We start from the raw sequence: 50,993 nt of genomic DNA on the forward strand, positions 1-50,993 counted from the left end.
GGTGATATTGTATTTCCTGATCCAGGCACTGATCGTGACATGGGAAACCCCGAGGATGCGTTCTATTTCCCGGTAACTTAGGCCTTCCAGGTACAGTTGCAGTGCTTTGGTTACGTAGTAATCGTCAATCTGTTTTCCAAGCTTTCTGACCGTAAAATAATACCTGCAATTTTTGCAGTGGAACCGTTGTTTATCGTTGATAATACCGCTTTTTACGGTATTGCTGCTTTCACATTTCGGGCATTTATTTTCCATAGCCTATACCTTTTTAGCAAATATATAATAATCTAGCAATATATTAATTTAGTGTAAAGATAAATTAACTTTTTAATAATATTTTAAGCTAAAAATTATCTTTATAATTTGTTTTTTAAAGTAATTATATATTAAATTTGTCGGAAAATTCAGATAAATAAATGGAAATAGAAATTTCCTCATGCAAGCATCTGGTGTATGTGTATGAAATACAGCAGGAAATGTATGATTCTGCGCAGCGGAGAGGGACAGGAATTGCTAAACGTTCCCTGGAATATTTGAGCAAGAAGATTTCGGAAGGCAATGCCGTGGTCGCTACCCGGAATGGGAAGTGGGCAGGATTCTGTTATATAGAAACCTGGTCCCACGGACAGTTTGTTGCCAATTCCGGCCTGATTGTCTCTCCTGAGTTCAGGAACGGCGGTGTGGCGACCTTAATCAAGAGAAGGGTATTCAAGCTGTCCCGCGAAAAATATCCTGATGCAAAAATATTCGGGCTTACTACAGGGCTTGCCGTGATGAAGATCAACAGTGAGCTGGGCTATAAGCCGGTCATCTACTCTGAGCTGACCCAGGATGAAGACTTCTGGAATGGTTGCAAAAGCTGTGTGAACTATGATATTTTAATGAAAAAGGAGCGTAAAAACTGCCTGTGTACAGCCATGTTGTTTGTTCCGGAAATATATACAAAGAAAGCTGCTGAAAAAATTCAGCCCAAAAACGAATATAATGAAGAAAAAAGTCGTCTTAGCATTTAGCGGAGGGTTAGATACCTCGTATTGCGCCAAATATCTCAGCGAAACTCTGGGGTATGATGTGTATGCCGTTACCGTGAATACCGGAGGTTTTTCCAGAGAAGAGGAAAAGGAACTGGAACAGAAAGCCCTTAATTTAGGGGTAAGGCAGTACAGGTGCATTGATGCTCAGGAGGATTACTATCATTCATGCGTAAAATACCTGATTTTCGGAAATGTTCTGAAAAATAATACCTATCCGCTTTCCGTAAGTGCAGAACGGACCATCCAGGCACAGAAAATTGCGGAATATGCCATTGAAACCGGAGCTGATGCCATCGCTCACGGAAGCACTGGCGCCGGCAATGATCAGGTCCGCTTCGATCTGATCTTTCAGGTGATGTGTCCCGATGTGGAAATCATTACGCCGATCCGTGATATGGCCTTGTCCCGGGAAGAGGAAATTGAATTTTTGAAAGGACATGGTTATGAGACGGAATTTGCAAAAGCGCAGTACTCTGTCAACAAAGGGCTTTGGGGGACTTCTGTAGGCGGTAAGGAAACACTGACTTCCAGGAATTATCTTCCGGAAGAGGCTTTTCCTTCGCAAATTATCCGGACAGAACCTTCGGAAATGGACATTGAGTTTAAGAACGGAGAGATTACAGCGGTTAACGGGCAGGACTTCGAACATCCCGTATATGCGATCCAGGCCATCGAAAAACTGGCTTCGGCATATGGCATCGGAAGGGATATTCATGTAGGGGATACCATTGTCGGGATCAAAGGAAGGGTAGGCTTTGAAGCGGCTGCGGCTGCGGTTATTATTAAAGCACATCATTTATTGGAAAAGCATACGCTTTCCAAATACCAGCAGATGATGAAATCGCAATTGTCCGACTGGTATGGGAACTGGCTCCATGAGGCTCTTTTCCTGGATCCCGTGATGCGGAACATAGAATGTTTCCTGAAGGATTCCCAGAAAACAGTCAGCGGAAAAGTATTTGTAACGCTTTATCCATACCGCTTCATCCTGAACGGAATAGAGTCTGACCATGACCTGATGTCTGATCAGTTCGGAAGTTACGGAGAAGCTAACAGGGCGTGGACGGGCGATGATGTAAAAGGGTATACCAAAATACTCAGCAATTCGCTGAACATCTATCATCAGATCAATAAGACGAATCACTGATCAAAACATAGATGATGTTAAAAATTAAGTTTAAAAATACAGAATCAGATTCTGTATATAAAATAGTCATTTTAAATACATGAAAACAGCAGGAATTATAGGTGCTAACGGCTATACGGGCAGTGAGCTGATCCGCCTTCTGGCTTTTCATCCGCAGGTGTCATTGCGTTTTTTATACAGCCGTTCCCATCCCGGAACCAGAATATCCGACTTTTACCCGGATCTTATTGAAGTTTGTGATATGGAGCTGACGGATAAGCCTGAGGAGGTGGATATCCTTTTTCTGTGCCTTCCGCATAAGGAAAGCAGGAACTGGCTCAGTCAGAACCCGGTGGGAGATGAAGTGCTGATTATAGATTTGGGGAATGACTTCCGCCTCGATGCGAAATTCGGGGACAGAAATTTCATCTACGGATTACCGGAAATCAACAGAAAACATCTTGCAGGGGTTAAAAGCATTGCCAATCCGGGGTGTTTTGCCACGGCGATCCAGCTCGCGCTGCTGCCACTGGCTGCAAAAGGATTGTTAAAAGAAGTATATACCACAGGAATTACCGGTTCTACAGGTGCAGGCCAGTCTTTACAGTCAACAACGCATTTTACCTGGAGGAATGATAATATTTCTGCTTACAAAACACTGACCCATCAGCATGTGGATGAAATCGTACAGCAGCTGGACACAATTAATGACCAGAATGTACAGCTGAATTTCGTTCCGTGGAGGGGAGATTTTACCAGAGGCATTTTTACCAGTTCTACCGTAAAAACGGAAGTAGAACGTCCCTATATCGAGCAGTTGTTTAAGGAGTTTTATGAAGGGGAACCTTTTGTGAAGGTGAGCGAAAAAGCAATTGATCTCAAGCAGGTTGTCAATACCAATCGCTGTGTGGTTCATATGGAAATGAGTGGAAATGTTTTGGTGGTCCACTCAGCGATTGACAATCTGCTGAAAGGCGCTTCGGGACAGGCGGTGCAGAATATGAACATTGCCATGGGCTGGGAAGAACACCTGGGACTGAACCTGAAAGCAGCAGTATTTTAGGTGAATGTTCAATACCAAGGTGAATGGTCAGTAAGTCAATAGTGAATTGTATCATTCATCAATTATCAATCATCATTTATAACGAGACATGAATTTATTCAACGTATATCCATTATTCAACATCAATCCTGTAAAAGCCCTGGGATCATTCCTCTGGGATGATCAAGGACAACAGTACCTTGATTTTTACGGAGGGCATGCTGTGATCTCCATCGGGCATAACCATCCGTATTATCAGAATGCACTAAAAGAACAATTGGGTAAAATTTCCTTTTACTCCAATTCGGTACAGAACGGACTCCAGAATGAACTGGCTGAAAAACTGGGCCGGATATCAGGTTATGGGGACTACGGCCTCTTTCTCTGCAATTCCGGTGCGGAAGCCAATGAAAATGCACTAAAGCTTGCTTCATTTCACAATGGCAAAAGCAAAGTCCTGTATTTTTCAGGCTCTTTTCATGGAAGGACTTCAGCGGCGGTTTCCGTTACGGATAATCCTAAAATTGTTGCCCCGGTTAACTATGACGAAAGGTTTATCAGGTCTGAATGGAATAATATCGGGCAACTTGAAGAGATTTTTGAAAAAGAAGGCACTGAAATTTCATCCGTGATCATTGAAGGAATTCAGGGGGTAGGCGGAGTGATGATTCCTGATACCGCATTTTTAACCCGGATCAAAGAATTATGTGAACAAAATGATGCCGTATTGATTCTGGATGAAGTACAGTCGGGCTATGGAAGGAGCGGGCATTTCTTCGCCCATCAGGAATACGGGATTCAGCCGGATCTGATCACAACAGCAAAAGGAATGGGCAACGGTTTCCCGATCGGCGGTGTTCTGATCCACCCGAAATTCCGGGCTACCAATGGATTGCTGGGGACTACTTTCGGAGGAAACCACCTGGCCTGTGCGGCTGCCATTGCCGTCCTGGATGTGATGGAAGATGAAAGCCTGATGGAAAACGCACGCATTATGGGTAATTATATCGAAGAGGAAATCAGCATGTTACCGCATATCCGTTCCATCAGGCGCAAAGGTCTTATGATCGGAATTGAACTCGACAGGGATTGCGCGGAAGTGAGGAGCAGGCTTTTGTATGACCATCATATTTTCACAGGAAACTCCAATGATAAGGCAGTCTTAAGGATCCTTCCGGCACTCAATATCAAAAAGGAAGAAACGGATTTGTTTATCGGTGCTTTAAAAACCGTTTTGGAAGGTTTAGCCACAGAAGCCACAAAAGCATTGACGCATTAAGAACCGTTTTAAATATCAGATTAAGAGTATGCCGTGCGGCCATCTGTATTATTTGTGGAAATAACTGAACCATAAAGTTACTACAGATTTAAGGCCTCACGAGGGCCTGTATTTAAATTAAAAACTGATAGCCAAAGCTCATAAAACCTATTACAATGAAAAAATTCACGGCTGTAAGTGATGTTGACAACTTACAGGAAATTATACAAAAAGCGTTACAGATCAAAGAAAATCCCCTTTCGGAAACAGAAAAGGGAAAAGGCAAAACCATCGGGCTGGTATTTCTGAATTCCAGTTTAAGGACCCGCCTCAGCAGCCAGATTGCAGCGCAGAACCTGGGCCTGAATGTGCTGACTCTGAATGCCGCGCAGGAAGCCTGGAACCTGGAGTTTGCCGATGGAGCTGTTATGAACGGAGATACGGTGGAACACATCAAAGATGCCATTGAAGTACTGAACCAGTACTGCGATATCATTGCCGTACGTTGTTTTGCCGGAATGAAAAGCAAGGAAGATGATGTTCATGAAAGTATTTTAAGCCAGTTTGAAAAACATGCTAAAGTTCCGGTCATTTCCCTGGAATCTGCCACAAGACATCCTTTACAGAGCCTGGCAGACTGCATCACGATTACAGAAAATTGGACAGAGAACCGAAAGCCGAAAGTCGTCCTTACCTGGGCGCCGCATATCAAACCTATTGCTCAGGCGGTCGGAAATTCATTTGCAGAATGGATGCAGGAAATGGATGTGGATTTTGTCATCGCCAATCCGCAGGGCTATGATCTGGATAAGAATTTTACCAAAGACGTGAAAGTAATCAACAATCAGGAAGAAGCATTGAAAGATGCGGATTTTGTCTATGTGAAAAACTGGTCGTCATTTGATGATTATGCAGCCATGCCTGAAGTAAAGGAGAACTGGATGCTGACCAATCAAAAGCTATCCGTTACCCATAATGCGAAGGTGATGCACTGCCTTCCGGTCCGCCGGAATGTGGAATTGAGCGATGAGGTGATGGACGGAGAGAATTCCATCATTTACCAGCAGGCCAAAAACCGGATATTTTCAGCACAGGCTGTGTTTTCCGAAATTTTGGAAGGACTGGATTCCAAGTAGCATCTTTATAGATGACTTGAACTGAAGTGATCCTTGTCAAGGTTCTGAACCTTGACAAGGGTAGTAAGAGATATATAAAGCATCAATAATGAAAGAAAAATTATACATTATCAAAATAGGCGGCGCGCTCATTGACGATGAAGAGCTGCTGGAACAATTCCTTGAGCAGTTTTCCGGAATCGAGGAAAAAAAAATCCTGGTTCACGGAGGCGGAAAGCTGGCCAATACATTAGCGGAAAAGCTGGGTATAGAACAGAAAATGGTCAATGGCAGGAGGATTACCGATAAAGATACGCTGGATATTGTTGCTATGGTGTATGCAGGAAGCATCAATAAAAATATTGTCGCGAAGCTTCAGCAAAAAAAATGCAAGGCAATAGGTTTTTCAGGGGCGGATGCAAATCTGATTAAAGCCAAAAAAAGAGCGCACGCAGAAATTGATTACGGATTTGTGGGCGATATTACCGAAAAAAGCGTCAACAGGAAAATAATCTCAAAATTGCTTAAGCTTGAGCTGGTTCCGGTATTTTCGGCTATCACCCATGATAAAAAAGGCCATCTTTTCAATACCAATGCGGATACTATTGCCTCAGTGCTTGCCCAGGCCTTGTCCGTGAAATATGATGTGGAGCTGTTGTACTGCTTTGATAAGGAGGGCGTTTTGGAAGATGTCAATAATCCTGAGTCCGTTATAAAGAATATATCTGAAGAGGAATTTTCCGCACTTAAAAATGAAGGGAAGCTGCATAAAGGAATTCTGCCTAAGCTGGAAAATGCCCTTGGAGCAGTGAAGAATAATGTGACGAAAGTATTCCTGATTAAAGAAACCGAACTTAAAAACCATATAGAAACCCATCATGCAGGAACTGAAATCTGTTTATAGTAAAGAAGAATTGCTGAATAACGCTGTTGAATTATTGAAAAAACTGATCGAGATCCCATCCTTCAGTAAAGATGAATTCAACACCTCTGTAGAGATTGAAGGTTTTTTTGCAAGGCACCATATCCCCACCAAACGTTTTAAAAACAATATCTGGGCCGTCAACAAAAATTTTGATGTTTTCAAACCCTCTATACTGCTGAATACCCATCATGATACGGTAAAGCCTAACAAGGCGTATACGATGGATCCTTTTGTACCGGTAGAGAAAGACGGTAAACTGTTCGGGCTCGGAAGCAATGATGCCGGAGCTTCCCTGGTTTCTATGGCGCAGGTTTTCCTGCATTTTTATGAGCAGGAAAACCTTGCATACAATCTGGTCATTGCCCTTACCGCTGAAGAAGAGATTTCAGGTTTTGACGGAATAGAAGCGCTGTATCCGCAACTCCCGAATGTTGAGCTGGCCATTGTAGGAGAGCCAACACAGATGAACCTTGCGATTGCTGAAAAAGGACTCCTGGTGATTGACGGTGAAATGAAAGGAACGGCTTCTCACGCTGCGCATCCCAATCCGGATAACTCAATCGTAAAATGCATGAAAGATCTTCAGCAGATCCTGGATTTCAGGTTTCCGAAGGTGTCTGAATATCTGGGAGAAGTGAAAATCACCCTGTCCGGAATTCATGCCGGGGTGCAGCACAATGTGGTTCCGGAATCCTGTTCGTTTACGCTTGATGTAAGGGTGACGGACGAATATTCCAACCGGGAAGCATTCGAGATCATCCAGTCACGGATGGAATCGGCTTTAACGGCCCGGTCTTTCAGGCTTAATTCGTCAAAGATCTCCATGGACCATCCTTTTGTGCAGGCAGGACTGGAAATCGGGAGGACTACTTATGGTTCGCCTACATCATCCGACCAGGCGATCATTCCCTGTACCTCGGTGAAGCTAGGGCCCGGAGACAGCACCCGATCCCATACTGCGGATGAATTTGTTTTCATCGATGAAATTGCAGAAGGGATCGATATTTACATCAGGATTTTGGAAAAGGTTTTGTACAGCACAGAGCAAAAACTACCAGAGCCGCAAACCGGTATCTGAGTTCCGGAATCAACCCCTAAATTAAAAGAATATGAAAAAAATATGGCAGAAAGACGATGCGGCCACCAATAAGCTCGTCAGTACATTTACAGTAGGCAAAGACCTTGAATTTGATGAGCGGCTGGCTAAATATGATGTTAAAGGTTCTATGGCCCACTGCACCATGCTGGCTGAAGTCGGCATCATTTCTCAGGAAGAATCCCAGCAGATGCTTGCCGTGCTGGAAGAGGTTTTACGGGATATCGAATCCGGTACATTTGAGATAGATCCCCGTGCAGAAGACATCCACTCTCAGATTGAATCTGTTTTGATTGAAAGATTAGGTGATACAGGAAAAAAAATCCATACGGCAAGATCACGGAATGACCAGGTTTTGCTGGATATAAAGCTCTATGTACTGGATGAAATCCGCGAGATTGCGGCGTTGACCGATGAGTTTTTTCAGTTGCTGATTAGGCTGGCGGAACAGCATAAAAATGTGTTGCTACCGGGGTATACCCACCTGCAGATCGCGATGCCTTCCTCTTTCGGGCTTTGGTTCGGGGCGTATGCTGAGGCTCTGCTGGATGATGCTGAACTGCTGTTTTCGGTAAAAAATATCATCAGCAAAAATCCTTTGGGATCCGCAGCAGGGTACGGTTCCTCATTCCCGATTGACCGGGAGAGTACAACCTATCATCTGGGGTTTCAGTCCATGAATTATAATTCTGTCTACGCTCAGATGACCCGAGGTAAAACTGAGAAATTACTGGCTATGGCTATGGCTGCAATAGCAGGGACGCTGGGGAAATTTGCCTACGACGTATGTTTATATTTAAGCCAGAATTTTGATTTCATCAGTTTTCCGAAAGAGTTCACCACCGGAAGCAGTATTATGCCGCATAAGAAAAACCCGGACATCTTTGAACTTGTCCGCGCACGGTGCAACAGGATCCAGTCCCTCCCGAATGAGTTCATCCTGCTGACGAATAACCTACCTTCAGGATACCATCGAGATATGCAGCTGACCAAAGAGATCCTTTTCCCGGCCATTGACTCCTTGAAAGAATGTCTGGAAATCCTCAATTATACATTGCCGAATATCCAGGTGAAAGACGGGATCCTGGAGGATGAAAAGTACAAATACCTGTTCAGTGTGGAAAAGATCAATGAAGAGGTGAAGAACGGAAGTTCGTTCCGGGATGCCTATGTTAAGGTCGGACAGGAAATTGAAAATAATGCATTTGATTTTGAGGCACGGGAACTGCACCATACCCATCAGGGAAGCATAGGGAACCTGTGCCTGGATAAAATTGAATACCAGTTTAATAAAGTGAAGAATAAATTGCTGGGATGATGATCAGGAATTGTATCATATAATAGGTTATTAATCCAAATGAAGCCCTACATGGTTTTTCAGCAGCATGTAACCCCTATATGCACTGGATTGTACAATTATTCCAGGTCAATCTTAAATCGCGTCGATTTTTTCACCTCGTGCAATACGATAGAGCTGTGGTACTGACCTATATTCGGGATGTTGGAAATAACGTTTACGGCAAAGTCATTATAGGAATTAATGTCTTTGGCAATAATCTTCAGCATATAATCATATTCACCGGAAAGACTGATGATTTCCTGTACCTCGTCGTATTTGCCGATGTTTTTTTCAAAGGTTTCCAGGACTTTCTTCGACTGCTCTTTCAGGCGGACATTACAGTAGACAACGATATTCAGTCCCAGTTTTTCGCGGTTCAGGAGCCCGACATATTTTTCTATGATGCCCTGTTTTTCAAGCTGCTTGATGCGCTCGTAGGTAGGGGTGAAAGTAAGGCCTATTTTTTCCGAAATCTCTTTAACAGATAGGGTAGAATCATTCTGGATGATACTAAGAATCATTTTGTCTTTTAAGTCCATAAATTAAGAATAACAAGGGGTGGCAACAAAAGTATTAAGAAAAAATGAAATAAAATTGATAAATTTCTTTAAATTATTGTCATATGATTTTGCAGTTTTCGCTCTTTGTTGTATCTTTGCACCTAATGAATAACACAGTATTTATATCATTAGAATTACCGGGCGAAGACGCCCTTTACGATATTTATTTATTTTAAGCGAAGATATTTTCTTCGCTTTTTTTTTGTAAAAAAATTAGAAATTATGTTTACGATTACAGAACTAAGTACAGAGAGGATCAACCGTATAGTGAAAGAAGCATTGGCATTTGCAGAAGGGAAGACTGCCAGAATTGAAGGCGAGGTTTTCTGTTCCAACCTATTCTTTGAAGACAGCACCAGGACCAAGACCAGCTTTGATATTGCCGAAAGGAAATTAGGCTTGCAGGTGGTTCCGTTTGATGCTTCCAACAGTTCGGTAAACAAAGGAGAAAGCTTATACGATACGGTAAAAACGCTTGAAAGCCTTGGGGTCAACCTGGTTGTGATCAGAGATAAAAAAGACCGGTACTTTGATGAGCTGAAAAACATCAGGATTCCTGTAATCAACGGAGGAGACGGAACCGGGAACCACCCGTCGCAGTGTATGCTTGACCTGATGACCATTTACCAGGAATTCGGGAAGTTCGAAGGCCTTAAAGTAGGCATCGTAGGCGATGTAAAACACAGCAGGGTAGCCAATTCCAATGCAGAAGCCCTGAGAAGGCTGGGTGCAAAAGTTTACTTTTCAGGTCCTGAGCAATGGTTCGATGAAGGAGCACTGATCAACGGAACCTATCTAAGCGTTGATGAAATGATCCATGAAGTGGATGTGCTGATGCTGCTGAGGATACAGCACGAAAGGCACGATGCTAAAATGAGTTTCTCCGCTGCCGAATACCACAGAAAATACGGATTGACGAAAGAAAGAGAGAAAACAATGAAGAAGGAAGCGATCATCATGCATCCGGCACCGATCAACAGGGGAGTGGAAATTGATTCCGACCTGGTGGAATGCGAACGCTCAAGAGTCTTCAGGCAAATGCAGAACGGCGTCTTCGCAAGAATGGCGATTTTAAAAGAGGCACTGGAGAAAGAGGGACATACATTTAAATAACTGTAAAATGTATGATGTACAATGTATATAGATGTCAAAACGATTAAAATACATTCTACATCTTACAACCGACATAGTACAAGATAAAAAATAATAAGAGATAAAAGTTTACAATGAAGAAAAAATTAATACTGGAGTCCGGTGAAGTGTTTCATGGAAAAGGTTTCGGAGCAGAGTTGGAAACGGCAGGAGAAGTGGTTTTCAATACCGGAATGACAGGGTATCAGGAACTTATTTCCGACCCTTCCTACTGCGGACAGATCGTCTGCATGACGTATCCGCTTATCGGTAATTATGGTATTAACCGTGACGATTATGAGAGTATTGAGCCGGCTATCAAAGGGCTGATCGTAAAAGAACTCTGCGATTTCCCATCCAATTTCCGTACTCAGATTACACTGGATGAACTGTTTAAAAAGAAGAACCTTTCCGGAATTTCCGGCATCGACACCAGAAGGCTGACAAGAGTACTCCGTAACCACGGAGTGGTAAAAGGTAAGATCGTGAATGCCGATGCAGATGAACATGCAGTCGTTTCAGAACTGGCATCAACCACATTCCCTACCAACCAGGTGGAAATGGTGTCTACCAAAACGTCTTACGCCAATCCGGGAAGAGGTTTAAAAGTGGTATTGGTGGATTTCGGTTCCAAATTGGGGATCATCCGCGAACTCTCCCAGAGAAATTGCGACATCACCGTGGTCTCCCAGGATGTGACGGCAGAAGAAATCTTATTGATGGATCCGGATGGAGTCATGTTGTCCAACGGTCCCGGCGATCCTGAAGACAACCAGCATGCCCTGGAAATGATCCGCGGACTTTTAGGTAAAGTTCCGATCTTCGGAATCTGCTTAGGTCACCAGCTGATCGGTTTGGCCTGCGGTGCAAAAACATTCAAGCTGAAATTCGGACACAGAGGAGGAAACCATCCTGTTTTGGATTTGGAGAAAAACAAAGTGGCGATCACTTCCCAGAACCACGGATATGCGGTAGATCAGGAAAGTTTAACAGGAACAGATTTAATTGAAACACACATCGCGCTGAACGACAGAACCAACGAAGGATTAAAACACAAAATCCACCCTTGCTTCTCCGTACAGTACCACCCGGAAGCAAGCCCGGGCCCGGAGGATGCGAATTATCTGTTTGATGATTTTATTCAGATGATGGAGGATTTTAAGAAGTAAGCAAAGAACCAAGAAGCTAGACACAAGAATCAAGATTAACAGATTACAGATGCATCATTTTGAAAAATTATTGTTTTGGCAGAAATCTATGGTATTAGCGAAAAATATTTATTTAGCCTGCCAAAGAATTCATAATGATGAAAAATTTGGATTGATTTCTCAAATTAAAAGGTCTGTTGTATCTATTCCATCGAATATTGCTGAAGGTTCAGGCAGAAATAGTGATAAAGAATTTAATCATTTTCTGGCAATTGCTTTAGGATCTGCATTTGAATTGCAGACACAGTTGATACTGACTAAAGAGTTAAATCTTTTACCTGAAGACGAAGTCAATGCTTTATTAGGTGATGTTGCTGAAGTTCAACGAATGATTTATTCATTTAAAAATAATTTAAAATAAAAAGTCTAAGATCTTGGCTCCTGGTTCTTGAATCTTGACTCTCTAATAAAAATAAAAATGGCAAAACGTACAGATATAAAAACAATTTTAGTAATCGGTTCCGGGCCTATCATCATTGGTCAGGCGGCAGAATTTGATTATGCGGGAACACAGGCTTGTCTGTCTCTGAGAGAAGAAGGCTACAAGGTAATTTTGATCAACTCCAATCCTGCAACCATCATGACGGATGTGGAAATCGCAGATAAAGTGTATATCGAGCCGATTTCCCTGCAATTTGTAAGTCACATCATCAGAAAAGAGCGTCCGGATGCACTTTTACCAACTCTTGGCGGACAGACCGGACTGAATATGGCGGTAGAGCTGGAGAAATCAGGAATCCTTGAAGAGTGTAAAGTGGAGGTTTTGGGAACAAAGCTTTCGGCTATCAACAGGGCGGAAGACAGGGACCTGTTCCGTGAACTGATGAGAGAGCTGAATGAACCTGTTCCTGAATCGGATATTGTAAATACTGTAGAGGGGGCCTTAAGTTTTGCAGAAGAAATAGGGTATCCTGTAATTGTCCGTCCAGCATTCACGATGGGTGGAACAGGAGGTGGAATAGCTTCTAATGAAACGGAACTGAAAGAAATTGCGGAACTAGGATTAAAATACAGTCCTGTAACGCAGTGTCTTATTGAACGGTCCATCGCAGGCTTCAAGGAAATTGAATACGAGGTGATGCGTGATGCCAACGACAATGCGATTGTGGTGTGTAACATGGAAAACATTGACCCGGTGGGCGTGCATACCGGAGATTCCATCGTGGTTGCGCCTTCCCAGACACTTTCCGACAGGGAATACCAATTGCTGAGAAATGCTTCCCTGAAAATCATCAGGGCACTGGGAATTGAAGGAGGATGTAACGTGCAGCTGGCTTTAGACCCGCATTCATTCGACTATTACATCATCGAGGTAAACCCAAGGGTTTCCCGTTCATCCGCTTTGGCATCAAAAGCAACCGGTTACCCGATCGCAAAGATTGCTGCGAAAATCGCGGTAGGACTTACCCTTGACGAAATTATGAACCCGGTAACCGGGAAGACATACGCCTGCTTTGAACCGGCTCTGGACTATGTGGTAACAAAATTCCCAAGGTTCCCGTTCGATAAATTTGAAACGGCAGACAGGAGATTATCTACCCAGATGAAAGCAACCGGTGAAGTAATGGCTATCGGAAGAAACTTCGAGGAATCTCTACAGAAAGCCATTCGTTCCCTGGAAACCGGCATCAGGCATTTAGGGCTGAAAACCAAACAGACCTTGGCATTGACGGCGGAAGAAATCGAAAGAAGGATCAGGGTGTGCGATGATGAAAGGTTATTCATCATCGGTGATGCTTTACGAAAAGGATACGACTGGGAACAGATCGTGGAATGGAGCAAAATCGATAAGTTCTTCATCTGGAAGTTGAAAAAGCTGGTCGATTTCGAACAAACGATTGTCAACAACAAATTTGACAAAGAAACATTAATTGAAGCTAAGAAACTAGGCTTTGCGGATCTAAATATTGCCCACCTTTGGGAGATTACCCAAAGAGAAGTATTCAATTTCAGAAAAGAAAACGGAATCATGCCGGTGTATAAGATGGTAGATACCTGCGCCGCTGAATTTGAATCTGAAACTCCATATTTCTATGGAACGTACGAAGAAGAAAACGAAAGCGTGGTTTCAGACAAAGAGAAAATCATCGTACTGGGTTCCGGACCGATCAGGATCGGGCAGGGAGTTGAGTTTGATTATGCGACGGTTCACTCAGTTTGGGCGATCAAAGAAATGGGCTACGAAGCGATCATCATCAACAACAACCCGGAAACGGTTTCCACCGACTTTTCGATTTCGGATAAACTGTATTTCGAGCCGCTGACAGAAGAAGATGTCATGAACATTATCGAGCTGGAAAAACCGAAAGGGGTTGTGGTACAGTTCGGGGGCCAGACCGCGATCAACCTGGCTGATAAATTAGCTTCACATGGTGTTCAGATTTTAGGGACTACCCTGGAAGACCTGGACAGAGCAGAAAACAGGGATAAGTTTGAAAAAGCGCTTCAGGAAATGCAGATTCCTCAGCCGCTCGGGAAAACATCCGTTTCTAAAGAAGAAGCGATCAAAATTGCCAATGAAATCGGATATCCGGTATTGGTTCGCCCGAGTTATGTACTGGGAGGCCGTGCCATGGAAATCGTGTACACGGAAACAGAACTCGCCCATTACATGGAAAACGCAGTGGAGGCTAGTCCTAAACATCCGGTACTGGTTGACAAATATATGGTTGGAAAAGAAGTAGAGGTAGATGCCATCTGCGACGGTGAAACGGTAGTGATTCCGGGAATCATGGAGCACATCGAGAGAGCAGGGGTGCACTCCGGAGATTCTATCGCAGTATATCCTCCGCAGAATATTTCGCAGGGGGAAATTGATACGCTGGTAGATTACACCAAAAGACTGGCTAAAGGACTTAATGTAGTAGGACTTATGAATATCCAGTATGTCCTGTTTGAAGGGAATGTCTATGTCATCGAAGTTAACCCTCGTTCATCCAGAACCGTTCCTTTCTTATCTAAAATCACGGAGGTTCCGATGGCTAACCTGGCTACCAAAGCCATTCTGGGCCAGAAATTGAAAGATCTCGGCTACGAAAGCGGCCTGGTTCCGAAAAAAGAAGGCGTTTTCGTAAAAGTTCCGGTATTCTCTTTCTCAAAACTGACGAAGGTGGATATCTCTTTAGGCCCTGAAATGAAATCGACCGGAGAAGTAATGGGTAAAGATACCACGCTGGAGAAAGCCCTTTACAAAGGACTGGTAGCAGCAGGAAGAAAAGTGCCGATGCACGGCTCCATCCTGTTCACGGTAGCGGATAAGCATAAGCAGGAAGCTGCTGATCTGGCGGCCAGGTTCCATGAAGTAGGTTTCAGGATCTGGGCAACGGAAGGGACTGCCAGATTCTTTGAAGAAAAAGGGATTCCTTGCAAAATAGGATATAAAATAGGAGAAGAAGATGTGAATCTGATTGACCTGATCCAGAAAGGAAAAGTACAGTATGTAGTCAATACCATGACCAAAGGGAAACGGGCTGAAAGAGACGGATTCCAGATCAGAAGGATGAGCGTTGAAAACGGCGTTCCTTGTCTGACCTCCATGGACACGGTAGAAGCCATCCTGAAAGTGATTGAAAGCATGAGCTTCAAGATGGAAACCATGTAAATACTATCCTGAATATAATACTAAAGCACTGTCAATTTGACGGTGCTTTTTGTTTGAAATAAGGCGTGGTGTAAATTATAGATGAGATAAATGATAGACGGATAGATTATAGATGATAGACGTTGAAGGTTGAATTTTAGATTATAGATTTTAAATTTTGGATTTTGGATTTTGGATCTTGCGAAATATTGATTAACCAACTATCAAATCGACCTAGGAAAGAAAGGTGTTAAGAAAATGAAGGCTGTGAACGTTAAGAAAATTCTTCTGTCCGAAGCGCGGCACAAGAACTTCAGAGACAGTGCTCTTGGTTAATCCGCGCAAGTTTAGAATTTTTAGTGAACAGTCTTTATTTTTAGCCTTTCTTTCCAGTCTTGATCTTTTGTTTCTTTTGTATCAAGACAAAAGAAAAGAAAATGAGCTATTAGATTTTAGATGAGAGATGATAGACAGAGAGATGATAGACAAGGACTTTGACTTTTAGATTTTAGATTATGAATCTTGGCAGATGATGATTAACAGACTTTAAACTACGACCTAGGAAAGAAAGGCGTTAAAAAAATAAAGGCTGTGAACGTTAAGAAAATTCTTCTGTCCGAAGCGCGGGCGCAAAAATTTCAAAGACAGTGCCCATAGCTGATCCGCGCAAGTTTAGAATTTTTAGAGCACAGCATTTATTTTTAGCCTTTCTTTCCAGTCTTGATCTTTTGTTTCTTTTGTATCAAGACAAAAGAAAAAGAAATAAGCTAGAAATTTTAGATTTTAGATTTTGAATTATGGATTTTGAATCTTGAAATGTAAAATTACTGCTGTAACAGCAGCCATATTCTTTTTTGAATTCGTATTTTTAAACAAAAATTTATCACGTGAAGAAGTTATTATTTGCAGTTTGTGTATCAGCGTCAGCATTAAGTTTTGCCCAGGATTATTCGGTGCCGGCGGCAAGCCCGCGACAGAAGGTGGAGCAGCAGTTTTCCATGTCCAAGATTACGGTGGATTACGGAAGGCCGGGTGTAAAAGGAAGAAAGATCTTCGGAGAACTGGTGCCTTACGGGCAGGTTTGGAGGGCGGGAGCCAACTCATCTACGAAAATTACGTTCGGGCAGTCGGTGAATTTTGGTGGTAAAATCGTTCAGGCAGGAACGTACGGATTATTCATTGTTCCTACTGAAAAAGAATGGAAAGTGATCCTTAACAAAGACTTCCAGCAGTGGGGTGCCTATACCTACGATCCTAAACAGGATGTGGTTGATATATCGGTCCCGGTCAATAAACTGGCAGACAAGCAGGAGTGGTTTGAGATTACCCTGAACCCAACCGATGAGAATTCAGGTAACCTGGTGATTAAATGGGATATGGCAGTGGCAGAAGTTCCTATTAAGCCGGCAAAACCTGAAGCAGTGACCAAAATTGCAGACAAACTGAAAGAAATTAAAAAAATCGAAGCTGAGGCAGCCAAAACAAAAGGTTAGGCATTATTTTAATAAAAAACAACACATACAGATGAAATTTTCAGTGCAGAACATCCTGGAAAATCAGGACTATCAGTTAATCCCCTTAGAGGAAGGGGATTTTGAATCCTTATACAAAGTTGCTTCAGATCCCAGGGTCTGGGAACAGCATCCCAATAAAGACCGTTATAAGCGGGAAGTTTTTCAGAATTTCTTTGTTGGAGCGATGGAAAGCAAAGGAGCATTTAAAATTGTAGAGAAAGCAACCGGAAATGTGATCGGGAGCAGCCGATATTATGATTATAATGAAGATGACAACAGCATCTTTGTAGGCTATACATTCTACGGAACCGAATCCTGGGGAAAAGGGATCAACCCGCAGATCAAGAAGCTTATGCTCGATTATATCTTCCGGTTTGTGGATAAGGTTAATTTCCATGTAGGAAAAGATAATATGCGTTCCCGGACCGCAATGGAAAGGCTGGGCGCAGAAAATACCGGGGAACAGAAAGTAGCCTACTTCGGTGAACCGTCAAGGACAAATATTGTTTATCAAATCAAAAAAGAAAATTGGCTATGAAAAAGTATACTGTCCAGCAGAATCCTTTTGTAGTCCCCACTACAGATGGTAAGCTGATCGAAGAGCACTGGGGGAATTCAACGCAAAACCCGGAAGTATCCATTGCCCATATGGTTGCGCCAGCCGGATGGAGCGAACCGCATCAGACTCCGGAATTTGGTGAGTTTACCTTCATTATCTCCGGGAAAAAGCAGTTTGAAATCGATGGGGAGATTATTGTGCTGGAGAAAGGGCAGAGCATCAGGATTGGTAAAGGAGCGAGGGTGAGATACAGCAACCCTTTTCCTGAAGAATGTGAATACCTGTCGGTATGCCTTCCTGCATTTTCTATGGAATCGGTGCACAGAGAAGAAGAAGGGGTAGATTAAATCAAGCAATAATACTTGTTTAAATCACTTTTTTTAGATAAAAATTAGTTTTAATAAGCTTTAATCCAGCTATATAGCTCTTTTGTAGGGGTTTTTCATAGAATTATGTTTCAGAGCTGTGAATTATTTTGTATGTTCGCGGCTGAAAAACTGACAATTAATTCTGTATGAAAAACATTTTACCCGTTGCGCTTTTATTGGGCGCTGCTGTTTCTTTTACGTCCTGTGCAACCATTATTACCGGGACCAAAGATAAAATATCTTTTACCTCAACTCCGGAAGGTGCCAAAGTGATGCACAAAGGCATTGAAAAGTGTACGACGCCATGTACTGCTGAAATTCCGAGATCACTGAGCAGGCAGACGGTGACTTTCGAGAAAGAAGGATACATCAGCAAAGAAATGAAGCTTACCAAAACTTTTAATCCTGTAACCCTGGTTAATATTATTTTAGGCGGAGCCATAGGTGTGGGTATTGATGCGGCGACAGGATCACTGACCAAATATTCTCCTAAAGCCTATACCACAGAGCTGGAAGCAAAACAATAATCAGTTTAACAATACAGCAGTGTAACAATATACCAATGATGAAAATTGATGTATTGTTACACTGCTGCATTGATGTATTGCTACCTTATTTCAGGATTTCTTTCAGGAACATCAGCGTGTGGTTCCAAGCTCTTTTGGCCATGACCGGATTATAATCAGGCGACTTCGGATCCGTAAATGTGTGCTTGGAGTGGGCATAGGTAATGATCTGCCAGTCAGCATTTCCTTCATTCATCTCTTTTACCAGATTGTCATAATCTTCCCTGGAAACACTCTGGTCATCTGCCGGATGCTCGACCAGGATTTTTGCGGCCAGCGGTCCATTGGTTCTAGACTGGTCTTTGGCCAGGCTTCCGTGAATGGACACCGCACCTGCAACGGGAAATTTGCCCCTTGCAGATTCCAGGGCACCGGTTCCGCCGAAGCAATAACCGATAACGGCAATTTTTTCAGGAATGGCTCCACTTTTCTTCAGCTGTTCCAGTGCTAAGCTGATCCTTTTCTGATATGCTTCGTAATTCTGTTTGTAATACCCTGACATTTTTGCTGCTGCAGCATTGTCAGCCGGAACGTTTCCTACGCCGTAAATATCTGCAACAAACGCCACATACCCTTCTTTCTCCAGCTCTGCCGCTGCATTTCTGGCTTCATCATCAATGCCTTTCCATGCAGGAAGGATAAGGACGCCCGGAAGCTTTTTTCCGGCATTGGAGGTAACCAGTCCGCTGAGTTTCTGGGTGCCGTCCTGGTAGTTTACTGTTTTGAGCTTCTGGCTGAATACCGTTCCGGAAGCCATTAAAATTCCGGCTAATAATATCGAACGTATCATACTATAATTTGTGTGTTGATTGTGTTTCTACTGATCAAATTTTACGCCTAAATCCATCAGTTCTTTTTCCAGGTCTGTTTCAGGTGTGATATGCACCGTATGGAAACCCAGTGACTGTGCCATTTCGATGTTTCTGATATTATCATCGATGAACACGGATTCCTCTGCGCTGATCTGATACCGGTCCAGAAGCAGGTGCCATATTTTCGGATCCGGCTTGATGAGTTTTTCCGTTCCAGAAACGACAATCTTTCCTTTAAATAACTTGAAGAAATCGTAGTTTTCCAGTGCATAAGGAAACGTCTCATCAGACCAGTTGGTCAGCCCGAAAAGCTCATAATCGGTATTCCCTAGTTTTTTCAGCACTGCTACGTTGTGGGGGATATCGCTTTTCAGCATCACTGGCCAGTTATCATAATAGGCGCGGATTTCTTTTTCCCATTCCGGGAATTTCTTAATCTGGATTTCTGTTCCCTCAGCAAGCTTTCTCCCGCGGTCCTGTTCCTCGTTCCATTCCGTCTGGGCTATATGTTCCAGGAAATATTCCATCCTTTCATCATCATTGAAATACGTCTTAAAGAAATATCTTGGATTCCAGTCCATCAGGACTCCTCCGAAATCGAATATAATGTTTTTGATTGCCATAAGTATTGTTTAGTATAAATCTGTTGTGTTTTTTATGGTTTATAAAACCGGTACTGCCCGTCTTCATACCGCGCATGGATGTGGTGCAGTCCGTTAGTGAGTATAATTTCTTCCGCTCCGATGATCGAATTGTACCGGGCGGTCTGCTCAAATGTTTTTTCCGTTAACTTTACCTGGGGTGCCTTGCATTCCACCAGGATCTTAGGCTGTGTTTTTTCGGTTACCATCAGGTCAATTCTTTTGGTAAGTCCGTTCAATACAATCTTTTTCTCCGTGATCAGGGCCGATGCGGCATAGGATTTCACGGTAATGTAATAATGGATCCAGTGCTGCCGCACCCATTCTTCAGGCGTAAGCAAAAGGTAGGTTTTCCGGATGGGATCATAAATAAAAAACTTATCTTTGTCCTGCTTGAATTTAAAATCAAAAGTTTCCTGAAAATTCAGTTTTGGAAGTTCCATTAATACGATGAAAGAATTAGATTTAATCCTCAAAAATATTAAAAATAAAGAAGTTTTACCGATTTATTTTTTTCACGGAGAAGAGCCTTACTTTATTGATGTCGCTGTGAAAGCCCTGGAACACGACTTTCTTACCGAAGATGAAAAAGCCTTTAACCAGACCGTAGTCTACGGAAAAGATACCTCCTACCAGGACATCCTTTCACTGGCCCGCCAGTTTCCCATGATGGGGGATAAGCAAATGATCATTGTAAAGGAGGCCCAGGACCTCCGGCTGAATGATGAAGAGAACAGGATCCTGGAAGCCTATGTAGAAAACCCCGTTCCTTCCACCGTACTCGTATTCGCACACAAGCATAAAAAACTCGACAGCCGCAAAAAAGCAGCAAAAGCCCTGGATAAAGCCAAGGCACTCTTTCTCAGCGAATCTGTCAAAGAAAACAACCTTCCGAAATGGATTGCCGATGAATGTGCAAAGCTCAGCATAAAAACCGCCCCGAATATCGCTCACCTCCTTGCCGAATATATGGGGAACAACCTCTCCAGAATTGCCAATGAGCTGAATAAACTGAAGATCATCCTGAAAGAAGGGCAGGTGCTGGACGGAACCATCATTGAAAACCATATCGGGATCAGTAAAGAATACAATATTTTCGAACTTCAGAAAGCGTTGGGCACCAAAAATGCCAATGCAGCATTCCGGATTGCTTATTTTATGGGGAAAAACCCGAAAAACAATCCTTTCGTTATGATGCTGTCCAGCCTGTACAATTATTTTTCCAATGTCATCATCTACCAGACCATGACCGGCCAGCCACAGCAGGCCATTGCCTCCCAGATGGGCGTCCATCCTTATTTCCTTAAGGATTACGTAGAATCGGCCAGGCTGTACCCTCTGAAACATGCCACCAGGGTCATCTCTATCTTACGCGAGTTCGACATGAAAGGCAAAGGACTTGGCGCCGTGAATATGACGGAAGCTGAACTCATCAAGGAACTGGTGTATAAGATTATTCATGTGGATAGGATTAAGATGAAAGTGTAGAAGAGTCAAGAATCAAGAGTCAAGAATCAAGAGCCAAGAGTCAAGATTTTAGATTTTAGATGGGAGATAATAGATAATAGACGAATAGATAATAGATAATAGATGTCGGATCTTTAAATATCGATTATAAATCTTGAATTATAAATCTTAGATATCAAATCATTATTTTCCTACTTTTTTGTCTCGAAACTGAAAGTTCGATTCGCCTCGCGCTTCGGACAGAAGAATTTTCTTACCATTCACGGCCTTTATTTTCTTAACGCCTTTTTTTCCTATGTCATAGTGTAAAGTCTGTTAATCATCATTAGTCAAGATTCAAAATCCAAAATCCATAATTCAGCATTCAATATCCAAGATCTCTGTCTATCATCTATACGTCTATTGTCTTCATCTAAAATTTTCTACTTCCTTTTTCTTTTGCCTTGATGCAAAAGAAACAAAAGATCAAGACTGGAAAGAAAAGCTAAAAATAAATGCTGTGCTCTAAAAATTCTAAACTTGCGCGGATTGACTATGGGCACTGTCATTGAAGTTTTTGTGCCGCGCTTCGGACAGAAGAATTTTCTTAACGTTTACAGCCTTTATTTTCTTAACGCCTTTCTTTCCTAGGTCATAGTGTAAAGTCTGTTAATCATCATTAGTCAAGATTCAAAATCCAAAATCCATAATTCAGCATTCAATATCCAAGATCTCTGTCTATCATCTATACGTCTATTGTCTTCATCTAAAATTTTCTACTTCCTTTTTCTTTTGCCTTGATGCAAAAGAAACAAAAGATCAAGACTGGAAAGAAAAGCTAAAAATAAATGCTGTGCTCTAAAAATTCTAAACTTGCGCGGATTGACTATGGGCACTGTCATTGAAGTTTTTGTGCCGTGCTTCGGACAGAAGAATTTTTTTAACGTTCACAGCCTTTATTTTCTTAACGCCCTTCTTTCCTAGGTCATAGTGTAAAGTCTGTTAAAATTATTTTTAAAGATTCAAAATCCAAAATCCATAATTCAACATTTAAGATCCAAGATCTCTGTCTATCATCTATACGTCTATTGTCTTCATCTAAAATTTTCTACTTCCTTTTTCTTTTACCTTGATGCAAAAGAAACAAAAGATCAAGACTGGAAAGAAAAGCTAAAAATAAATGCTGTGCTCTAAAAATTCTAAACTTGCGCGGATTGACTATGGGCACTGTCATTGAAGTTTTTGTGCCGCGCTTCGGACAGAAGAATTTTCTTACCATTCACAGCCTTTATTTTCTTAACGCCTTTCTTTCCTAGGTCATAGTGTAAAGTCTGTTAATCATCATTAGTCAAGATTCAAAATCCAAAATCCATAATTCAGCATTCAATATCCAAGATCTCTGTCTATCATCTCTCCGTCTATCATCTCTCATCTAAATTTATCATCTAAAATCTATAATTCAAGCTCTCCGTCTTCATCGACAGCAAACATATCAGATATTGACAACTATCATTAAAATAACTTTAAATAAAGGATAAAAATTCCGAAATTAGCAGCCTGAATTTAAATCTTTTTGACAAAGAAATTATGGAGCAAAACATTTTAGATTGTGTGATCATCGGATCGGGACCTTCCGGTTTTACAGCAGCCATTTATGCGGCAAGAGCAGACCTGAAACCTGAATTATATACAGGCCTGGAACCGGGCGGACAGCTGACCACCACTACAGAAGTTGAAAATTTCCCAGGATACCCAACCGGGATTACCGGCCCTGAAATGATGATGGATTTGCAGAAGCAGGCAGAAAGATTTGATACCAAAATACATTATGAAATGATTACCAGGGCGGAATTCTCCAAAGAAGTAGGAGGGATCCACAAGGTGTATGCAGGAAACAAAGAAATCCTGGCCAGAACGGTAATCATCTCTACCGGGGCTACAGCCAAATACCTGGGACTGGACGACGAAAAGAAGTATGCAGGAGGCGGGGTTTCCGCTTGTGCTACCTGCGACGGATTTTTCTACAAAGGAAAAGATGTGGTGGTGGTAGGTGCAGGAGATACGGCCGCAGAAGAAGCGACATACCTGTCCAAGCTGTGTAACAAAGTAACGATGCTGGTGAGGAAAGATGTGTTCAGGGCTTCAAAAACCATGATCCACCGTGTTGAAAACACTCCGAATATCGAAGTGAAATTCAACCATGAGCTGATCGGCATTGAAGGGGAAAATAACCTGGTGGAAAGAGCGATTGTGATCAACAACCAGACACAGCAGGTATCTACTGTAAGTGTTGACGGGATCTTCATTGCTATCGGGCATAAACCGAATACCGATGTTTTCGCCGGACAGATCAACCTGGATGAAAACGGGTATATCCTGACCGAAAAAGGAACTGCAAAAACCAATCTTCCGGGTGTGTTTGCTGCGGGAGATGTTCAGGACCACATTTACAGACAAGCCATTACGGCAGCCGGAAGCGGATGTATGGCAGCCATGGATGCTGAAAAATACCTTGGAGAACTGGAATAATACATTCTCTCAATCATAATACAGGCTGCTTTTTAAAAGCGGCCTTTTTTTATGGGAAAAATTAAGCCTGCTTATCATGGTGATAAACCTCATAGGTTTTCAAAACCTATGAGGTTTTTCTTACTGCAAAATAAGCGTGTGAGAAATCAAGTAAGCGATCAGCATTTCATCTTAAAATCTTTTCAACTTCCAAACTTTCAAGGTCTTAAAAACCTTGAAGGTTTCCATCAGAGCTCATCCATTTCTAAACCTAACGGGTTTCCGAAACCCCGTTAGGTTTTTTCACTGTAAGACAAGCCTTTAGCAATAAGATGAAAGATCATTTCAATCTGCAAACCTTCGCCCTTCGTATGATGAGCCTGTTTTGTCCTCTTTACCTTCTTTAATTTCTAAAAAAGCCTTCCTTCGTTCCAGAATAACAAACCCTGCATCCAACATTTTCGTCAGATAAATATATGGACTCACCATATTCTTTTCCGGTCCGCAGCGGTAGGCGCCGAGGGAAAAATAGACCATGCCGCCCAGGAAATAATCAAATTCCTTTACAGTGAAAGCGGTAAAAGCGGTGTGGAAAACCAGCAGGGGATTTTGGTATTCTTCATCGGAAAGGGAGCCTTGCATGAGTGATGAAATGGTTTCAGTTGAGATACCGAGCATCCATTTTTTGCTTTTCATGCGGAGAAAATATCCGGCTCGGATGAATGACCGCATTGACTGGTGGAAATGGACAATAGCGGAAAAATCTTCATCTATCCAGCCTCTTTTCTGCACGGCGTACTGCATGATGGTGTTCAGCAGGTCTTTGGCGGTGGTAAGGTCGTTGAAACAGAAGAATGTGTCCAGCATTTTCAGGCTGGAATGTTTCTTATGGCTGGGTTTCAGCCGGTGTTTTACGTTGATGGTTTCTTTTTTCATACGGATGTTTTTTTTGTGTTGATGAGGTTCCGGTTGAACCTACAGGTTCCCGGAACAGTTCGTTTTGTTGACTGTCCTTGTTTAATGGTATGCTTAAAAGCAGGTTTTTGGTGTTTTAAAAAGCTTTCCTAATGCCCTTGGGCAGAGAAAAAGAACCGGGTAACCGAGGAATCAGCCGCCGCCGGGCACCGGAAAGCAGGGAATATACACGGCTGTATCAGCCAGCACACTCTAAAAACACACATTTACACATTGATACCTTATCATTGGGAAGGATTGGCTTAGAAAAATTGTAGAAGCAGCGGACTGCATGGAAATAAAACGGCGTAGAGCTCTACAATATCTGAATCAGAGGTACTGGTATACCGTGCACACAGATAAGAGAACTCACGCCTAGGTCGTGAGCTTCCTGCTTATCTTCTCGTGTGCTAAAAAATTACCAGTTTTCTGATACGAGATTCTAAACAATAGCTTCTAATAATCGTTGAAGTATCGCAAAATTACATTTCTGTAACTTATGGTACAAATATATCAAAATATATTATTCGATACAAATTTGTATCGAATAATATTATTTAATATTTCAAATTTTACTGTATGCAAGAATATAGTAATGAAGAAATCGATGCATTAGGTCTACAGATCGGCTGTCTGGTAAGAGTTGAAAGACTTAGAAAAAAAATATCACAGGAAACGCTTGGACTCATGATAGGTTCAAATAATACAACTATTGGAAGAATAGAGAGGTTTGAAAACGATACAAATTGGAAGCATCTGTTTAAAATCTGCCAGGCCTTAAACCTGGATTTTCTTTTATTATTTAATTTGAAGTCATTAACAGAACTACTGTCAATCGTAAAAGAATGTATCGAACTTGAAGATAGGTTAACCACTCAAAAAGAACAATATTATAAAGATCTTGAGATTAAAATCAAAAAAGTATTTGAAGGCATAAGTTCGTAAAGGATTACAAGTTAATCTACAAGAATTTTTTAATTTTAAAACTGAAGAATAATCCTGACAAAAGTTAGGATTTATTGTTTTATATGGAAACCTATAAAAAGATAAGTACAATAGTTTTGTATATTTGAATTACATTGTAATAATAAATGGAATAAAAACAATAATTAACTTAATTATGGCAGCACTTATTCTTAGTGAAAATATTCAATATTTTTCAAGTGATGAAAAACCTAGAAAGATACTTGAATATATAGATAAGTTGATAGTTCTATTTCCTGATTTTGAATACTTTTATATTCATACATATGAAATAATATTAGAACCTGATTTTACAGAAAGAAAAAAAATATACAGTATTAATGGAGAGATAAGAGTAGCTATGCAAAGACTTGGCTATATTGAGACGCCTAGAGATGCAAATGTGATGCATGTATTAACAGAAAAAGGAAGATTAGTAAAATCAAAAGGTGGTCATTTCAAATATTTAAAAAGTATTGCACCTAAAAAAGACTGGTTTAAAATCATTCCAATTACTACATCAATATTTTTTGGAATTTTAACAATTGGTATAAGTATTTGGAACATTAAATTAAGTAAAAATAGAGATAAGTCTGTTATAGAAATAGAAAAGCAATATAAAAAAATAGATTCTTTAAAACAGAAAATAAAAGAATTAGAGAAGAAGTAATTGAATAATAAATATTAATAGATTTGAATACATACATATGATTAATTTTTGTATGATAGCAGAAATTACTAAACATTCATAATAAACGAAAAAACACTGTAACTTCACCAGATGTTAGTTTATAAAAACACGAAAGATGATTAAATTTAAAAGACTGGATCATGTTCAGATCTGCATTCCGAAAGGGCAGGAAGATCAAGCAAGACATTTCTATACGAACATTATCGGCTTAACTGAAATCCCTAAGCCAGAGCAGCTTATCCCAAATGGAGGTCTTTGGTACCGCATTGCCGATATCCAGCTTCACATAGGCACAGAAGACCACATCAGCACATCCAAAAGGCATCCTGCTTTTGAAGTGGAAGATTTAGACACCATAAAAGAATACCTGATCGGGCAGAAGGTAAAGATCAAAGAAGAAATACAGATTCTGGGGCAGCATCGTTTTTCGTTTATTGATCCTTTTGATAACAGGATAGAGCTCCTGGAAAAGAAAAATCCGAAAGAAAAATAAACACAGCAAAGAAGCAAATTTCTATTAATACAACATTTTCAGAAAAAATTTCATCTCCATATTTAATGCGTCAAGTTTTGTCGCATTAAATACGCTATTTTGAAAAAAATAAGCAATGAAACTGAACGCGATGGTTGCAGAAAGCCCGATGCCCGGTGAAAAAACAATGGTATTAAGGTTTAGGGATGATGTAAAAAAGCAGCATTTTGAAGTACGATGCAATTTCGAGCCTTACCTGCATAAATTCCGGAAGTGGGATGACATTATAGTCTGGATCAGATGGGAATCTGAAATCTTTGAAGAACCCAAAACGGGACAGAAATCCTATTTCACGCATTTAACGTGCCATAAAGCAAAGCTGGTCCATACGCCTTATATAAAAGATCGGTCTCTGTACAGCCTTGGCGGATAAACTATACAGTCAGAATATTTCATCAGCAATACTGGCCTGATCACAGGCACGCCGTAGGCGTGCTATCTGAATTCAATAAAGATAGAACTCCTACGGAGTTCTTTGCCTGAAACAATCCGGATCCTATTAATACTACACAGATATTGCTCCTACGGAGCAAAAAAATATCTGATATACAACTATAGAAAATTACACAGCACCATGCTCCGGACGGAGTAGCATCTGTGTAGCAGCAGAGACCGGTCTGATCACAAGCGCGCCTTAGGTGTGCTATCTGAATTCAATAAAGATCAAATTCGTACGAAGCTCATATTGACAAAATTTACGTCCTGCCAACGTTTGGTATATTATTCCTTCCGCATCACATCAGATATCAGCGATAAAAATTAATATCGAAAAAATTAAACAGGCTTTATCCTACCTTCAATCCAGAACCAGCCGGCTTTAATCAACACAAAACCCTCCACGCAGGAGGGTAGTAATAACTTAAACTTTAAAATAAACCACGGAATGAATTCGTGATGCTGCAAAGATAACACGGATAATCATAGGATGCCATCCGTAAAAACCCGGATATTTTAGGCCTGTTCTGTGCTTCCGATAAAGTCATTTTACATAATAATTTGAACACGTCCGCAAGTCGTTGGTTTGAATTTTATAAATTTATGTTTGAATTCTATATGACGACTGATCAGGATAATTTCTAATTTAGAAGGATAAGATACAAGTATAAAAAATTAAAAATCAAAGTGATGAGCAGACGTTTCGAAAACAAAAAGATCCTGATTACAGGCGGAAACAGCGGCATTGGTCTGGCTGGTGCAAAACGACTGATCGAAGAGGGGGCAACGGTCATAATCACCGGTAAAAACAAAGAACGCTTAGCAGAAGCTGAACAGTTTCTGGGCAGCAATGCCATTGTTATTGAAGATGATCTTGCAGATGGTCAGTCTGCAGAAAGAATCGTTCCGGTAGTGGAAAAAATGGGCGGCCTCGATGGGCTTTGGCTGAATGCCGGGGTGGCCTCGGGAGGAGAACTGCAGGCGCTGGATATGGAAACCATTACCGCGATGTTCAAGGTGAATGTTTTCGCCCCGATGCTTCAGCTGGCGGCACTTTCCCCTTTCCTGAAAACAGGAAGTGCTGTCCTGGTGACTTCGTCAACGGCTGTATATGAAGGCCTGGCCGGCGTATCCTTGTACAGCGCAACGAAAGGAGCGGTTTTATCGGCTGCCAGAAGTTGGGCTTCCGAGCTTGCCCCGAGAAATATCAGGGTCAATACACTGGTTCCGGGCCCTATTAAATCCAACCTGCGTGCCGGGCTGCCTCCTGAAATGAAAAAAGAACTGGAAGACCGTCTGGCCGAAACACTTCTGCTGAAACGCATCGGTGAACCGGAGGAAGCGGAAGCACTGGCGTTATTTTTACTGTCTGATGAAGCCAGTTTTATTACCGGATCTTCGTATCTGGTGGATGGCGGGTATTTGCTGACATAATTTTAGAGAGCATATTTTTACTTTCCTTATTTCAGGATTAACAGCAGGATCTGTTTGAATCATTTTGCCTGCTCCAGCTGATATTTTCGATTGGTTTTCCCGGATCAGGTTGCAATAAGGCACGGGTTATGCTGTAAAAAACGAAAGAAGTATTTTTAATCTTGAAAAAAAGGACCCAATGAAGATGGATGCAGTTTTTAAAGCGTGGAAAACGAGCCGAAGGATGTACCTGACGTTCTTCGAAAATTATTCTCTGGAACAGCTGAATAAAATTCCAGAAGGGTTTAACAATAACCTGATCTGGAATATCGGGCACATTATTGCCACACAGCACAAACTGATTTACCAGGGTTCAGGGCTGAAAGGATATCTTTCCGATGAAGTGTTTAACCGGTACCAATCCGGTACATTTCCTGCATCACCCGTTACGCAGGAAGAAGCGGAAACCCTGAAGGAACTGCTGATTGCTCAGATTGAGTCCACCATCCCTGATTTCAACGAAGGTATTTTCGATCATTACAACGAGCGGATAACAGGCATAGGCTTTCACCTGGCTTCTGTTTATGATGCTTTTCAATGCAATAATTTCCATGAAGGGCTGCATTTAGGCTATATGATGGGCATCAGGAAATTGATTTAAAGCATACATCTTGATAATCTGCTGGTCTGTTAATTTATGGTAAGTTTAGTGAAAAAATGTTAATAGATTTGGATAATGTGAATAGAATCAGTAGATTATGAATTGTAAATGAAATTCTTTTATAAATATTATTTATATTTATAACGATATGATAGTGCGTATTGAAGAAAGTAATGTTTTTTTATAGAAAATTAAACTGGTCGGAGTGCAAATTATATCATTTTATAAAGAATAGTAAATGGATTTACAATAAACACAATAAATTGAAATGTATAAAATCATCATGAAGTATGTATCAGTAATATTTGTTCTGTTCTTATGTTTTACATCAGTGCACGGACAAAGTCAATCGGTTATCGATCATTCAAAAACGGTAAAGAGCCAAGTACTGAAAAGTAATGTAAAATATTCTATATACCTTCCCGCTGGTTATGGGAGCTCTGATAAAACCTATCCTGTTGTTTACCTGCTACACCCTGCGGGTCCTGCCAATACTATACCTAATAATGAATCATGGTTCAGCTACGGCCAGTTAAAAAGCTATTTAGATGATGCAATTATGAAAGGCAGTATTGTGCCGATGGTTGTGGTAACTCCTGATGCAAATTTCGGGACTAAAAGGATCAGCTACTTTAACGATCCTACGGGCGATTTTAGTTTTGAGGATTTCTTTTTTCAGGAGTTTGTTCCATACATTGAAAAAAACTACAGGGTTAATAAAAATACCATAAGCAAGGCTATAGCAGGAGCTTCGCTTGGAGGAGCGGCAGCATTACAGTATGCTATCCATCAACCTGATGCTTTTGGAACTGTTGTGGCACTAAGTGCTGCTGTAAGGGGATATGTTCCTGAATATTTAAAAAACAGATACCCCGATGTCAATAAAGAGATATTAAAGAAATGGTATGAAAAATATGATGTTGTTGGTTATTTCGATCATCAGCAAAAAAACGATATCAAGAATCAAAAATGGTTTATAACTTGCGGTGATGATGATGCCTTATCGGTACATAATGCCAAGTTGCATATTGCAATGGCCGATAAGAAAATAAAACATGAATTTAGGATTTATGACGGAGCTCATGACTGGATGTATTGGAAAAAAGTTACACCAGAATTTTTTGAATTTATATCCACCCATCTCAAAGAATAATGTTTACGTCCGAAATGGTCTTGTATATGTTTTTCAGTAATCTGGCACAGTATCATGCTTTATGGAATATATTTGGCTGAGATTCTTTCTCATAATCATTACATATTGTTATATTTAAAATCAGTTACATCCTATGCATAAAATACAGGCCACTCTTATTTTAACTCTGATATTTACAGTCAGTTTATTTTCTACTCATCCTATTTCATCCTCTATCAATACTGGGCGGGTTATTAATTCTTCCGTTGCTTCTGAGGATATAGAGGCTATACGGGCAGAATACAAAAAAATTAACGGCCTAAAGCTAAAAGCACACCGATTTGCTTATGAGGATTTACCCTGCGTGGACGAAGGCGAAACAATTTATTATTCAAACGGCAAAGAAGTCCGTAAGATAACGGAGAAATTTATCCGGGATGATGCTTATACACTAACCGAATACTATTTTAAGCAGGGCAGGCTTATTTTCGCCATAGAGATCATCATCGGAGGGCCCGCCATAGGCCCCGATATCAAAACCGAATACCGGTATTACATAAAAGACAACAAAGCGATCCGCCAGATGCGGGATAAGGAAATTGTTCCTGCCGACAGCAAAAGTACGGATGTGATCGAAAGAGCTTATAAGCTGCTAAAAATAAAAAAACGCAAAAAATTTAATCTCGATTTCTGCAAAAATTAATACTTATGTCCGGGGTGAAATTTCGCGATCGGCAATTAATCTATGAATCGTTATCGGTTAAATTCACTGTTCTTTATGATCATTTGAATTGACTTTGATCCACTCTTCGTAGCTTATAACACCCAGTTCCGGTTTGCCTTCGCCTTCAAGGACATGGATGAATTCCAATTGGTTTCCGTCCGGATCATCAAAATACAGCGCAAGAGCCGGCATCCAGGCAAAGACCATAGGCGCATGGGTACCATTCTTAAGGAAATTATACGCCTGCAATCCGTTGTTTTCAAGGAAAGTGTTGGCCGTGTGTAAGATAAAATCTTTGGAACAGCTGAAAGCAAAATGCCGTTTCTGTACATTCTCAGGCTGTTCCCACAACCCAAGCATTGCTTTTTTATGTTCCCCGATCCAGAGAAAAGCGATCGGCCTCGTTTCATCATAATGCGCCAATGGTAACCCCAGTACCTGAGTGTAAAACTGAACAGCCTTTTCTAAATTTTTTACCTGAATATGCGTTTCATATAATCCTTCTATCATTTTCTGTACATTTTTTATTGAACATTACGGATGTGTGATATCCTGATCAGCCAAATATACAGGTTTACGTAATTTTAATATTAACCTGTTCAATAGTAAATTTCAATTCTGCTCATACAATTAAATAATAGACTATATGCACTCTTTTGTTCTGGTGCAATGATTGATCATGCTTTCCTTATGGAGAAATCTGATCATGGATATAGTGACCGAATCTTTTTGAAGCCTGAAACCATTTCACATCCGGAAAATTTTCGTAATTTATAGACTGATAATCACAAACTATGGCAACAACCCTGATCGAAGATATTATACAGCAACTCAATGACCTGCATGACGGCGATGTATGGCTGGACGAAACTTTTGCAAAGAAATTCGAACAGATCAGTGAAACGGATGCGTTTACCCGGCCGCTTCCTGATCTGCACAGTCCCGCGGAATTGATTTCACACCTTATTGTCTGGCGCAGGGCCGTGATGGGCCGGCTAAAGGGGGCAGTGGTTCGTCTGGAACTTGATGACCCTTCCAATTGGAAAACCAATGATGAATTGCGTCCCGCCGGATGGGAAGCGCTAAAAAAAGAACTGTATCAAAGCAAACAGGAAATCATCGACATCCTGAACGGTAAAGACGACACCTTTCTCGATACCATTTCAGCCGATTATGGAAAAGATTTCCGGTATTTTGTGCAGGGGCTTATCCATCACGACTTGTACCATCTGGGGCAGCTGGGTATTTCTGTCAAGTATTTAAAAAAGTAACTTCTGTTGCTCGCTTTTTGACTTTTATTGTCAGGATTAAACAAATCAGTTAGCTGAAAGCATAACGAAATGGAAGTTTTCCGGTAGGAAAAATCAATCCCATTACATTCAGTATATAAAATGAAACAGTCCATCATTCATATCGCGCTTCTCGTCAGGGACTACGATGAAGCGCTTGATTTTTACCTCCAAAAATTAGGCTTTGATCTGGTGGAAGATACCTGCCTTTCAAAAACCAAACGATGGGTACTCATTAAGCCTCCCGGTTCCTTCGGATGCTGTCTCCTTTTAGCTAAGGCAGCGGATGAACAACAACGATCATCCGTGGGCAATCAAAGTGGGGGCAGGGTATTCCTGTTCCTCGAAACAGAGAACTTTGATGAATCCTATCAGTCCATGCTGGCGAATGGAATTTCATTCGTCCGTGAGCCCATCGTTGAATCGTATGGAACCGTGGCCGTATTCAAAGATTTATACGGTAATTTATGGGATCTGATTGAGAGAACGGTTGACGCCGGTTAAGGATTCAAAATGTTTTCAATTCCTCATTAATTTTTATATTTTTTTCAAGTGGATCTTTCTCCGATATTTTTGAATTTGAAACGTCTGATGCGATCATTCTAAGAATATATTTCCATACAGGATTTCTGTGATCATTTTTTATTCCGGGTCAGGAAATAGAGGAGGGCAGCTCTGGTAATCGCATTTGGCATCCAAAGTTTCGCATTGTTTAGGTTTACACATGGGATATGATAAATCAGGACTGTTACCTGCAACGATTGTTTTCAGATCCTTTTTGGTAAGCTTTTTTGATAGTTTTGCCAGGTTTTTCATGGGATGTTTGTATTAGTTTGTTTTACTTATCCGGATATTTCCGGAATATCTAAATATACGTAAATATATCATAGCCTGATATTTTTATTTGAGTATTCCCGGATTTCCCAGATTTTCTTTTGGTATTGAGGTCTGCGTGATTCTATTTATCCATGTAATCTGAGAGAGAATATAATTTAGGATGCTGTTAGTTTTTTTATGTTTTATGAAAAAAATCGGTACAAATTTTTATCGATATCTCTGGAAGCAAATAGGGCAGAGGTTAATATGGTAAAGGGAATTTAGTCTTTCTCTCTGTACCTGAAATTTCTCAGTTGAAATATTTCTAAAAGGTTTTTGGAAAAATTTTTGATCAGATTTTTATACGTAAAAAGTTTTTCTGAAAATACGGAGGACTTGACCTTGACAGAATTTAGTAGTTGGGCTAGGAAGCGAAGTATCTTTGGTTTCTGTTTTTATTTTTTACGTTAATACTATAGAATAATTATTTTGACTAAAATAAATGATAATTTAGAGCGTATGGCAAAAACGCTGTACGACTATTGGTTTGTGCAGTTCGATTTCCCTGACGAAAACGGAAAGCCTTATAAATCAAGCGGTGGCAAGATGATTTGGAATGAAATTTTGAAAAGGGAATTCCGGAAGGATGGAAAGTAACTGTATTTAATGATTGGATAGAAAAAACAAAGACTGGAGATTGGGGTAAAGATAAGATTGAGGTAATTATACGGAAAAAGTTTATTGTATTAGAGGTGCTGACATTAATGGATTAAACGGCAAGGTGAAGTTAAAGCACCCAAAGATATATTCTAAAAATAATATATCAAAGGCTCTAAAACCAGATGATTTTATTGTGGAAATTTCAGGTGGAAGTCCATCACAATCTACTGGAAGAATCGCCTTTTAACTGAAAGTACATTTGAAAGATTTGATTCAAATATTATATGCTCAAACTTCTGTAAAGCTATTTCTTTAAAGAGAACGAGTTCTCTTCAATTTCTTACAAGAATGGCAAAGGTTATACGATGCTAATGTTTTTTTGGATATGAGGGAAAACTAGCGAATTAAAAACTTTCTATTTGAATCCTTTATAGTCTTATTTCTAAAAACTCCGAGTATTGTTGAAAGATTTTATAATCAAATAAAAATATAGAATCTAAGAAGCAATCCAACCTTAAACAAAACCAACAACTTTCCCACTCGAGATTGGCTTTTACCATGCTGATGAACGGCAGGTAAAAGTTGAATAAAATAGTAAGATAAATTATCATTTATTGTACAACTATGGCTATTTTTGTTTTTCATTCCTTTGCGGCTTCAAAAATTTAAGTACAATGAAGGAATTAGTGAAGCAAGAAATAATTAATGCAATGCAAACAGTTTTAAACTTTCAACAGTTAATGATTCTTGAAAAGGTAATACATCAATCTTTTCATTCTGTGGTGGTTACACCAAAAAAAAGTAATGAAGATAAGTTGGAAACTGATAATACAAGCGTTTTAAATTTATTCATTTCATCCAAAAAAGTGGAAGGTTGTTCTGAAAAGTCATTAAAATATTATTTTTCGACCATAGACACTCTGTTTCAAAAACTAAAAAAGAAAGTTACAGAAATCTCTACTAATGATTTAAGATTCTATCTCTCAGAATATCAGGAAGCAAAAAAATCGAGTAAAGTCACTATAGATAATATTCGTAGAATATTTTCAAGTTTTTTTTCTTGGTTAGAAGATGAAGATTATATTTTAAAAAGCCCTGTAAGAAGGATTCATAAAGTTAAGACCGCCAGAACTATAAAGGAGGTACTTAGTGATGAAGACATAGAAATACTTAGAGACAACTGCAAGCAAATAAGAGATTTAACCCTTATCGAAATGTTAAGCTCGACTGGTATTAGAGTTGGTGAGCTTGTAAAAATAAATATTAAGGACATTGATTTCCACGAGCGTTCTTGTATCGTAACAGGTAAAGGAAATAAACAGCGTGAAGTATACTTTGATGCAAGAACGAAGATTCATCTCAAAGAATATCTTCAAACAAGAAAAGATGATAATGAAGCTTTATTCGTTTCTTTATCAAAGCCTAATCAGCGACTTTCTATTGGTGGAATTGAAAATGTATTGCGGAAACTGGGACAAAAAACCAAAATAAATAAAGTACATCCTCACAAATTCAGAAGAACTCTAGCGACTATGGCAATCGATAAAGGAATGCCTATCGAACAGGTTCAGAAGTTATTAGGTCATGTTAAAATTGATACAACATTACATTATGCAATGGTAAATCAGGCTAATGTGAAAATTGCTCACCGAAAATTTATTAGTTAAGATTATGAATAATTCAAGAAGAGTAGATTCGATTCTTACCTATTATGGAAAAGGCGTAACACCAAAATATGTTGGAGAAAGCTCCATAATTGTTTTAAATCAGAAATGTATTCGTCATAATAAAATAGATTACTCATTTGCTCAATATATAGATGATAAAAAACACTATAATGAAGATAAGTTTCTGAGAGTTGGAGATATTCTAATAAATTCTACAGGCCAAGGAACGGCAGGTCGAGTTGCTTTTGTGGAGAAGCTGCCTCAAAATAAAAAGGTAATTATTGATTCTCATATTTTAGTAATTAGAACTAATGACTACTTTGAATCTAAATGTTTGAATTACAATCTTTTTTCTATAGAAAAGCAATTACAAACTTTTATGGATGGAAGTACAGGACAAGGCGAATTTGACAAGCAGAGATTATTTAACGTGGTTGTTAACTACTCTCAAAAACATTCTGTACAAAAAGAAATTGCCAATATCCTAACTGATATTGACAATAAAATTAATTTAAACAATCAAATAAATGATAATTTAGAGCGTATGGCAAAAACGCTGTACGACTATTGGTTTGTGCAGTTCGATTTCCCTGACGAAAACGGAAAGCCTTATAAATCAAGCGGTGGCAAGATGGTTTGGAATGAAACTTTGAAAAGAGAGATTCCAGAAGGTTGGGAAATTAGAAATTAAATGATTGTGTTAGTTTAATAATAGATTATCGTGGAAAAACTCCAAAGAAATTAGATGCTGATTGGTCTACTAATAATGATGATATCATCGCAATATCTGCAAAACATATTAAAAAAGGAAAGCTTGTAAATCTTAGTGAAGCTAATCGTGTTAATGATTCATTATATAATAAATGGATGAAAGAAGAATTAAGCGAAGGTGATATCTTGATGACTTCAGAAGCGCCTTGCGGTGAGTTTTTTTACCTTATGGGAGATATAAAATACTGTTTAAGCCAAAGAGTTTTTGCTATAAGATCAAATATAAAAATTTTAAGTCACACATATCTATATTATGAGTTATCAATCGGAAATGGTTATTCGCAGATTTTAGGAAAAGTAAGTGGTAGTACTGTCTTTGGAATAAGACAAGATGAATTAAGAACAGTTAATTTATTAATTCCTCTTATATCATTACAAAAAGAGTTTGAAAAAGAAATTCTTTCCATTTATTACAAAATCAGAATTAATGAACAACAAAACCAACAACTTAGCTCTCTCCGCGACTGGCTTTTACCTATGCTGATGAACGGACAGGTAAAAGTTGAATGAAATAGTAAGATAAATTATCATTTATTTGATTGTTGAGTTCTATTTTATCATCTAATAATGAAAGAGTAGAAGCAATTTTTTTCTGTATTATTTTATCATGTATTTTTATCTCTAAGTTTTTAAAATTTGTAGTAGCTTGTGCTAGTGCAGGTACCCCTACATGATTTTTAAATGATAATAACTTACTTTGGCCATATTTACTTTTCATTAAATAAGAAAAGTAAATTGGATCTAAATTCTCATTAAATCTTACTCTAAATTGACTTTGCGAAATAACATAACGATCATATTTTGAATTATGAGGAATAAATGAAACTTGACCTAATGTTCCACGATGCGTAATTACAATATCTCCCCTTTTAGCATTTGCTTTTCCTAAAGAATTTGCCTTTTCTTCAGAAATATAATTAAAACTATCTTCAACAAGTTTATGATTAGTTAAATTTGAACCGTTCAAAACAGGAATTCCTATATCAATAAAATTATCAACTTTAATATCAGACCCAAATGGTCCCATAGATATTTCTTTAATTAAATTTTTTAGTTTAATTTCCATCATATCTCAAACTTTTAAGCTGTTCCTGAATTTTTATTTCCAAAGCATTTCCTTCCGCAAAAAGACTTTGCAAATTAGTTTCAAAATTTCGCATTTTTTCAGCAAATTCTTCTGGAGTAATATCAACATATTCTATTTTAAATTCAAAATATTGCCCTGCAGAAAAAGAATAATTCTTTTCAGCAATTTGTTCTTTTGTTACTACAACAGACAAGTCTTCAACAGCCTGCTTTTGATTAAAGGTTTCCACAATTTTTGCTTCTTCATCGGGCGTTAAAACAGTACGTTGATTTTTGCCTTCTTTCACTGTTTGGCCCAGCTTAGAAGCATCCATTAAAATAATATGCTCGCTATCTGCTCTTTTATCAAAAAATAATACTGAGACATTGGTTCCTGTACTTGCAAATATGTTGCTTGGCATACTTACTACACCCCGAAGCCAACCATTACTAATTAACCTTTCACGAATTTTCTTTTCAATCCCACTTTGAGCAGTAATGAAACCTGTTGGAACAACAATAGCTGCTTGACCTTTTTCGCTTAAACTGTGCATAATATGCTGAATAAACAAAAGATAAATTGCCATTGATTCTTTTTTGCTTTTCGGAACATTTGGAATTCCGGCAAAGAATCTTTGTTTAAAAGCATCTTTCTCAAGATCATCTCTAAAATCAGAAAAGTCTAACTTAAAAGGTGGATTAGAAACGATGTAGTCAAACTTTGTATCTAAATAAAAAGGCTGTGCAATGGTGTTAGTTTTAATGATATTCGGAATTGAATGCGTAAGGCTGTTCAAAACCAAATTTAGACGTAACATATTGCTCGATTTCTGTGAAATGTCTTCTGAATAGATTGTGCAATTCTTTTCACCAATTTGATGAGCTAAACTCATTAACAAAGTTCCCGATCCTGCACTTGGATCATAACATTTTACACCTTTTACTTCATCCGGCACAAGAATTTTTGCCATAATACGGGCAACAGCGTGTGGTGTATAATATTCAGCATACTTACCACCGCTATCTGTGTTGTAATCTTTAATTAAATATTCAAAAATAGTTGCAAAGAAATCATATTTTTGAACAAACATTTCTTCAAAAGAAAACTCAAATAATTTATTAATCAATGCTTTTGCAAAAGCATCACGTTGAGAAGCATCAGAGATGAACTGAGTAAGCTCATCAAACAATGTATCTTTTGCACCACTAAATGATTTTACCGAAAACACATCAGCGTTTTCAATTGATATTTGTCTTAAAGTATCATCAAATGTTTTTCCAAAATCACTGTCATTTTGAATTGCGAACAAATGCGAAATCAAATGATCAGGATGTAATCTTGGAATATTAGGATCCAAGCTTGCCAGTAGAAACTGATACTCGTCATCACTCATCTCACGAAGTGCTTTAGAAAAATTCTCAGCATCTGCAAGTTGAGGTTGCTCTTCTTTTATCGCAAAGCGGAATTTATCATTAAGAAATTTATATAGAAATATTTGCGTAATAATCTTGAATTCATTTCCGTCATTTCCGAGTCCGTAATTGGCACATACACTTTTAAGATTATCGATTAAAGATTTTGTTTTAGTAATAAAGTTTATATCTTGAGTCATTATCTATATTGATATTGTTGTAAATATTCTTGCGAAATTAATTGATTTATTTTTTCTGTCGTTGAAAAGTCAAGACCTATATTTTCTTTTTTCTTAAATTCATTGACTACAATTTGCATCAGGTATCTCTTAAAATAAGCTTCATTTTTTACCATTTCCTCCTGATTGGTAATTGTCTCATCAACTTGGAGTTTAACCTGCATCAATGCCCGGTGAAGCTGTGATTCTTTTGTGTTTAAAGTTCCTTTTTCTGATAAACGTTTATGAATTCTGGCGTACTTATCGTCACTGTCATATTTAGCTTTTAGCAAGGCGTTTTTTCGGTTTAATTCTTTTGCCTGGTCATAGATTTTCTGAAGGAGATGCATATTTTCTACCATATCTTCCTGAGTCACCTCACTAAGATTTTTTTTCTTGAAAATTCTTTCTAATTCAGCTCTTAGACTTACAAATTCAGAATCTAGCTGATCAAAATTAGTTTGTAGAGATTCTCTGGCTTTCCGTAGAATGTTTTTAAATTCATCAGCAAGTACCAATTCACTTTCATCGACTTTAACAAATTGAAAAATTATATCCTCTAAAGCTTCAGTTAAAAGATTTCGGTTAGCTTCTTCGTTTCCGATGCTTTCTACAAGATTGAGATTGTCAAGTCGATTTTGCGTTTCAATTAATAGACGATTGAGAAGTTCAAAATCTGTTAAGCCTTTTAAAGCTTCATAGCCATTTATGGCAATTAGATTTTTTAACTCTTTTGCAGTTCGTAAAGCCTTTACAAGTCTAAGAAGTTCTTGCTTGTCATTTAATTCGGCAATTTGTTGAGAAAACACTTCTTTATTAACTGTGTCATAATGAAATAATGTATCTTTTATTTCTTCAATTTCTTGTCTAATCTCTTCTTCAGATTTAAATAGATGAGAGTACATTTCCATTTCGTCACCCAGCTGTTCCTGCAATTCATCAAAATAGAGTTTATTGGTGCGATCAAAGGCCTTTGAAATGTCAGCAAAATCTACAACATATCCGTATCGGTATTTTTTGTAAGGACGATTAACTCTTGTAAGTGTCTGCAATAAATTATGATCTTGTATGACCCGCGCTAAATATAATTTTTTCAATCGTTTAGCATCAAAGCCTGTTAACAGCATATTATAAACAAACAAAATATCGACGTGTCCTTTTTTATACGCCTTTATAAGTTCTTTTCGAACCAGCTTGTCATTTTCATCGTATAAAATTAAAGAGGCAGTCAATTTTGGTTCATCTTTTAAGCCATATTTTGCTTTTGGTTCTGCAACCATCAATATGCTTGCATCTGTTTCCTGTTCGCCATATTTCTTCTGAAACAAACGGAATAACTCCTTTGCCTGGTCTGCAGAATCACAAACTACCATCCCTCCCAGAGTAGCATCTTGCTGATCTTTACGGAATTTTATTAAATCATTACAAATATAATCTAATAATGGCTCTGCAAACCTTGTATTTTTGTAAATGTCTTTTGCAGAAATATCACCACGTAAAACTTTAATCTCATCAATGACATTCTGCATTTGCATTTTAAAATTACCCTCTATTTGCTCCCTTATCAATCGGAGCGTATATCCATCAGCAATAGACATATTGTAGTAATACTTATGGATATAATTTCCAAAAAGTAGTTTTGAATCATAATCTTTTGCAACTTCCTTTAATAATGGTGTTCCGGTAAGTGCAATTTTGATTGCATTTTTATCAGAATTAATAAGGTTTGCAAGATAATTTCCTTTCGGATTATATGAACGGTGCGCTTCATCTAAAAAATAGATTCTTTGAACATTTATATCATAGTTTAAATCCTTTAAAACTGTAGCGTCTTCAGAAAATTTCTGGATATTAACAACCGTAATTTCAGATTTACCACTATTATTGTGGATAGCTCCTATAGTTTTTAAACTTTCAACAAAATCTGCTTTTGAATTAACCTTTTTTACACAAAGTTCTCTGTTAGAAAATTCTGTTGCAGCTTGCTCTAATAAATCTAAACGGTCTACAACAAAATAAAATTTTGGAATAATTTTCTTTTTTGCAAAATAATAAGTTAAATATTTAACATTATAAAAAGCTAATGCAGTTTTACCTGAACCTTGAGTGTGCCAGATAATTCCTTTATTCTGCCCTAAATCAATTTTTGAAGCGATTGCTTGAGTTGCAAAAATTTGAGGATAGCGCATAATGTGCTTTTGAAAAACGGGTTTACCTATATTCTCTTCTTTCACATAAGCAATTGCAAACTGAAGAATAAACTGTAATCTCTCTTTGCTAAAAAGAGAAGTAAGAATTTTATTGGTAGGACTATTTTCACTTTTATTAGTGATAAAATCTGGGTTATGCTTAATAACAATCAAATTATTATCTCTTAAAATGTCCAATTCTTTGTCCTCGCTTAACTCTAACAATCTTTCTTTTACAAGATAATCTAAATCTTCTCTAAAATAATTAAATGATATATTGGAGTAAGCAGAAGTTGCATAATAAGCTCCAAAAATGGGCTCAACTAAGCCATCTTCATATTCCATATTATTGGAAAATACCATAAGTTGAGTAATGTTTGCAAAACGTCTAAAATGTTTATTTCCAAACCTTTCATTGATGCGTCTACGTTCAGCGATAACTCCATCTTTATTATGAGGTTTTTTCACCTCTACAAAAGCTAATGGTATTCCATTAACGAGAATTGTAATGTCCGGACGATATTCTTCATCGCCGGATTTGCAGGTTAATTCAGTTGTGATGTGAAAATCATTGTTTGAAAAATTTTCAAAATCAATTAATTTAATACCGGAAGTCGATGTTAAACGTTCATAGAATTTTTTTCCAAGATCCTCAAAATCTAATTCTAAATTAATCTCATCCAAAAACCTTTGTGCTTCTGCTTCAGAAATGCTATTTATTTCGGCAATCTTAGGTAAAAAAATAGAAGGGAAAATATTATTTTCTTCTATCCTGTTTTGTTTTTTTAAAGAAATATATTGATAGCCTAGTCGCAACAAATGCAAGATGGCTGGTATTTTAACTCGGGAATCTTCGTTGAAAGACATTGGCTAATTTAGTTTTAAGTCTTAAAGATACTAAAACGACTAATTACAAAAGCACTTTATAAGGAATACTTTATAAATAATATCTTGTCAACAACCACATATCTTTAATAATTATAGTCTTTAGCATCTTTGAATTACTTTTTTTTCACCTAACGCCACCCTTCAACTCCCCACCAAAATCCAACATCACCACCTGGCTTCCCTGAAACGGATTATAAGACGGCTGATAATCAATATAGCCCGAAGAATAAAGGTTTTCAGGCCTTTATGATAGGTGGCTTTTGAGTGGATTTACTGATGCGCATTACCTCATCGCGGGAAATACTAACCGGATTTCGGAAACGGCTGAAATTTTGATTTTTTTTAATATCCGCACTAAAACAAAAAACGCTGTAAACATCAATGTTTACAGCGTTTTAGCTTATTTTGGTTTCTAACCTGGCGGAGAGTGAGGGATTCGAACCCCCGGACCTGTTACAGTCAACAGTTTTCAAGACTGCCGCAATCGACCACTCTGCCAACTCTCCCTAAATACCGGCATACTTCCGTTTTCAGTGGTGCAAATATAGGATTATTTATTGTATTACAAAAATATTTTTGGCAGCTGAAGACTTTTAAATCGAAAGGAGCTGATATCCAATAAAATATAGTATGCTTTGATGTGCAGATGCTAGTTGCTGTTGAAGTCCAGCAGTCCGTCTGCAATACATTTCCATTGTATTTTTGAAAACCCCAGGATACCGCCGAAGGCGATCATCAGGTTCCTGATCTTATCCATCAGTTTCGCATTGAAGTTGGGCGATTCGTTGCGGCCGTAAATACCTGTTTTAAGCGTGGAGCCCGAATGGGAAATAAGAAATGTGGAAGTGGCCTTTTCCGAGTAGAAGTGGGCGATATATCGATTGTCTTTTTCCTGCGGGTTACTGCATGGCCTGGAAGTGATCAGGATGCTTTCTTCGTGATCATCATTTCTATGGACAATCTTAGTAATTTCTACCCAGTCAAAGCCTTTTCCTGCCTGGTCCGGTGGTCCGGGAATGTCGATCCTGATGAAATCTCCGATCTTGGGAATGCGCTGCACAGGATTTCCGGCTGAGTCATAAAGGCGGAAGTCTGCTGAACCTTTACCACAGTAACTTTTCCACTCGCCGAGGGCGAAGAAACGCTCTTTCAGCAGATGGAATTTTTCTGCGGCTTTTTCCGGACTGTCGAAATTTTCAGGCTTTCCGTATCGTGGAAGCCTCCCCGTTGTTGTGCCGGAACACCCGATATCTTTTTAGGCTTCATATTGATTGTTTGTTTAAAATTACAAGAAATGGGCAGACTATAGTATGAGCAAGGTCACAATGATTATAGATTTTAAATTTTAGATTATGAATTTTGACAGATGATGATTAACAGACTTTAAACGACGACCTGGGAAAGAAAGGCGTTAAAAAAATAAAGGCTGTGAACGGTAAGAAAATTCTTCTGTCCGAAGCGCGGCACAAGAAGTTCAAAGACAGTTCTTATAGCTGATCCGCGCAAGTTCAGAATTTTTAGTGATCAGCCTTTGTTTTTAGTCTTTCTTTCCAGTCTTGATCTTTTGTTTCTTTTGTTTGACTACGTCGAATCTTCGATTTCAAGGCAAAAGAAAAGAGGGGAATATGTTTTTAGATGAGAGATGATAGACGGATAGATAAGAGACAGAGATCATGGATTTTAAATTTTAGAATAATATTTATCTTTGTGTAGGGCGGACTGTTTCTTTAGCCTATGAGTTCATAACCCCGGGATCATTAATTAGTTTGAATTGAGTAAAGGTTAGATTATGGCAAAAAAGAGTGCGGGTATTTTACTGTTCAGAAAACAGAAAGGGGAGCTGTATGTATTTCTGGTACATCCGGGCGGGCCTTTCTGGAAAAATAAAGATGACGGAGCATGGTCGGTTCCCAAAGGGGAAATCATGGAGGATGAAGATCCGCTGGAACGGGCGCGTACTGAATTTTCAGAAGAGACCGGAAAGGAGGTTACCGGAAATTTTATTGCTCTGAAAGCCATCACCCAAAAGGGCGGGAAGACCGTTTATTGCTGGGCTGTGGAAGGAGAAATCGAGACTTCAGGATTGTCCAGCAATACGATCATGATCGCGTGGCCGCCCAGGTCCGGAAAAATGATGGAGATTCCTGAAGTAGACCGGTGGGAATGGTTTTCGGCGGAAGAGGCACGAATTAAAATCAATCCTGCGCAATGCGCATTCATTGATGAAATTGAAGGAGTACTACAATGATTACAATTCCCGGATCATTCGGAAAGTAAGGTTGATACGGGGGCGCATAAGCTCAGAAGATTTGGCAATGCGGTGTTCCCATTCCGTCTGTAAATTCCCTTTCATAATCAGTAAAGAACCATGAGCGAGGGAAATGGAGTGTTTCTGCCTGTGGTCATCCAGTTTCCTGAAATCAAAATTTCTTACCTGCCCCAGGCTCAGTGAAGCAATGGAAGACAGGGTTTCGGTAGCGTGCGTCTTGTCGCGGTGCCACGCTACGGAATCATGACCGTTACGGTATAAGTTCAGCAATACCGAATTAAAACGGCAATCCGTTTCATTTTCAATGCGTTTTTTGAGGTCCAGCAGCTCAGGCAGCCAAGGATGGGCGGTCACTGCTTTTTTACCGATCTGGTAAGAGGTGTCCGGATCGCCATACCAGGCGGTCAGGCGCGGAGTAACAACTGTTTTATCCCGTATTTTCTGCAACGTCTGCTCCCAAGGAACGGTATCAATCAATAATCTGATCAGCTGGTCTGCTTCTTCCCTGGCTAAAAATTGTTCCGTATAATCCAGCAGTTGATCGGGGAAACGGTAAAATTCATCAGAATTGAAAAGGCTAAGTTGTTGCATTACAAAATAGAGGCGTTACAGGTTCAAAATAAATCATAGTGTTACCGTATAAAAGTAACACTATGAGTTGTTCTTGCTTAAATCATTGACATATTGATACAATGACTGATGTGGTGTTGTTAAATGTGCAGTTTGCTTAATCAAGTGGTCTTCTTCCTGATATAAGGTTATAAAGGATCACAATGATGGCAATTACCAATAAGATGTGAACAAGATATCCTGTATCCATTCCCGGTACGATTCCTAACATACCTAAAAGCCAAACGACGATGCAGATTACTGCAACTAACCATAAAATACTTCTCATGACTGTAAAATTTAAAGTTATATATGAGGTTTATAGCATATTTTATGCCTTTTATGCCGGAGGATGAAAATGTGGTATCTGTTGAGCGAAAATTTTTATTGTTTAGATATTATATATCCGTCCTAATCGCTGTCTGGACCGGATTGCATGCGTTACTGCGATGATCGCTTTTTTTATGCTTAAAAGTTGAAAAACATGATTTCACACAGATTTCAGAATAATTCATGTGCTATTTAGTGCATAATTCATAGGAAACAGATATTTTTGCACGAGTGAATAGTTGATGGGAATTGGTAAGGACAATTATTTTATTCAATATATAAATGATCAACAAACCTTTGCACAATTTCCATATTCCCGTAATGGGATTGGCGTACACGATAGACAGCCCTATCCGTGTAGCGCAGTACGGAATATCTTCCGTCATTTCTATAATCGATGATGAGATTATAGAGAAAATGAAAAATTTTTACAGCAGGAAATTCAACCTGACGTATGCCGAGATTCCTGTGAAAGCAGACGATTACCGTGCCAGGAGGATTACGGACTACCTGAATATGGTAGATGAGATCGTTACGGAAAAGTTCGGAGCCTTTAAAGAGGACCTTGTTAAGAACAGAGCCACACTGAAAAGATTTACCGAAATGCTTCCCAACACTTCGGAGCTTAGAAAAAGCCTCCAGAGCTTTCTGGGCCAGAGCGGTGATTTCACTGCTGCCGTACGGCGCTGCATTGAGACCCACCTGAACCCGGGCAGCATTGACGTGAATATCATGACCAAAGTGGACAAGGACAATTACAGGGACCATGAACAGCTCCCTGTGATGTACAATGATGCCCATGCGTCACTCCGTGGATTTGCCAACAGCCGGTTATCCGCTGCTGTGGTGCTGTCTGCGGGCATGAATCCGAGGCTGTACAGCTATATGGAAACCTTTGATGATTTTTTCCGGATGCTAACGGACAGATCAAAAAGAAGATTATCCTTAAGGTCAGCGATTTCAGGTCGGCCATGATCCAGGGAAACTTCCTGGCTAAAAAGGGACTCTGGGTATCGGAATACAGGATTGAGTCCGGACTCAACTGCGGCGGCCATGCTTTTGCCACCGAAGGTTTGCTGCTGGGACCTATCATGGAAGAATTCATGCAGAAAAAACAGGAGCTGATCCATTCAGCCTATTCCCTGATGTCCGCTGCTTTGGAGCAGAAGGGCAAACCCGGACTGTCCGGTCCCCCGGAAATGAAGATTACGGTACAGGGTGGAGTAGGTACCTCAGAAGAGCATGCATTCCTGCTTGAAGGTTCCATGTAGATAGCGTGGGATGGGGATCTCCTTTCCTGCTGGTTCCGGAAGCCACTTCGGTAGACCGTGAACCAGGGAACTGCTGAGGCAGTCCGGAGAACATGACTTTTATGTAAGCAACCTTTCTCCGCTGGGCGTATTGTTCAATACTGTTAAAGGCACCTCCAATGAACTCATCAGGATGCGCAGAGGAACTGTAAACCGGTATGGAAGCTCGTGCCCGAAAAAACTGCTGGCCCTCAGCAAAGAGTTTTCCCCTGAAGGAACCTGTACGGCTTCCAAAAAGTACCAGGATATCAGGCTTGCCGAACTGGATTCAGAAAGCCGCACCTCAGCATGGAACAATTTGAGAGGAAAAGAAAACCATCACCGAAAAAGCGTGCCTGTGCGTAGGATTGGTCAATGCCGCTTATATGGAGCAGGATATGGAAGTCAAAGGCGAGGAACAGGGAGTGGTAGTCTGTCCGGGCCCTAACCTGGCCTATTTTGATAAAGAAGTTTCCCTTTCGGAAATGGTCCGCCATATTTACGGCAACGGTGATGTGCTTTCCGTGCGCAACCGCCCGAATATGTTTATCAATGAACTTAAAATGTATGTTCAGCATCTCAGGGAAGGTATTGCAGCCTGTGGAGAAAGCCTTACCAGCGTTCAGCAGAAAAAGTGGAAAACGTTCAGGGACAATCTGTATGAAGGCATCGCCTATTATGAGGAAATGTTTGCCAACACCGGATTTTTCTGGACAGAGATCAATGTGATTAACAGGCAGCTCAGGATTATAAGAATATGCTTGCAGAGATCGAAATCCCGGACATCCGGTAAAGATGACAAGGCTTTAAAAAATGGTTTCGGCTGCCGGAGGCAGCCGAAACCATTTTTATCATAGAATCAAAAGATTTTTTGCAGATTTTTATTCGGAATATGCTGATGGAGGAACCGGCAAGCATTTCCGTATTCCCTCCGTAATGATGGTCTCCATGGATGTGGACCATCTGATACGTTGCAGGATTGAGTGTAATCTCATTGTATGGAAAATGGGCAAACTCAAAATCACTCAGCACCAGCGTCAGCGAACGTCCTTCATTCTATTGATCTCGGGATCACTTCAAAGCTGCCTTTGAATTCCTCTCCGAAATATTCCGTAAGATGGATTTTAAAATCATTGCTTTTGGAAGGCCCGATGATAAATACCTTTTCAATTTTATTTTTGAGGTCCGGTGTAAAGCGGTTATAGACAAACGCCGTGACATCAGCCCCAAAGGAAAAGCCGATAATGATAACCTTTTTGTTCTTACGGCCGTTTAGCTGCCGGTTGATGTATTTTTCCACATCAGCAGACGTCTGAACGGGGGTTTCCTGCTCCAGAAATATGATTTGGTATCCAGGGCAAATACATCGTAGCCGAAACTATGGAGATCCCTGCCCAGGTTTTTGGAAAAGGTATTGAACCCGGCATCACCGCTCAAGTAAAAAATAATAGGGCGGGAATCATAGTCGTCATTCCATTCCGTCACTTTAAAATCACTTCCTTTTCCACAGCCGGAGAGCATAAAGATTAAAAAAAAGAAGGGGGTTAACCGTAATAATTTCAATGTGCTGTTCATGGTTTCATTACTTTGTTTTAAGGCAGCCGGGGTAGTAAAAGATCAAGGTCATTGTTATACACCAGGTATTTGTTTTCCAGAGGTCAGCTATTTTCCTTAAAATTCCTCAGGCTCTGGTAGTGCTTAAAGCTTCCGAGCCTTTCATAGGCCAACTGTAAAGCTGCTCTGCCGTATTATCGGGTTGCCGGCTCCGGCCATCGGGGTCATTCCCATATTGATGAATTTAAGATCTTTGGCGCGGGGCGTATTCCACCAGCTTAATGATGAGCGAATCACGCTTCCGTTAGGGGCATCCTCCTTTTTGCGGATCATATCATAACTGCATTCATCCGGGGCGCAATGCGGGATGATATTCAGGAAAGCGACACAGCAGCCTTCCGGATCAAGGATCAGGATCAGGTCCTGGTTTCTGGACTACTTCACGGTCAAACATCCCTTCTGCAAATACAATTCCTTCTTATCCGATTCCGTCAGCCACTCGTCTGAAACCGCCTGGATCTGATCTATGGTGGCGCTCTGATTGCGGCGCATACCTGATTTCCGTACGGTATCCTGCTTTTTCAAGTCCGTGACCCCGTTCCTGATGGATTTCCGCTCTTTCCCGGAAGGCTGAATTTTCAGCATCCAGCAATGCATCCTGCCCGATGAAGAGTTTCTGTTTCCCGGAAGACGGAAAATAGGAGAGTCCGTCTTCGCCGATCCTGTAATAACAGGTTTTAAGGCTGTTCTTGCGGCAGTAGCTTTCAAATTCTTCTATCACGGTCACTTTATCTTCTGAAGCGCATACCGGTTCTTCGAGTACAACGGCAAATCCGTTGGCCGTCCGGAATGATACAAAACCATCCGCTTCTTCGGAAAAAAAACTGTTTATCCTGGGCCAGTTTGAAAATCAGGGATGAAGCACCATATTCTTCCACCAGGTTTTCGGCATCTTCGTATTTTTCGGTACTGCCATCAGTACCTTTATGGATATTGCTCCTGTACAGCGAAAAAATAAGGATCATCCAGGAAAAGGCACCCAGGATAAAGTTCAGGTTCTGGAAGTCCCTGGCAAAGCCTGTGCGGGCCACCAGTCCGGAATCGCTGAAGAGCAGGAACGTATGAAGGGTATAATAAAAAGCTTCCTCTTTGGTGAAATCGATCCCGAAATGGGATTTACTGATAAAATAAAAGCTCAGGTAATTGAAGATGAAAATAGCTGTAAAAATGCCCGTAAACCATCCGAACCCGCGCTGAAGTGAAATCCTTTTTGTCCTGAGGATATATTCTTTACGGCTGTAAACCAGCAGTCCAGTGTCGCCAGCGCAAAAGGGCCTCTTCGTAATCCAGGGCTTTGGTCAGGTTGAATACCACAGACATAACCGTAAAAGCCACTGCGAAATACCAGGCCCTGCGGGTCCCTTTAAACAGATGGGCGGAAGTAACCAGTAATAGAACTCCCGCAATCAGTGTCAGCGTCTTGGAGAGATGGATAACGTCCAGCGGCAGGTACCCTTTGATGATATGAAGCCGGTCTGCGAGGGCAGGCGTAATCACCGACAGGATATTGATGATACCGAGAAAAAAGATCATGACCACCGGGATCATCCGGGCCAGAAGCTTCCTTCCGCTCCAAAGATAAGCTGCAATACCGACCAGTAAAGGAAGCCAGAATTCAAACAACCGATAGAGCAAAGTAATGCCCAGACCGTCCGCATGCTGGTATCCGAAGCTGACCAGGATATAGGTCAGCGAGAATTCCACAGCACCCAATCCCCGTAGGAAAGGCGAAATGATCATCAGTACAACAGACACGATGTAAGAAATGGCCGCTGCGGAAAAAGAGGCAGGCGTGCCTAATGCATACATCGCAATAAGCAGGTGAAAAACCCCGCAGAATTCTATCCCTACAGAAATCAGCACGGTCATCCGGAAACTTTTACGGTCTATTTCACTGCTGAATATTTCCTCAGAAGAACGGATCAGCTTAGGGAATTTTCCGCTCCGTAAACCGGTATAATGCATTTTTTTCCTGAATGAAATAAAAACACCATATAACGCGAATACCAAAATACCCAGAACCGCAATCCCGGACCAGCTGCTGCTGAAATTTTTATTGATGAACAGTGCGTAGACCATCAGTGGAAGGCCAACGACAAGAACAGTCAGCAGCCCTACAAAACCATATACGGCACTTGCCTGGTGGATAGACGCTGTATTATACCCTTTGGTCCTGATGTTCCTCGGAAGATAAGCCAGGGAACTTACGCCTCCGGCCGGCAGGAAAACACTCAGGAAATTACGTTTCAGGAACAAACTGACTGCTTCAGGCAGTTTCAGGCCAAGCCCGGCACTCCGGAAACTGGTTACGTACATGAGGCCCTGAAGAATAATATAGATAATGGAAAGGGCGATACCTGCCAATATCCATTCCGTCCTGGAATTTTTAAGCTGCGGTCCTATGGAGGCAAGCTCATGCCTTTCACTCCTGAAGAAAACAAAGGCAAGCAGTAAAAACAACAAAAGCCAGCAGCTCTTTCCAGCGGATCTGCCTGAACATTGCCGACAGTTTGAATTTTTTCATGTACAGTTTTTTTATCTGTTCTTATTTGAAGGCATAAAATTAAATAAAA

General features: G+C 40.0%; 53 protein-coding genes, 1 tRNA gene and 3 pseudogenes. 38 read left to right on the plus strand and 19 right to left on the minus strand.

The annotated features are described in order from the left end of the window. Positions 1–9: 9 nt before the first annotated feature. A pseudogene (locus CGB83_RS20775) lies at positions 10–108 on the minus strand (helix-turn-helix domain-containing protein); the annotation flags it as partial. A 54-nt stretch (positions 109–162) separates the two neighbouring features. After that, positions 163–255 (minus strand): annotated as a pseudogene (locus CGB83_RS20780) (transposase-like zinc-binding domain-containing protein); the annotation flags it as partial. 161 nt (positions 256–416) lie between these two features. Between CGB83_RS20780 and CGB83_RS19785 the strand changes: the two are divergent. The 8 genes from CGB83_RS19785 (at position 417) to argH (ending at position 8,914) form a co-directional block, all read left to right on the plus strand. Beyond that, positions 417–1,013: a GNAT family N-acetyltransferase gene (locus tag CGB83_RS19785; RefSeq protein ID WP_157761473.1), complete on the plus strand. Its 597-nt coding sequence runs from the start codon at positions 417–419 to the stop codon at positions 1,011–1,013. Next, positions 985–2,181 carry an argininosuccinate synthase gene (gene argG, locus CGB83_RS19790; RefSeq protein ID WP_100077387.1) on the plus strand — a complete coding sequence of 399 codons (1,197 nt, stop codon included), beginning with the start codon at positions 985–987 and terminating at the stop codon, positions 2,179–2,181. Before CGB83_RS19785 ends, argG begins: the two co-directional genes overlap by 29 nt. A 79-nt stretch (positions 2,182–2,260) precedes the next feature. Continuing rightward, a complete protein-coding gene (gene argC / locus CGB83_RS19795; protein WP_100077388.1) occupies positions 2,261–3,223 on the plus strand; it encodes an N-acetyl-gamma-glutamyl-phosphate reductase in 963 nt (320 codons plus the stop codon). A gap of 88 nt (positions 3,224–3,311) precedes the next feature. Then, positions 3,312–4,481: an aspartate aminotransferase family protein gene (locus CGB83_RS19800; protein WP_100077389.1), complete on the plus strand. Its 1,170-nt coding sequence runs from the start codon at positions 3,312–3,314 to the stop codon at positions 4,479–4,481. A gap of 155 nt (positions 4,482–4,636) precedes the next feature. Then, on the plus strand, positions 4,637–5,596 hold the full coding sequence (locus tag CGB83_RS19805; RefSeq protein ID WP_100077390.1) for an N-acetylornithine carbamoyltransferase: 960 nt from the start codon (positions 4,637–4,639) through the stop codon (positions 5,594–5,596). 88 nt (positions 5,597–5,684) lie between these two features. Continuing rightward, positions 5,685–6,479, plus strand: coding sequence for an acetylglutamate kinase (gene argB, locus CGB83_RS19810; protein ID WP_100077391.1), 795 nt, complete (start codon positions 5,685–5,687; stop codon positions 6,477–6,479). Continuing rightward, the gene (locus CGB83_RS19815) at positions 6,454–7,578 is read left to right on the plus strand and encodes a M20 family metallo-hydrolase (protein ID WP_100077392.1); all 1,125 of its coding nucleotides are present in this window, start codon (positions 6,454–6,456) and stop codon (positions 7,576–7,578) included. Before argB ends, CGB83_RS19815 begins: the two co-directional genes overlap by 26 nt. 31 nt (positions 7,579–7,609) lie before the next feature. After that, positions 7,610–8,914 carry an argininosuccinate lyase gene (gene argH, locus CGB83_RS19820; RefSeq protein ID WP_100077393.1) on the plus strand — a complete coding sequence of 435 codons (1,305 nt, stop codon included), beginning with the start codon at positions 7,610–7,612 and terminating at the stop codon, positions 8,912–8,914. 98 nt (positions 8,915–9,012) lie between these two features. Here argH and CGB83_RS19825 read toward each other — a convergent pair whose 3' ends face one another. Then, on the minus strand, positions 9,013–9,474 hold the full coding sequence (locus CGB83_RS19825) for an Lrp/AsnC family transcriptional regulator (protein WP_100077394.1): 462 nt from the start codon (positions 9,472–9,474) through the stop codon (positions 9,013–9,015). A 243-nt stretch (positions 9,475–9,717) separates the two neighbouring features. Here CGB83_RS19825 and CGB83_RS19830 point away from each other — a divergent pair, with 243 nt between their 5' ends. From CGB83_RS19830 to CGB83_RS19865, 8 genes are all read left to right on the plus strand, one after another. After that, positions 9,718–10,608, plus strand: coding sequence for an aspartate carbamoyltransferase catalytic subunit (locus CGB83_RS19830; protein WP_100077395.1), 891 nt, complete (start codon positions 9,718–9,720; stop codon positions 10,606–10,608). 113 nt (positions 10,609–10,721) lie between these two features. After that, positions 10,722–11,795 carry a carbamoyl phosphate synthase small subunit gene (locus CGB83_RS19835; RefSeq protein ID WP_100077396.1) on the plus strand — a complete coding sequence of 358 codons (1,074 nt, stop codon included), beginning with the start codon at positions 10,722–10,724 and terminating at the stop codon, positions 11,793–11,795. 49 nt (positions 11,796–11,844) lie between these two features. Next, positions 11,845–12,195 (plus strand): four helix bundle protein, encoded by a 351-nt coding sequence (locus CGB83_RS19840; RefSeq protein ID WP_100077397.1) that lies wholly within the window; start codon positions 11,845–11,847, stop codon positions 12,193–12,195. Between the two features lie 57 nt (positions 12,196–12,252). Next, the gene (carB, locus tag CGB83_RS19845) at positions 12,253–15,435 is read left to right on the plus strand and encodes a carbamoyl-phosphate synthase large subunit (RefSeq protein WP_100077398.1); all 3,183 of its coding nucleotides are present in this window, start codon (positions 12,253–12,255) and stop codon (positions 15,433–15,435) included. 866 nt (positions 15,436–16,301) lie between these two features. Then, positions 16,302–16,907: a DUF2911 domain-containing protein gene (locus CGB83_RS19850; RefSeq protein ID WP_100077399.1), complete on the plus strand. Its 606-nt coding sequence runs from the start codon at positions 16,302–16,304 to the stop codon at positions 16,905–16,907. Between the two features lie 31 nt (positions 16,908–16,938). Further along, positions 16,939–17,466: a GNAT family N-acetyltransferase gene (locus CGB83_RS19855; protein WP_100077400.1), complete on the plus strand. Its 528-nt coding sequence runs from the start codon at positions 16,939–16,941 to the stop codon at positions 17,464–17,466. Beyond that, positions 17,463–17,834, plus strand: coding sequence for a cupin domain-containing protein (locus CGB83_RS19860; RefSeq protein WP_100077401.1), 372 nt, complete (start codon positions 17,463–17,465; stop codon positions 17,832–17,834). Before CGB83_RS19855 ends, CGB83_RS19860 begins: the two co-directional genes overlap by 4 nt. A gap of 167 nt (positions 17,835–18,001) precedes the next feature. After that, positions 18,002–18,382 (plus strand): PEGA domain-containing protein, encoded by a 381-nt coding sequence (locus CGB83_RS19865; protein ID WP_100077402.1) that lies wholly within the window; start codon positions 18,002–18,004, stop codon positions 18,380–18,382. Positions 18,383–18,467: 85 nt separating this feature from the next. Here CGB83_RS19865 and CGB83_RS19870 read toward each other — a convergent pair whose 3' ends face one another. The 3 genes from CGB83_RS19870 to CGB83_RS19880 are packed head-to-tail and all read right to left on the minus strand — an operon-like array spanning position 18,468 to position 20,317. Further along, positions 18,468–19,211 (minus strand): dienelactone hydrolase family protein, encoded by a 744-nt coding sequence (locus tag CGB83_RS19870; protein WP_100077403.1) that lies wholly within the window; start codon positions 19,209–19,211, stop codon positions 18,468–18,470. A 27-nt stretch (positions 19,212–19,238) separates the two neighbouring features. Next, positions 19,239–19,856 (minus strand): HAD family hydrolase, encoded by a 618-nt coding sequence (locus CGB83_RS19875; RefSeq protein WP_100077404.1) that lies wholly within the window; start codon positions 19,854–19,856, stop codon positions 19,239–19,241. 32 nt (positions 19,857–19,888) lie between these two features. Beyond that, on the minus strand, positions 19,889–20,317 hold the full coding sequence (locus CGB83_RS19880; protein ID WP_100077405.1) for a type I restriction enzyme HsdR N-terminal domain-containing protein: 429 nt from the start codon (positions 20,315–20,317) through the stop codon (positions 19,889–19,891). Between the two features lie 7 nt (positions 20,318–20,324). Here CGB83_RS19880 and holA point away from each other — a divergent pair, with 7 nt between their 5' ends. Both holA and trxB read left to right on the plus strand, forming a co-directional pair. Then, positions 20,325–21,362, plus strand: a complete 1,038-nt coding sequence (gene holA / locus CGB83_RS19885; protein ID WP_100077406.1) for a DNA polymerase III subunit delta — start codon at positions 20,325–20,327, stop codon at positions 21,360–21,362. Between the two features lie 1,545 nt (positions 21,363–22,907). Then, on the plus strand, positions 22,908–23,849 hold the full coding sequence (gene trxB / locus CGB83_RS19890; protein ID WP_100077407.1) for a thioredoxin-disulfide reductase: 942 nt from the start codon (positions 22,908–22,910) through the stop codon (positions 23,847–23,849). A 324-nt stretch (positions 23,850–24,173) separates the two neighbouring features. Here trxB and CGB83_RS19895 read toward each other — a convergent pair whose 3' ends face one another. Further along, positions 24,174–24,764, minus strand: a complete 591-nt coding sequence (locus tag CGB83_RS19895; protein WP_100077408.1) for a hypothetical protein — start codon at positions 24,762–24,764, stop codon at positions 24,174–24,176. Positions 24,765–25,361: 597 nt separating this feature from the next. On the opposite strand from CGB83_RS19895, the gene CGB83_RS19900 reads away from it, so the two are divergent. From CGB83_RS19900 to CGB83_RS19935, 8 genes are all read left to right on the plus strand, one after another. Further along, positions 25,362–25,727 carry a helix-turn-helix domain-containing protein gene (locus CGB83_RS19900; protein WP_100077409.1) on the plus strand — a complete coding sequence of 122 codons (366 nt, stop codon included), beginning with the start codon at positions 25,362–25,364 and terminating at the stop codon, positions 25,725–25,727. Positions 25,728–25,902: 175 nt separating this feature from the next. Beyond that, positions 25,903–26,415, plus strand: coding sequence for a hypothetical protein (locus CGB83_RS19905; protein ID WP_157761474.1), 513 nt, complete (start codon positions 25,903–25,905; stop codon positions 26,413–26,415). A gap of 136 nt (positions 26,416–26,551) precedes the next feature. Then, positions 26,552–26,929: a VOC family protein gene (locus CGB83_RS19910; RefSeq protein WP_100077411.1), complete on the plus strand. Its 378-nt coding sequence runs from the start codon at positions 26,552–26,554 to the stop codon at positions 26,927–26,929. Positions 26,930–27,044: 115 nt separating this feature from the next. Then, a complete protein-coding gene (locus CGB83_RS19915) occupies positions 27,045–27,341 on the plus strand; it encodes a hypothetical protein (RefSeq protein WP_100077412.1) in 297 nt (98 codons plus the stop codon). A 752-nt stretch (positions 27,342–28,093) separates the two neighbouring features. Next, positions 28,094–28,837 (plus strand): SDR family NAD(P)-dependent oxidoreductase, encoded by a 744-nt coding sequence (locus CGB83_RS19920; RefSeq protein WP_100077413.1) that lies wholly within the window; start codon positions 28,094–28,096, stop codon positions 28,835–28,837. Positions 28,838–29,015: 178 nt separating this feature from the next. Beyond that, positions 29,016–29,477, plus strand: a complete 462-nt coding sequence (locus CGB83_RS19925; RefSeq protein WP_228420017.1) for a DinB family protein — start codon at positions 29,016–29,018, stop codon at positions 29,475–29,477. 268 nt (positions 29,478–29,745) lie between these two features. After that, positions 29,746–30,630 (plus strand): alpha/beta hydrolase, encoded by an 885-nt coding sequence (locus CGB83_RS19930; RefSeq protein WP_228420019.1) that lies wholly within the window; start codon positions 29,746–29,748, stop codon positions 30,628–30,630. Between the two features lie 133 nt (positions 30,631–30,763). Next, positions 30,764–31,312, plus strand: coding sequence for a hypothetical protein (locus CGB83_RS19935; RefSeq protein WP_100077414.1), 549 nt, complete (start codon positions 30,764–30,766; stop codon positions 31,310–31,312). A 63-nt stretch (positions 31,313–31,375) separates the two neighbouring features. Here the strand turns inward: CGB83_RS19935 and CGB83_RS19940 are convergent, their stop codons facing one another. Then, a complete protein-coding gene (locus CGB83_RS19940) occupies positions 31,376–31,843 on the minus strand; it encodes a VOC family protein (RefSeq protein WP_100077415.1) in 468 nt (155 codons plus the stop codon). A 284-nt stretch (positions 31,844–32,127) separates the two neighbouring features. Between CGB83_RS19940 and CGB83_RS19945 the strand changes: the two genes are divergently transcribed. The 6 genes from CGB83_RS19945 to CGB83_RS19970 all read left to right on the plus strand — a co-directional run bounded on the left by CGB83_RS19945 (position 32,128) and on the right by CGB83_RS19970 (position 37,046). Then, on the plus strand, positions 32,128–32,604 hold the full coding sequence (locus CGB83_RS19945) for a DinB family protein (protein ID WP_100073918.1): 477 nt from the start codon (positions 32,128–32,130) through the stop codon (positions 32,602–32,604). A 120-nt stretch (positions 32,605–32,724) separates the two neighbouring features. Continuing rightward, entirely contained in the window at positions 32,725–33,126 is a 402-nt protein-coding gene (locus tag CGB83_RS19950; RefSeq protein ID WP_100073919.1) for a VOC family protein, read from the plus strand. A gap of 831 nt (positions 33,127–33,957) precedes the next feature. Continuing rightward, positions 33,958–34,095, plus strand: coding sequence for a hypothetical protein (locus CGB83_RS19955; RefSeq protein WP_228420021.1), 138 nt, complete (start codon positions 33,958–33,960; stop codon positions 34,093–34,095). A gap of 677 nt (positions 34,096–34,772) precedes the next feature. Further along, positions 34,773–35,765 carry a site-specific tyrosine recombinase/integron integrase gene (gene xerA / locus CGB83_RS19960; protein ID WP_100073921.1) on the plus strand — a complete coding sequence of 331 codons (993 nt, stop codon included), beginning with the start codon at positions 34,773–34,775 and terminating at the stop codon, positions 35,763–35,765. A gap of 4 nt (positions 35,766–35,769) precedes the next feature. Continuing rightward, positions 35,770–36,456, plus strand: coding sequence for a restriction endonuclease subunit S (locus tag CGB83_RS19965; RefSeq protein WP_100077416.1), 687 nt, complete (start codon positions 35,770–35,772; stop codon positions 36,454–36,456). Between the two features lie 20 nt (positions 36,457–36,476). Next, positions 36,477–37,046, plus strand: coding sequence for a restriction endonuclease subunit S (locus CGB83_RS19970; protein ID WP_228420187.1), 570 nt, complete (start codon positions 36,477–36,479; stop codon positions 37,044–37,046). Here CGB83_RS19970 and CGB83_RS19975 read toward each other — a convergent pair. The 5 genes from CGB83_RS19975 to CGB83_RS20000 all read right to left on the minus strand — a co-directional run bounded on the left by CGB83_RS19975 (position 37,012) and on the right by CGB83_RS20000 (position 43,369). After that, positions 37,012–37,605: a restriction endonuclease subunit S gene (locus tag CGB83_RS19975; RefSeq protein ID WP_100077418.1), complete on the minus strand. Its 594-nt coding sequence runs from the start codon at positions 37,603–37,605 to the stop codon at positions 37,012–37,014. The genes CGB83_RS19970 and CGB83_RS19975 overlap by 35 nt on opposite strands. Further along, a complete protein-coding gene (locus CGB83_RS19980; protein ID WP_100073923.1) occupies positions 37,592–39,214 on the minus strand; it encodes an HsdM family class I SAM-dependent methyltransferase in 1,623 nt (540 codons plus the stop codon). Before CGB83_RS19980 ends, CGB83_RS19975 begins: the two co-directional genes overlap by 14 nt. Further along, positions 39,214–42,288, minus strand: a complete 3,075-nt coding sequence (locus CGB83_RS19985; RefSeq protein ID WP_100073924.1) for a type I restriction endonuclease — start codon at positions 42,286–42,288, stop codon at positions 39,214–39,216. Before CGB83_RS19985 ends, CGB83_RS19980 begins: the two co-directional genes overlap by 1 nt. 439 nt (positions 42,289–42,727) lie before the next feature. Next, positions 42,728–42,815: transfer RNA gene (locus tag CGB83_RS19995), tRNA-Ser, on the minus strand. A gap of 143 nt (positions 42,816–42,958) precedes the next feature. Then, positions 42,959–43,369, minus strand: a complete 411-nt coding sequence (locus CGB83_RS20000) for a hypothetical protein (protein WP_100077419.1) — start codon at positions 43,367–43,369, stop codon at positions 42,959–42,961. A gap of 729 nt (positions 43,370–44,098) precedes the next feature. Between CGB83_RS20000 and CGB83_RS20005 the strand changes: the two genes are divergently transcribed. Next, entirely contained in the window at positions 44,099–44,557 is a 459-nt protein-coding gene (locus tag CGB83_RS20005; protein ID WP_100073926.1) for an NUDIX hydrolase, read from the plus strand. Here the strand turns inward: CGB83_RS20005 and CGB83_RS20010 are convergent, their stop codons facing one another. Further along, positions 44,558–45,169 carry an alpha-ketoglutarate-dependent dioxygenase AlkB family protein gene (locus CGB83_RS20010; RefSeq protein WP_100073927.1) on the minus strand — a complete coding sequence of 204 codons (612 nt, stop codon included), beginning with the start codon at positions 45,167–45,169 and terminating at the stop codon, positions 44,558–44,560. A gap of 136 nt (positions 45,170–45,305) precedes the next feature. Continuing rightward, positions 45,306–45,476, minus strand: a complete 171-nt coding sequence (locus CGB83_RS20270) for a lmo0937 family membrane protein (RefSeq protein WP_143052714.1) — start codon at positions 45,474–45,476, stop codon at positions 45,306–45,308. A 323-nt stretch (positions 45,477–45,799) separates the two neighbouring features. Here CGB83_RS20270 and CGB83_RS20665 point away from each other — a divergent pair, with 323 nt between their 5' ends. The 4 genes from CGB83_RS20665 (at position 45,800) to CGB83_RS20680 (ending at position 47,663) form a co-directional block, all read left to right on the plus strand. After that, positions 45,800–46,492 carry a hypothetical protein gene (locus CGB83_RS20665; RefSeq protein WP_335621865.1) on the plus strand — a complete coding sequence of 231 codons (693 nt, stop codon included), beginning with the start codon at positions 45,800–45,802 and terminating at the stop codon, positions 46,490–46,492. Beyond that, a complete protein-coding gene (locus tag CGB83_RS20670; RefSeq protein ID WP_335621866.1) occupies positions 46,489–46,788 on the plus strand; it encodes a hypothetical protein in 300 nt (99 codons plus the stop codon). The genes CGB83_RS20665 and CGB83_RS20670 overlap by 4 nt, the downstream gene beginning before the upstream one ends. Before the next feature lie 172 nt (positions 46,789–46,960). Then, a complete protein-coding gene (locus tag CGB83_RS20675) occupies positions 46,961–47,254 on the plus strand; it encodes a hypothetical protein (RefSeq protein ID WP_335621867.1) in 294 nt (97 codons plus the stop codon). Then, a complete protein-coding gene (locus CGB83_RS20680) occupies positions 47,205–47,663 on the plus strand; it encodes a hypothetical protein (protein WP_335621868.1) in 459 nt (152 codons plus the stop codon). The genes CGB83_RS20675 and CGB83_RS20680 overlap by 50 nt, the downstream gene beginning before the upstream one ends. Positions 47,664–47,857: 194 nt before the next feature. Here CGB83_RS20680 and CGB83_RS20770 read toward each other — a convergent pair. The 3 genes and pseudogenes from CGB83_RS20770 to CGB83_RS20555 form a co-directional block, all read right to left on the minus strand. Beyond that, positions 47,858–48,381: pseudogene (locus tag CGB83_RS20770) on the minus strand (alpha/beta fold hydrolase). Between the two features lie 141 nt (positions 48,382–48,522). Next, on the minus strand, positions 48,523–48,780 hold the full coding sequence (locus CGB83_RS20550; protein ID WP_157761479.1) for a phosphatidylglycerol lysyltransferase domain-containing protein: 258 nt from the start codon (positions 48,778–48,780) through the stop codon (positions 48,523–48,525). A 58-nt stretch (positions 48,781–48,838) separates the two neighbouring features. Then, on the minus strand, positions 48,839–49,252 hold the full coding sequence (locus CGB83_RS20555; RefSeq protein WP_100077422.1) for a phosphatidylglycerol lysyltransferase domain-containing protein: 414 nt from the start codon (positions 49,250–49,252) through the stop codon (positions 48,839–48,841). A 94-nt stretch (positions 49,253–49,346) separates the two neighbouring features. Here CGB83_RS20555 and CGB83_RS20280 point away from each other — a divergent pair, with 94 nt between their 5' ends. Continuing rightward, positions 49,347–49,622 carry a hypothetical protein gene (locus CGB83_RS20280; RefSeq protein WP_157761477.1) on the plus strand — a complete coding sequence of 92 codons (276 nt, stop codon included), beginning with the start codon at positions 49,347–49,349 and terminating at the stop codon, positions 49,620–49,622. 28 nt (positions 49,623–49,650) lie between these two features. Here CGB83_RS20280 and CGB83_RS20040 read toward each other — a convergent pair whose 3' ends face one another. After that, the gene (locus tag CGB83_RS20040) at positions 49,651–50,883 is read right to left on the minus strand and encodes a lysylphosphatidylglycerol synthase domain-containing protein (RefSeq protein ID WP_100077424.1); all 1,233 of its coding nucleotides are present in this window, start codon (positions 50,881–50,883) and stop codon (positions 49,651–49,653) included. Positions 50,884–50,993: the final 110 nt, after the last annotated feature.

The sequence above is a fragment of the Chryseobacterium camelliae genome, assembly GCF_002770595.1.
GTDB lineage: Bacteria > Bacteroidota > Bacteroidia > Flavobacteriales > Weeksellaceae > Chryseobacterium > Chryseobacterium camelliae.

Excerpts from the sequence above, each read along its gene's own strand:
- CGB83_RS19785 (WP_157761473.1), top strand. The coding sequence starts at position 417 with ATGGAAATAGAAATTTCCTCATGCAAGCATCTGGTGTATGTGTATGAA.
- argG (WP_100077387.1), top strand. The coding sequence starts at position 985 with ATGAAGAAAAAAGTCGTCTTAGCATTTAGCGGAGGGTTAGATACCTCG.
- argC (WP_100077388.1), top strand. The coding sequence starts at position 2,261 with ATGAAAACAGCAGGAATTATAGGTGCTAACGGCTATACGGGCAGTGAG.
- CGB83_RS19800 (WP_100077389.1), top strand. The coding sequence starts at position 3,312 with ATGAATTTATTCAACGTATATCCATTATTCAACATCAATCCTGTAAAA.
- CGB83_RS19805 (WP_100077390.1), top strand. The coding sequence starts at position 4,637 with ATGAAAAAATTCACGGCTGTAAGTGATGTTGACAACTTACAGGAAATT.
- argB (WP_100077391.1), top strand. The coding sequence starts at position 5,685 with ATGAAAGAAAAATTATACATTATCAAAATAGGCGGCGCGCTCATTGAC.
- CGB83_RS19815 (WP_100077392.1), top strand. The coding sequence starts at position 6,454 with ATGCAGGAACTGAAATCTGTTTATAGTAAAGAAGAATTGCTGAATAAC.
- argH (WP_100077393.1), top strand. The coding sequence starts at position 7,610 with ATGAAAAAAATATGGCAGAAAGACGATGCGGCCACCAATAAGCTCGTC.
- CGB83_RS19825 (WP_100077394.1), bottom strand. The coding sequence starts at position 9,474 with ATGGACTTAAAAGACAAAATGATTCTTAGTATCATCCAGAATGATTCT.
- CGB83_RS19830 (WP_100077395.1), top strand. The coding sequence starts at position 9,718 with ATGTTTACGATTACAGAACTAAGTACAGAGAGGATCAACCGTATAGTG.
- CGB83_RS19835 (WP_100077396.1), top strand. The coding sequence starts at position 10,722 with ATGAAGAAAAAATTAATACTGGAGTCCGGTGAAGTGTTTCATGGAAAA.
- CGB83_RS19840 (WP_100077397.1), top strand. The coding sequence starts at position 11,845 with ATGCATCATTTTGAAAAATTATTGTTTTGGCAGAAATCTATGGTATTA.
- carB (WP_100077398.1), top strand. The coding sequence starts at position 12,253 with ATGGCAAAACGTACAGATATAAAAACAATTTTAGTAATCGGTTCCGGG.
- CGB83_RS19855 (WP_100077400.1), top strand. The coding sequence starts at position 16,939 with ATGAAATTTTCAGTGCAGAACATCCTGGAAAATCAGGACTATCAGTTA.
- CGB83_RS19860 (WP_100077401.1), top strand. The coding sequence starts at position 17,463 with ATGAAAAAGTATACTGTCCAGCAGAATCCTTTTGTAGTCCCCACTACA.
- CGB83_RS19865 (WP_100077402.1), top strand. The coding sequence starts at position 18,002 with ATGAAAAACATTTTACCCGTTGCGCTTTTATTGGGCGCTGCTGTTTCT.
- CGB83_RS19870 (WP_100077403.1), bottom strand. The coding sequence starts at position 19,211 with ATGATACGTTCGATATTATTAGCCGGAATTTTAATGGCTTCCGGAACG.
- CGB83_RS19875 (WP_100077404.1), bottom strand. The coding sequence starts at position 19,856 with ATGGCAATCAAAAACATTATATTCGATTTCGGAGGAGTCCTGATGGAC.
- CGB83_RS19880 (WP_100077405.1), bottom strand. The coding sequence starts at position 20,317 with ATGGAACTTCCAAAACTGAATTTTCAGGAAACTTTTGATTTTAAATTC.
- holA (WP_100077406.1), top strand. The coding sequence starts at position 20,325 with ATGAAAGAATTAGATTTAATCCTCAAAAATATTAAAAATAAAGAAGTT.
- trxB (WP_100077407.1), top strand. The coding sequence starts at position 22,908 with ATGGAGCAAAACATTTTAGATTGTGTGATCATCGGATCGGGACCTTCC.
- CGB83_RS19895 (WP_100077408.1), bottom strand. The coding sequence starts at position 24,764 with ATGAAAAAAGAAACCATCAACGTAAAACACCGGCTGAAACCCAGCCAT.
- CGB83_RS19900 (WP_100077409.1), top strand. The coding sequence starts at position 25,362 with ATGCAAGAATATAGTAATGAAGAAATCGATGCATTAGGTCTACAGATC.
- CGB83_RS19905 (WP_157761474.1), top strand. The coding sequence starts at position 25,903 with ATGGCAGCACTTATTCTTAGTGAAAATATTCAATATTTTTCAAGTGAT.
- CGB83_RS19910 (WP_100077411.1), top strand. The coding sequence starts at position 26,552 with ATGATTAAATTTAAAAGACTGGATCATGTTCAGATCTGCATTCCGAAA.
- CGB83_RS19915 (WP_100077412.1), top strand. The coding sequence starts at position 27,045 with ATGAAACTGAACGCGATGGTTGCAGAAAGCCCGATGCCCGGTGAAAAA.
- CGB83_RS19920 (WP_100077413.1), top strand. The coding sequence starts at position 28,094 with ATGAGCAGACGTTTCGAAAACAAAAAGATCCTGATTACAGGCGGAAAC.
- CGB83_RS19925 (WP_228420017.1), top strand. The coding sequence starts at position 29,016 with ATGAAGATGGATGCAGTTTTTAAAGCGTGGAAAACGAGCCGAAGGATG.
- CGB83_RS19930 (WP_228420019.1), top strand. The coding sequence starts at position 29,746 with ATGTATAAAATCATCATGAAGTATGTATCAGTAATATTTGTTCTGTTC.
- CGB83_RS19935 (WP_100077414.1), top strand. The coding sequence starts at position 30,764 with ATGCATAAAATACAGGCCACTCTTATTTTAACTCTGATATTTACAGTC.
- CGB83_RS19940 (WP_100077415.1), bottom strand. The coding sequence starts at position 31,843 with ATGATAGAAGGATTATATGAAACGCATATTCAGGTAAAAAATTTAGAA.
- CGB83_RS19945 (WP_100073918.1), top strand. The coding sequence starts at position 32,128 with ATGGCAACAACCCTGATCGAAGATATTATACAGCAACTCAATGACCTG.
- CGB83_RS19950 (WP_100073919.1), top strand. The coding sequence starts at position 32,725 with ATGAAACAGTCCATCATTCATATCGCGCTTCTCGTCAGGGACTACGAT.
- CGB83_RS19955 (WP_228420021.1), top strand. The coding sequence starts at position 33,958 with ATGGCAAAAACGCTGTACGACTATTGGTTTGTGCAGTTCGATTTCCCT.
- xerA (WP_100073921.1), top strand. The coding sequence starts at position 34,773 with ATGAAGGAATTAGTGAAGCAAGAAATAATTAATGCAATGCAAACAGTT.
- CGB83_RS19965 (WP_100077416.1), top strand. The coding sequence starts at position 35,770 with ATGAATAATTCAAGAAGAGTAGATTCGATTCTTACCTATTATGGAAAA.
- CGB83_RS19975 (WP_100077418.1), bottom strand. The coding sequence starts at position 37,605 with ATGATGGAAATTAAACTAAAAAATTTAATTAAAGAAATATCTATGGGA.
- CGB83_RS19980 (WP_100073923.1), bottom strand. The coding sequence starts at position 39,214 with ATGACTCAAGATATAAACTTTATTACTAAAACAAAATCTTTAATCGAT.
- CGB83_RS19985 (WP_100073924.1), bottom strand. The coding sequence starts at position 42,288 with ATGTCTTTCAACGAAGATTCCCGAGTTAAAATACCAGCCATCTTGCAT.
- CGB83_RS20005 (WP_100073926.1), top strand. The coding sequence starts at position 44,099 with ATGGCAAAAAAGAGTGCGGGTATTTTACTGTTCAGAAAACAGAAAGGG.
- CGB83_RS20010 (WP_100073927.1), bottom strand. The coding sequence starts at position 45,169 with ATGCAACAACTTAGCCTTTTCAATTCTGATGAATTTTACCGTTTCCCC.
- CGB83_RS20270 (WP_143052714.1), bottom strand. The coding sequence starts at position 45,476 with ATGAGAAGTATTTTATGGTTAGTTGCAGTAATCTGCATCGTCGTTTGG.
- CGB83_RS20665 (WP_335621865.1), top strand. The coding sequence starts at position 45,800 with ATGATCAACAAACCTTTGCACAATTTCCATATTCCCGTAATGGGATTG.
- CGB83_RS20670 (WP_335621866.1), top strand. The coding sequence starts at position 46,489 with ATGATCCAGGGAAACTTCCTGGCTAAAAAGGGACTCTGGGTATCGGAA.
- CGB83_RS20675 (WP_335621867.1), top strand. The coding sequence starts at position 46,961 with ATGCGCAGAGGAACTGTAAACCGGTATGGAAGCTCGTGCCCGAAAAAA.
- CGB83_RS20680 (WP_335621868.1), top strand. The coding sequence starts at position 47,205 with ATGGAAGTCAAAGGCGAGGAACAGGGAGTGGTAGTCTGTCCGGGCCCT.
- CGB83_RS20280 (WP_157761477.1), top strand. The coding sequence starts at position 49,347 with ATGGATATTGCTCCTGTACAGCGAAAAAATAAGGATCATCCAGGAAAA.